This window comes from Variovorax sp. JS1663, assembly GCF_002157355.1.
Classification (GTDB): domain Bacteria; phylum Pseudomonadota; class Gammaproteobacteria; order Burkholderiales; family Burkholderiaceae_C; genus Variovorax.
Genome location: NZ_LYMK01000052.1, coordinates 1 through 45821 on the forward strand (window position 1 = coordinate 1; position 45821 = coordinate 45821).

Genomic DNA, 45821 nt, shown 5'->3' on the forward strand with positions numbered 1-45821 from the left:
GCTGTGGGCCTCGGGTGGAGACACCCGGGCGAAGTCGCAGCTCAACGCCTCGGCGGGGCTGCGCGTGCGCTGGTAGGCTGCCGTGCTGAACGGAGGCTGGGTCGGTTTCCGCGCAAAGCAAGGCATGACCCATCCAGGGCGGTAAGAGCCGCTTATGCTCGCGCCGCATGCGGCTCTTCGATGCTCCACCCCATGTGCCATGGCGCTTCCCCGCCGTGGCCGCGCTTGCTGCCGCGCTGCTTTCAGCGGCCGCTGTCCCGGCCGCGGCCGCCTGCCTTGCCACGAGCCTGCACATCGCGCCCAGCCCGCGCGCCCTGGCCATGGCGGCCGCGGCCCGGCGCGAGCACCTGGCTTTCGGCGGCCAGACGCTGGATGCCGAAGGCCGGCTCATCGAGGCTGGCTATTCCGAGGGAGAGGACGCGCGCGGCCCGGAGCGCGGGACAGCGCCGTGGCAGCGGGTGCTCGGCTACTGGCAGGCGGTGAATTCGCCGGACGGCCGCCTGCCTTCCGCCGTGCGCTTCGGCGCGCTGCGCCCTGCTTCGCGCGCGTTGCTGATGCAGGCCCTGAGCCGGGCCGCGGGCGTGGCGCAGGGCCTCGAAGCGCAGGACCTGCGCGCCGTGCAGACCGCACTCGACCGCGTGGCCGTCATCGACACGCCCTGGTCCGCCGCCTTCCTCAGCTGGCTGGCGCGCGAGGCCGGGCTCGGCCCGGGCGAGTTCGTGTTCTCGGAAGCGCATGCCGACTATGCGGGCGCTGCGTGGCAGGCCGGCATCGACGAGGCGCAGGGCCAGTCAAATCCCTTCGCGCTGCGCGCCTGCGACCCGGCGCGCACGCCGCCGCGCGTCGGGGACCTGGTCTGCCACGCGCGCAGCGACGAGGCGGGTGTCGCCAGCTTCGAGGCCATCGGCCGCATCCTGGCCACGCGGCCCACGGGCGGTGCGGCGCTGCCGATGCACTGCGACGTGGTGGTTGCGGTCGATGCGAAGGGCTTCGATGCGGTGGGTGGCAACGTGCTGCAGTCCGTCACCTTGCGCCGGCTCGCCTTCGCACGCGGCACCCGGCTGCTCGATCCGGACTACCGGGGCTGCGAGGCTGGAACGCCGGGCTGCGTCGACCGTCACATGAGCCGCGCTCCCTGGTCGCTTCTGCTGCAGTGGCGCTGACAGCCTCTCAGGCTTTCAGGCCGCGAGCGCCCGCATCTCGGCGTAGAGATCGGCCTTGCCCTCGAAGCCGATGCCCGGCAGCTCCGGCAGCACGACGTAGCTGTTGTCGACCTTGACGCCGTCCGGAAAGCCGCCGTAGGGCTGGAACAGGTCCGGATACGACTCGTTGCCGCCGAGCCCCAGACCGGCCGCGATCGCCAGCGACATCTGGTGTCCGCCGTGGGGCACGCAGCGCGAGGGCGACCAGCCGTTCTCCTTCAGCATGTCGAGCGTGCGCAGGTACTCGACCAGCCCGTAGCTCAGCGCACAGTCGAACTGCAGCCAGTCGCGGTCCGGCCGCATGCCGCCGTAGCGGATCAGGTTGCGCGCGTCCTGCATCGAGAACAGGTTCTCGCCGGTCGCCATCGGCCCGGCGTAGTGCTGGGCCAGTTCGGCCTGCAGCGCGTAGTCGAGCGGATCGCCGGCCTCCTCGTACCAGAACAGGTCGTACTGCGACAGGGCCTTGGCATAGGCAACGGCGGTCTTCAGGTCGAAGCGCCCGTTGGCATCCACGGCCAACTTCTGTCCCGGGCCGAGCAGCTTGAGCACGGCCTCGATCCGCTTGCAGTCCTCGGCCAGCGAGGCGCCGCCGATCTTCTTCTTGACCACGGAATAGCCGCGGTCGAGGTAGCTGCGCATCTCGCGCTCGAGGCCCTCGATGCCCTGGCCCGGCCAGTAGTAGCCGCCGGCGGCATACACGAAGACCTTGCGCTCGGCCTTGCCGTTGCCGTAGCGCTCGGCCAGCAGCTGGAAGAGCGGCTTGCCCTCGATCTTGGCGACGGCGTCCCACACAGCCATGTCGATGGTGCCCACCGCCACCGAGCGCTCGCCGTGGCCGCCGGGCTTCTCGTTGCTCATCATGGTGGCCCAGACCTTGTGCGGGTCGAGGTTGTCGCGCTCGGCGTCGCGCAGCGAGTCGGGGGCGGCCTCGAGCAGGCGCGGGCGGAAGCGTTCGCGGATCAGCGCGCCCTGTCCGTAGCGGCCGTTGGAGTTGAAGCCGTAGCCCACCACCGGCTTGCCGTCGCGGATCACGTCGGTGACCACGGCGACCAGGCTCAGCGTCATCTTCGAGAAGTCGATGTACGCATTGCGGATGTTCGATTTGATGGGCTTGGTTTCTTCGCGGATGTCGACGATCTTCATGGGGTCCCTCTTCAAAGAATGTGTTCAGCGCGGCAGCGACGAGCCGCCGCAGATCTGGATGTCCTGGCCGGTGATGGCATCGGCCTCGGACGAGAGCAGAAAGCGCACGAGCGCGGCGATCTCCTCGGGCCGGATCAGCCGGCCGATGGGCGGCAGCACCGGCGCCTCGGAAGCGCGCGACGGGTCGGCGGTCATGGCGGTCTGCGTGGCTGCGGGCGACACCACGTTCACGGTCACGCCGCGCGGCGCCACCTCCGCCGCCCAGCTGCGCGCCAGCGCGACCAGGGCGGCCTTCGAGGCCGCGTACTGGCTGCGCCCCGCCTTGCCCTGCGCGACGCGGCTGCCGACGATCACCACGCGGCCGTGGCCGGCCTCGGCCATGCGCGGCACCAGCACGTCGGCCAGGCGCGTGGCCGCCTCCACGTGCAGCCGCCACATCAGCGCGCCACCGGCCGCATCGAGCGCGCCGAGCCGGCCGACGCGCAGCACACCGGCGGCATGCACGAAGGCCGAGACGCCATCGAGCCCGCGCGCCGCCGCATCGGTGGCCGCGCCGTCCGAGAGATCGACCTGCACCGGCGCGAAGGCCTCGTGCAGCAGCGCGGGCGCGGCGCGGTCGAAGCCGGTGACGCGCCAGCCCGCATCGAGCAAGGCCAGTGCGATCGCCAGGCCGATGCCCGAGCTGCTGCCGGTCACCAGGGCGTGGGGGCTGCTATTCGGCACGGATGTTCGCCTCCGCGATGATCCTGGCCGAGCGCGCCATGTCCTCCTTCTGGAAGGCCGCGAAGTCGGCGATGCTGCCCGGGGTCAGCAGCAGGCCCTGGCTGGTGAGCTTGTCCTTGATCTCCGGCGCGGCGAGCGCCTTGTTGACCTCGGCGTTGAGCCGCTTCGCGATGTCCTGCGGCATCTTCGCCGGTGCCCACAGGCCGTACCAGCTGTAGGACTCGTAGCCCGGGAGCGTCTCGCCCACGGTCGGCGTGTCGGGCATGCTGGCGATGCGCGACTTGGAGGTCACGGCCAGCACCTTCAGCATGCCGCCCTTCGCGTACTGCACCGAGCCCAGCACCGGGTCGACGAAGCCGTCGATCTGGCCGCCGATCAGGTCCTGGTAGGCCGGGCCCGAGCCCTTGTAGGGCACCACCAGGTACTCGATGCCGCTCGCGCGCTTGAGCATCTCGGTCGACAGGTGCCCGGCCGATGCCGAGGAGCCGATGGCGAAGCTCAGCTTGCCGGGGTTCGCCTTGGCATACGCGATCAATCCCTTGATGTCGTTCACCGGCAGGTTCTTGTTGACCGCGACCGACAGCGGCGCCTTGGCCACCAGCGCGACCGGCTGGAAGTCGCGCACCACGTCGTAGGGCGTGCTCTTCACCACCATCGGCGTGGTGGTGAAGGTCGAGGGGCTGAACAGCAGCGTGTAGCCGTCGGGTGCCGCGCGTGCCACCGCGGCAGAGCCGATGGCGCCGCCCGCGCCCGCGCGGTTGTCCACCACCACGCTCTGGCCCAGCTGCTCGCCGAGCTTCTGCGCCAGCATGCGGCCCACCGTGTCCAGCGTGCCGCCGGGCGGGAAGGGGATGATCATGGTGATCGGCTTGCCCGGCCACGCCTGGGCGAAGGCCGTGGTGCCGGCCAGCCCCAGCAGGGCGGCGGAGAGCGCGCAGCGCGCGAAGTGTCTGCGTTGCATGGTGGTGATCACGGCGTTCAGCGCTGCAGCAGGCCGGCGTTGTCCAGCGCGGCGCGCAGGGCCTGCATCTCGGCATCGGTCGGCGCCTCGGTGGGCGGGCGCACCGTGGGCGCCTGGATCACACCGGCCAGGTACATGCCGGCCTTCATGCGGGCATGGGCCTCGCCGGTGGGCTCGCCGCCGCCGTAGACCGCGTCCTTCAGCGGCGTGATCAGCGCCTGCACCTGCATGGCCTTCTTCAGGTCGCCGGCCTTCACCGCCTCCCAGAGGTCGTTGATCAGGCTGGGGATGAAGGTGGCGAAGCCGACCAGCGCGCCGTCGACGCCCTGCACCATGGAGGCGAGCAGGTACTCGTCGTGACAGGTGAGGATGGCCTTGGAGGCATCGGCCTCGCGGATCGCCTTGATGTCGCTCGCGTACTTGTTCATGTCGCGCTGGCCGACCTTGAAGGCCTGCACATAGGGCAGCTTCGCCAGCGTGGCGAGGGTGGCGGACGAGTAGGCCGCGCGCGTCCAGGCCGGGTACACGTGGGCGACCAGGTCCAGGCCGGAGGCCTCCGCGATGGCCTCGAAGTAGTCGGTGACGTGCCCGGCGCGGAAGCCGAAGCGCAGCCAGTGGTGCGGTGGCATCACGTCCAGCGCGCGGGCGCCGGCATCGCGCGCCAGGCGGGCGTGCTCCTTCGCCTCCTGGATGCCTTCGCACACGATGGACGAGATCACCGGCAGCCGGCCCTCGAGCTCGCTGGCCACGATGCGCGTGACCTCGGCGCGCTCCTTCGCGGTCAGCGAGAACACCTCGCCGGTGTGGCCGTTGGTCATCACTGCCACCACGCCGGGCTGCGAAGCCAGCCACGACGCATGGCGGCGCAGCTCGGCCTCGTCGATGCGGAAGTCCGGCGTGAAGGGGCAGGCGATGGCGGGAATGATCCCCCGATAATTCTGGATGGTGGGCATGAGGTCTCCTGGGTTGATGGATCTGCGGACTGGCGTGATGCGTCCTTGGCTGAATGGTCGTCGGGCCGCGTCCGAAAGGCCAATGCCCCTTTTCTCTTCTTGTATGCCGCCAAAGCACCGCCCATGAACTTCCAATGGCTCGAGGACTTCCTGGCCCTGGCCGCGACGGGCAACTTCTCGCGCGCGGCCGAGGAGCGGCACATGACGCAGCCGGCCTTCAGCCGCCGCATCCGCGCGCTGGAGGAATGGCTGGGGGTGGTGCTGATTGATCGCACCAGCCATCCGGCCACGCTGACCGAGACGGGCGAATGGTTCCGTGCGGTGGCGCAGGAGATCCTGCAGCGCGTGGCGCGCGTGCCCGACGAGGCGCGCGCGGTGGCCGATGCGAGCTCCGCCACGCTGCGCATCGCCGCGACCCACGCGTTGTCGCTGACCTTCATGCCGGGCTGGCTGCGCGGCCTGGCGCCCGGCGAGCCCGCCGGGCCGATGCAGCTGATGTCGGACGTGATGCAGCAGTGCGAGGGCCTGATGCTGCAGGGGCGCACGCAGTTCCTGCTGTGCCATGGCCACCCGCAGGTCCATGGCCGGCTGGAGGCGGCCGACTATCCCTCCTGCGTGGTGGGCATCGACGAGCTGGTGCCGGTGTCGGCGCCGGGCCAGCCCGGCCGGCCGGCCCACGCGCTCGAAGCCAACGGCGCGGCGCGCGTGCCCCTGCTGCTCTACAGCGCCGAGTCCGGCCTGGGCCGCATCGTGCGCGCCGTGCTGGGCGCGCGGCTCGAGGCGATGGCCACCAGTGTGGTGCTGACGGCCCACCTCGCCACGGTGCTCAAGACCATGGCGCTGGAATCGCGCGGCGTGGCCTGGCTGCCGCGCAGCCTGATCGAGGCCGAGCTGGCCGACGGACGCCTGCTGCCCGCCGGCGATGTGCCCTGGCGCGTGGCCATGGAAATCCGGCTGTTCCGCGCGCCGGGCAAGCTGCCGCGGGCGGCGGAGGCCTTCTGGCGTGCGGTGCAGCAGGGCGCGGCGCCGCCGCCGGCCTGAAGGCCCGGCGGAGCGCCTTCAGCGCTCGGCGTCGACGTCCACCACGACCTTGCCGTTCGCGCGGCCCTGCGCGACCAGCTCGTGCGCCAGCAGTGCATTGCCGAAGTCGAAGCGGCGCTCGTCCAGCCGCGGCAGCAGCAGGCCCGCCTCCGCCAGTTGCGTCGCCTCGCGCAGGATCTCGCCATGGTGGGCGCGCTGCGTGCCGGTCAGCATGGGCCTCAGCGTGAAGACCCCGGAATAGGTCGCCGCCCGGAAGGACAAGGGCCCCAGCGCGTGCGTGCCCCACCCGAGGATGCTGAGCACGTGCCCTGTGTAGGGCCGTACGGCCTCGAAGGACGCATCCAGGGTCGTGCCGCCCACGGTGTCGAACACCACGTCGAAGCCCTGGCCGCCGGTGAAGCGCTCCACGTACTGCGCGACCGGCATCGCGCGGTAGTCGATGGCGACTGCGCCGTAGCGTTCGACGAGCGCGGCGTGGTCCCCGGCGACGGTGGCGAAGACCTCGGCGCCGCGTGCGCGTGCGAGCTGCACCGCCACGTGCCCGACACCGCCCGCGCCGCCGTGCACCAGGACCTTCTGGCCGGCGCGCACCTGCGCCCGGTCCACCAGCCCTTCCCAGGCGGTGATGACGGCCAGCGGCAAGGCAGCGGCCTCGCGCATCGTGAGGTTCCGGGGCTTCAGGGCGAGCAGGTCGGCATCGACCGCCGCATGGTCGGCCAGCGTGCCCTGCAGGCCGCCGACGCCGCCCGCCATGCCATAGACCTCGTCGCCTGCGCGAAAGCGCGTGACGCCGGCACCGGTGGCCACCACCACGCCCGCGAGGTCCATGCCGAGGACGGCCGGCAGCGGCTGCCGCGCATGGGCCGCCTGGCCGGCGCGGATCTTGGTGTCCAGCGGGTTGACGCCGCTGGCCACGATGCGCACCAGCACCTCGCCGGCACCGGCCACCGGCCTCGGAAGGCGGACCTCGGAAAAAGGGGCGTCCGCGTGCTCCACCATCAGTGCACGCATCGGATCGGGCTGCTTGTTCATCTCTGGAACTCCTGTCTGTGTTGCGAAGGCCTCCAGTGTTCGCTTTTCGATAGCGCATGGGAATCCATGAAACAGCACGACGCCCATGCGTTTTTGTATGCTGCGGCTGATGGACTGGGACAACATCAAGGTCTTCCTCGCCGTGGCCCGCGCGGGCTCGCTGGGCGCCGCCGCGCGCGCACTGGGCCAGACGCAGCCGACCATCGGCCGGCGGCTGCGCGCCTTCGAGGCGCAGCTCGGCCAGTCGCTGTTCCAGCGCAGTGCCGAAGGCTTCGTGCTGACGCACGAGGGCGAGGCCGTGCTGGCGCACGCGCAACGGATGGAGGACGAGGCGCTCGGCTTCGAGCGGCGCCTGCAGGGGCAGGCGGTGCAGCTGGAGGGGCTGCTGCGCGTTTCCTCGTCGGACTGGTTCGGTGTCCACGTGCTGGCGCCGGTTTTCGCCCGCTTCCAGGAATCCCATCCGAAGGTCTGCATCGAGCTCGTGACCGATGCGCGGCTCTTCAGCCTGGCGCGGCGCGAGGCCGACCTGGTGTTCCGCATCCGCCGCTTCGAGGACGCCGAGGTCGTGCAGCGCCGGCTCATGCGCATGGACTACGCGGTCTACGGTGCCTCCCATCTGCCCAGGCCCGAGGCGGGTGCCGGTGGCGGCGCGTTCCTCATCACCATGGACAGCGCCTTCGAGGCCATGCCCGACGTGCAGTGGCTGCGTCGCATGCTGCCGCGGGCGCAGATCGGCCTGCGCAGCAACAACCGCGAGGTGCAGGCCGCGTTCTGCGCGTCGGGCGGCGGCTGGGCCGTGCTGCCCTGCGTGCTGGGCGACCGCGTGCCCGGTGTCGTGCGACTCGACCTGGGTGCATCGCCGCCCTCGCGCGAGGTCTGGGTCGGCTTCCACCGGGACCTGAAGCGGCTGTCGCGGCTGCGCAGCCTGCTCGACTTCACCGTGGAGGCGCTGGCGGACTGAGCCCCGCGGCCTCAGGCCGTGAGCTGCTTGCGAAAGCCGATCGACAGCCGGTTCCAGGTGTTGATCAGGCCGATGGCCAGCGTCAGGTTCACCATCTCGGCCTCGGAGAACTCGGCGCGCAGCGCCTCGTAGTCGGCATCCGGCGCGTGGGTGTCGGCCACCCGGGTGAGGGCTTCGGTCCAGGCCAGCGCGGCGCGCTCGCGCGGGGTGAAGAAGGGCGCCTCGTGCCAGACCGTGACGGTCTGGATGCGGCGCTCGCTCTCGCCCTGCTTGCGCAGATCGCTGGCATGCAGATCGATGCAGAAGGCGCAGCCGTTGATCTGCGAGGCGCGCAGCTTGACGAGGTCGAGCAGGACGGGCTCCAGGCCCAGCTTGCCGACCGCGACGTCGAGGGCGATCTGGGCCTTCAGCGCCTCGGGCGAGGCCTTGTAGAAATCGATGCGTGCTTCCATGGTGTGTTCCATTGCGGTGGTTGGTTGATGGATCGATGCTAAAAACGGCCGGCCCCGTGGCTGGCAGCCAATCCGGGGTATTCGCAGGAGGCCAATCGCATGGAGCTGCACGTCGTCATCGAGGGCGACAAGGACCTGGCCGGGCAGCTGTACCGGCAACTCAAGGACGCGATCCGCGCCGGCCGCCTGGCCGCGGGCGAGAAGCTGCCGCCTTCGCGTCTGCTGGCCGGGCAGCTCGGGCTGTCGCGCAAGACCGTCTCGGAAGCCTATGCGCGGCTGACTTTCGACAAGCTGCTGGTGGGCCGGGTCGGCAGCGGCACCTTCGTCGCCGAAGCGGTGCGGCCCGCCGCTGCGCCGACGGCTGCCTCGCGCTTCGCCGGTGCGGCGGTGGCCGAGCGCTGGATCCGCATGGACACGCCGCTGCGCCACCCCGAGCCTGCCGGCAGCTCGCGCTACGAGTACATCGGCGGGGCGCCAGCGCATGCCTTGTTTCCGCACACGGCCTGGCGTCGCTGCGCGCTGCACGCGCTGCGGCAGGGCGCACGTTCGCGCGGCCTGTACGGCGCGGCGGAAGGGCTGCCCGTGCTGCGCGAGGCCATCGCGCGGCATGCGGCCTTTTCACGCGGCGTGCGTGCCGGGATGGAAGACGTGGTGGTCACCAACGGCGCCCAGCAGGCACTGGACCTGGTGGCACGCGTGCTGGTCGAGCCGGGTTGCACGGTGGCGGTGGAAGACCCTGGCTACCCGCCGGCGCGGCTTCTGTTCGCTGCGCAGGGCGCGCAAGTGGTGGGCATCCCGGTCGATGCCGAGGGCTTGCAGGTGGACCTCATTCCCGAAGGCACGCGCCTGGTCTACGTGACGCCGGCACACCAGTTCCCGCTCGGCATGCCGATGAGCGTACGCCGCCGGCGGGCGCTGCTCGCCCGCGCGCAGGCGCTGGGTGCGCTCGTCATCGAGGACGATTACGACTGCGAGTTCCGCTACGAAGGCCGGCCCACCGACTCGCTGCAGAGCATGGACGAGGCGGGCACGGTGGCCTTCGTGGGCACCTTCTCGAAGACACTGTCGCCCGAATTGCGCCTGGGCTACCTGATTGCGCCGCCGGCCATCCTGCAGGCGGTGGGTGTGGCCAAGCACCTGAGCGATTGGCACACCTCGATTCAGGCCCAGTGGGCGCTGGCGAAGTTCATCGCGGACGGCGAGCTTCACAAGCATGTGCGGCGCTGCCATGCGGTCTACGCCGAGCGGCGCGAGCGTCTCATGCAGCGGCTCGACGGCGACCTCGCGCCCTGGTTCGAGCGGGTGCCGGCCACCGCCGGGATCCACATGGCGGCACTGGCGCGCAAGACGCTCGATATGGACCTGCTGCTGCGGCTTGCACGGCGGGTGGACGTGGGGCTCTACCCGCTCGATCCCTTCTACCGATCCAGCCCGCCGCGCCAGGGGCTGATGCTGGGCTATGGCGCGATCGAGACCGCAGACATCGATCCATCGATGGACCGGGTGCGGGACGTCCTGATGCAGATGGACTGAGAGCGTGAGAGTGCCGCGGCGTCAGGCCGTGATCGAATAACCGCCGTCCACCGGGATCGCCGTCCCGGTCACGAAGTCCGAGGCCTGGCTGGCCAGGAAGACGGCAATGCCGGCCAGGTCCTCGGGCTGGCCCCAGCGGCCGGCGGGCGTGCGTGCGTTCACGCGCTCTTCCAGGCCCTGCACTTGCGCGCGCGCGCCGTCGGTCAGCTCGGTGCGGATCCAGCCCGGAAGCAGGGCGTTGACCTGGATGCGGTCCGGAGCCCATGACGCGGCCATGGCCCGGGTCAGTTGCACGATGCCGCCCTTGCTGGCGCCGTAGGCCGGCGCATAGGGCGCGCCGAAGATCGACATCATCGAGCCGATGTTGATGATCTTGCCGCCACCGGCGTTCTTCAGGTGCGGGTGGGCCGCGCGGCAGCACAGGAAGGCGCTGGTGAGGTTGGTGTCCATCACCTGGTGCCACTCGGCAAGCTGGAGCTGATCGACCGGCTTGCGCACGGTGGTGCCGGCGTTGTTGATGAGGATGTCGAGCCGGCCGCAGCGCTGTGCGACGTCGTCGAACAGCTTCTGCACGGCGTCTTCGTCGGTCACGTCCGCGGCCAGTGAAAAGCTGTCGCTGCCGAGCGCGCGCAGCGCCTCCACGGCCGCGGCCGACTTGCCGGCATTGCGCGCCGCGATCACGACCTGGGCGCCGGCCCGGGCCAGGCCCATGGCCATGCCGAGGCCGATGCCACCGTTGCCGCCGGTGACGAGGGCGGTCTTGTCTTTGAGATCGAACATCGGGCCAGTGTCGCCCAGAACCGTCTTCAGAGGATGCGGTTGAACCAGAGCAGCGACAGCCCGGCCGACAGCAGCGCCAGCGCCGCGGCGCCGAGCGCGAACAGGGCCGAGATCTCGGTTTCCTTCTTCTCGACCGTGAGCCTGGAGCTCAGGGTGTTGTAGACCTTGGTGAGGTCGGCGGCGGTGCCGGCGTAGTAGTACTCGGCCTGGGTCTTGTTGGCGATGGCCTTGAGCGTTTCCTCGTCCAGGCGCACCCGCATCGACCAGCCCTCGAAGCCGATGGTCTCGCCGTCCACCGTGCCGATGCCCACCGTGTAGACGCGCACGCCGCGCTCGGCCGCCGCCTTGGCCGCGTCCAGCGGATCGACGCCGGTGGTGCGCTGGCCGTCGGTCAGCATGATGATGGCGGCCGAGGTGTAGGAGCCCGGCGCCACCGGCGTGAATTCCTTCGGCGGCGGCTTGCCGGACTGCTCGAGCGGCACGCCGCGCTGGCGGTTGCTGGCTGCCTGCGGGCCGAAGTTGGAGACGTCGATCCCCTGGTCCGGGAACAGCGTGGCCAGCGACACGACGATGGCGTTGCCGGTGGCCGTGGCGCGCTGCAGCTGGAAGGAGTCGATCGCCTGCACCAGGTCTTCCCGGTTGGTCGTGGGCAGCTGCGCCACGTTGGCGCTGCCGGCGAAGGCGACGATGCCCACCTTCACGTGGCGCGGCAGGTCCTTGAGGAAGGCCTTGGCCGCCTCCTGGGCGGCCACCAGCCGGTTGGGCTGCACGTCGGCTGCGCGCATGCTGCCCGACACGTCCATCGCCAGGATGATGGTCTGCTGGTTGGAGGGCAGCACCACCACCGCCATCGGCCGCGCGGCGGCGATCAGCATGGCGACCATCGCCAGCAGGAACAGCAGCGGCGGGAAGTGGCGCCGCACGCTCTGGCGCACGCCCATCGCCTCGCGCACGATCGAGAGGCTGGCGTAGCGCAGGGCCAGCTTCTTCTTGCGGCGCAGGAGCCAGACGTAGAGCAGCACCAGCAGCGGCACCGCTGCCAGGAACCAGAGGAATTGAGGCCAGAGGAAGGTCATGCTGCCACCGCCTTGGAAGGGGACGAGCCGGTGGCGCGCACACGGCGCTTGCGCATGTCGGCGAAGCGCACGATGGCTTGCACCAGGTCGTCCTGGGTCGAGAGTTCGAGCGTGTCGACACCGGCCTTGGCCAGCGTCTCGCGCAACTGGGTTTCGCGCTCGGCGGCGAGGTGGGCGAAGCGCTTGCGGAAGCCCGCGTCGTGGGTGTCGACCCACAGCTGTTCGCCGGTCTCGGCATCGGTGAGCGGCACCAGGCCGAGGTCGGGGATCTCCAGCTCGAGCGGATCGAACAGGCGCACCGCCACGACTTCGTGGCGCTGCACGAGTTGCGCCAGCGGACGATCCCAACCCGGCTCGGACAGGAAGTCGGAGACTACGAAGACGGTGGAGCGGCGCGGCATCAGCATGGCCGCCGACTTCAGCAGGTCGGCCAGGCGTGTCATGCCCTTCTGGGCGGGCTGCCGTTCCTTCCTGTGCGAACGGCGCTCCATCGCGTCGAGCAGGTACAGCACGTGGCGGCGGCCGGTGCGCGGCGGGATCACGGCTTCCACGTCGTTGCCGTAGACCAGCGCGCCGACCCGGTTGCCATGGCGCGTGAGCAGGCGCGCAATCACGCCGACGAAGCCGGCCGAGACCTCGCGCTTGGCCTTCACGCCGGAGCCGAAGTCCACCGAGCGGCTCAGGTCGAGGACGAACCAGGCGGCCATCTCGCGGTCTTCGGTGAACACGCGCACGTGCGGCGTCTGCAGGCGGGCCGTGACGTTCCAGTCGATGTGGCGCACGTCGTCGTGGTGCTGGTATTCGCGCAGGTCGGCCAGGTCCAGGCCAGTGCCGCGCATCAGCGTGCGGTAGTCGCCCTGCAGCAGGCCGTCGAGGCGGCGGATCACTGTCCACTCGAGCCGGCGCAGCGCGCGCTCGGCGCCGCCCGCGGCGGCCTCGAGGGCCGGTCGCTCGTCGTTGGCCGCGGGGCGGCGGCTAGGCCACCAGCTTTTCATGTTCCAGCGGCTTGGCCGGCGGCGGGACGGCACGCATGATGCGGTCGATCAGGCTGTCGGGCGTGAGGCCTTCGGACAGGCCCTCGTACGACAGCGTCACGCGGTGCCGCAGCACGTCGGGCACCAGGGCCGTCATGTCCTCGGGCAGCGCATAGCTTCGGCCGCGCAGCAGGGCCAGGGCGCGCGCGCCCTCGGTCAGGTTGATGCTGGCGCGCGGGCTGGCGCCGTAGGTGATGAAGCGGCGCATGTCCTTCAGGCCATGGCGCTCGGGCGTGCGGGTGGCGGACACCAGCCGCACCGCGTACTGGATCAGCGAGGGGTCGACGTACACCTGCCGCGCCTCGGCCTGCAGCGCCGCCAACTGCTCGGTGGTGGCGACCGGGGCGGCCTCGACCACCGGACCGATCACGCGCTCGACGATCACGAACTCTTCCTCATCGGTGGGGTAGTCGACCAGCACCTTCATCATGAAGCGGTCGACCTGCGCCTCCGGCAGCGGGTACGTGCCCTCGGTCTCGATCGGGTTCTGCGTCGCCATCACGAGAAAGGGGCGCGGCACCCTGTGCGTCTCGCCGGCGATGGTGACCTGGCGCTCCTGCATCACCTCGAGCAGCGCGCTCTGCACCTTGGCCGGCGCGCGGTTGATTTCGTCGGCCAGCAGCAGGTTGGCGAACACCGGGCCGAGCGAGGTGCTGAACTCGCCGGTCTTCTGGTTGTAGATGCGCGTACCGACCAGGTCGGCCGGCACCAGGTCGGGCGTGAACTGAATGCGCTTGAACTGACCGCGGATGGCATCGGCCAGCGTCTTCACCGTCAGCGTCTTGGCCAGCCCGGGCACGCCTTCCACCAGCAGGTGACCACCCGCCAGCACCGCCACCATCACGCGTTCCAGGAAGCGATCCTGGCCGACGACGACGCGCTTGACCTGGTAGAGGATCTGCTCCATCAGCTCGGCGGTGGTGTTGGCGGAGGCGGGGGGTGTCGCTTCGGTTTCCGTGCTCATGCGGTGCTTTCGTCGTTGGAACTGGAAAACGGGTTCGCGGACCTTTTTCAGAAAGGCGGCGAACCGGCGGCGGACGCGGCGTTCTCGATCGGCACTGCAAATCCGATGCCAATGAAGGTGCGCTGCTGCGTCGGGTTGAGGATGGCGGTGACGATGCCCAGCACCTCGCCGTTCATGTTGATCAGCGGCCCGCCCGAGTTGCCCGGGTTGGCGGCGGCGTCGAACTGGATCAGGTTGCCCAGCTCCTGCTTGCCCTCGGGCGAGCGGAAGGAGCGCTTGAGGCCCGAGACCACGCCGCCCGAAACCGAAGGGCCGATGCCGAAGGGGAAGCCGACCGCGGCCACCATGTCGCCGGACTGCAGGTCGGCGGTGGAGCGCATGGTCGCCGGGATCAGATCGTCCGGCAGCTTCTGCGCCTGCAGCACCGCCAGGTCATTCTCGGGCTGCACACCGGTGATCACGGCGGGCGCCTCCAGGCCGTCGGCGAAGGTGACCTTGATCTTCTCGGCGCCTGCGACCACGTGCAGGTTGGTCAGGATGATGCCCTTGTCGACGATCACCACGCCCGTGCCGACGCCGCGCTCCACCTCGCCGGGCGCCGCCTCGTCGGCGTCGGGCGCCTTGCCCTTGGCCATGTTGCGGCCCTGCTTCTGGGTCTGGGCCTCGGGCGTCTTCTTCTCGGGGCCGTAGCCCACCACGCGCACCACGGAGGGGCGGATGATCTCGGCCGCCTTGGCATAGGGCGAGGGGAGGGTGGCGGTCTGCAGGGTGCGCAGCACGGCCGCGTCGATGTCCTTCTGCGTGTACTGGCGGATGTTCTGGCGCGGCCAAGTCGCGATGGCGGTGGCCGACGCGCCGACCACGACCGCCAGCAGCAGGGCGAGGCTGCGCCTGCCGGGTTGCCAGCGCGCCTTGGGCGCGGTGGCGGCGGGGGCCGCAGCGGCGGCATCCGCCGGCGTGCCGGGCGCCTCGGGCGTCCCGTCATCGGCCGCTGCCTCCAGCGGCGTGCGGGGCGAGCGGCTGTAGAAAGCTGGCCTGCGCATCGGGACACCTCCGGCTAAAAGTCCACGCGTGTGAGTGTGAGTGTCACGGTAGCACGCTTTCCGCGCTCCTGCTCGCGTTCGGGCATCATCTTTGGATGTACGCCCTCGTCGATACCCACTGCCACCTCGACGCGCCCGAGTTCGGCCACGAGATGCCCGCCATCCGGGCGCGGGCGGCGCAGCGCAATGTGCAGCTGTGCGTGATTCCGGCGGTGGCGTCCACCAACTTCACACGGGTGCGTGACCTCGCACACGCGCAGGACGACGCCTACGCGCTAGGCATCCATCCGCTGTGCACCCCTGAGTCCGACGACACGGACTTGGCGCGGCTCGACGCGGAGCTCGAGGCGCGGCACGACGACCCGCGGCTGGTGGCGGTGGGCGAAATCGGACTCGACTATTTCGTGCCGGGTCTCGATGCCGAGAAGCAGGCGCATGTCTTTCACAACCAGTTGCAACTGGCCTGCAGACACGCGCTGCCGGTGATCATTCACGTGCGCCGTTCGGTGGACCAGGTGCTGCGGCACCTGCGCCATCTGGTGCCGTCCGGCGGCTGGCGCGGCATCGCCCATGCGTTCAACGGCAGCATGCAGCAGGCGCAGGCCTGCATCGAGCTCGGACTGAAGCTGGGCTTCGGCGGCGCTGTGACCTTCGAGCGTGCCCTGCAGCTGCGCAGGCTCGCGGCGGAATTGCCCCTCGACGCGATCGTTCTGGAGACCGACTCGCCCGACATCCCGCCGCAGTGGCTCTACCGCACCCAGGCGCAGCGGGCTGCCGGCGAGCCGCAGGGACGCAACGATCCCGGCGAACTGCCGCGCATCGCCGAGGTGGTGGCGGGCCTGCGCGGCATCACGATGCGGGAACTGGCTGAAGCGACCACCCGCAATGCGATCGCTGCCCTGCCGCGTCTGTCTTCGCTGATGCGGCTGTAGTCGCGGATGCCGCAGCGGGCGTAGGCCGAGGTCGCAAGTTGCAGGGGCGGCTGCCGGCGGGCAATTTTTTTGTCATCCTTGCATCCCGGGTGATCGTTCAGGCCTAGTGGCAAGTTCGTCACTCCAACATTGCAAAGGAGCTTCCCAAATGAACAAATCCATTCGCATCGTTCCTGCCGCCCTGGCCCTGGCCTTCGCCGCCGTGGCGCTGCCGGCCGCCGCCCAGACCCAGCCGGCCCAGCCGACCACGGTCGAGAAGGTAGAGAACACCGGCGAAAAGGCCTGGGACGCCACCAAGAGCGGAACCAAGAAGGCCGTGAACGCGACCGAGAGCGGTGCCAAGAAGGCCTGGAAGTCCACCAAGACCACCAGCAAGAAGGCCTGGAACGCCACCAAGCGCGGCACCGGCAAGGCGGTGGATGCTACCGAGAACACCGCCGGCAAGGCCGGCACCGCGGTGAGCAACACGGCGACGGCCGCCGCCGACAAGACCCGCCAGGTCGGGGACAAGATCGGCGAGAAGATCCCGGGCACGCCGCAGAACGAGGCCGCGAAGAAGCCCTGATCCTGACGGGTCCGCAGGCGAAGAAAAAACCCGCCATCGGCGGGTTTTTTCTTGCTACGTCGCGGCCGGTACCGGTGGCGGCGTGATGGTGCGGTGGGCGATCGGCGTCTCGGGCGTCGGGTAGCCGGCGGCGCCGAAGGTCCTCACGATCGCGCGGTGGGTGTCGAAGTACACCTGCCAGTAGTGATCGGTATGCGTGTACGGCCGTACCGCGAGCAGGGGCCCCTCGGGCGTGAACTCCAGGATCTCGACATCGGGCGCCTGCTCGGTCGACACGTTGGGAATCTGCCGCACCGCCGTCTTCAGCAGTTCGATGGCCTCGTTGACGTCCACGCCGTTCGCCACTTTCGCCGTCACGTCGACCCGGCGCCACTGGAGCTGGCTGAAGTTGGTGATGGTGTCCGACAGCACCTTGTTGTTGCCCACCGTGCAGACCGCGTTGTCGGGCAGGATCAGCGTGGTGCCGAAGAGCCCCAGTTCCCTGACCGTGCCGGTGACGCCGCCGACGCTCACGAAGTCGCCCACCCGGTAGGGCCGCAGCACCTGCAGGAAAACGCCGGCGGCGAAGTGGGTGAGCAGCCCGCCCCAGGCCGTGCCGATGGCCAGGCCGGCGCCGGCCAGCAGCGCCGCGAAGGAGGTGGTGCGCACGCCGAACAGGTCCAGGATCGCCAGGATCAGGACGATGTTGAGCAGCACGCCCAGGATGGAGACCAGGTACTGGCTCAGCGTCGGGTCCATGCGCTTGCCGCGGTCGAGCGCCTTGGCCACGATGCGCTGCGACAGGCTGATCAGCCAGCGGCCGATGCCCCAGGCCACGAGGGCGCCGATGATTTTCAAGCCAAAATCCGCGCCTTGCGTCGTCAGAAAAACCCAGATCGCTTCCGTGTTCAACTTCTTCTCCTCTCAGATGCCGGTCGGCCCCCAAACCGGCGAGTGTGATGGACTCGTGTGACGGGCTTCCGGAAGCCGCGCAGGCGCGCGTGCTCACGGGGCTGGCGCCGATGGTCTCGAAAGCAACCGTGGTGCTGGTCCTCGGCAGCTTCCCGAGCGTCCGGTCGCTCGCGCAGCGGCAGTATTATGCGCACCCGCAGAACCAATTCTGGAGAATCTTGCAAGCCCTCTGGCCCCACGACGCGCTCCCCATGGGGCCTGACAGCTATCAAAAGCGTAGCGAATGGCTGCTTGCCCATGGCCTGGGCCTGTGGGACGTGTACGGGCAGTGCACGCGCAGCGGCAGCCTCGATTCGGCCATCCGCGATGCCGTGCCCAACGACATCGCCGCGTTGCGGCTGCCCGCCCTGGCCGCGATCGCGCACAACGGCGGCGAGAGCTTCAAGCATGCGCGCCACACCCGCAGCCTGGGCGTGCCGGTCCATCGCCTGCCTTCGTCCAGCCCGGCCCATGCGACCTGGAACCTCGAGCGCAAGGCGGCGGCGTGGCGCGAAGTGATCGCGCAATACCTTCCCGTGCAGTTGTCCGTGCCACCATGAAGCGAAGCCTGCCCGAGGTCAACTTCTCCGATTTCGGGGACGTACGCTATCTGCACCTGGGCACCGAATGGGTCCAGGGCTCGATGAAGCTGGACGCCCCCTTCGAGATCGAGCTCGAGTACGTGCAGCGCATGATGGCCTGGCTGCTCTTCGCGGAGCCGGCCGAGGTGCCGAAGCGCCACGCCATGCAGCTCGGCCTGGGCGCGGCCAGCCTCACCAAGTTCTGCCGCAAGACGCTGCGCATGCGCACCACCGCGATCGAACTCAACCCGCAGGTGGTGGCGGCCTGCCGCGGCTGGTTCAAGCTGCCGGCCGACGATGCCAAGCTGCGCGTGGTGATCGCCGATGCGCAGGCCGAGATCCGCAAGGCCGAGTGGCAGGGCACGGTGGATGCGCTGCAGGTCGACCTCTACGACCACGAGGCCGCGGCGCCGGTGCTCGACAGCGAGGCGTTCTACGCCGACTGCCGGCGCTTGCTGACCGAGGACGGCTGCATGACGGTCAACCTCTTCGGCCGCTCCTCCAGCTTCGAGCGCAGCCTCGAGAAGATCTCCGCCGCATTCGGCGAGAAAGCGCTCTGGGCCTTCCGTCCGACGCGCGAGGGCAACACCATCGTGCTGGCCCAGCGCACCCCGTCGCGGCCGAAGCGCAGCGCGCTTGCCGAGCGCGCCCAAAGCATCCAGACTCGCTGGGGCCTGCCCGCGCCGAAATGGCTGCGGGTCTTCAAATACCTTGCCGAGCCATGAGCGCCGTTTCCTCGCCCGCATCGCCACCGCCGTCCCGACACGAAGGCCCGCTGCAACTGCGCCACCTGATCGAGTGGCTCGCCAAGGACCACGTGATCTCGCCGGAGGAGGCCAAGCGCACGATGGCGCGCTGCGCCCAGGCCGAGAGCCGCCAGCCGCCGCTGGTCCGCCTGGCAAACGTTGCGATGACGCGCCGGGCCGACGGCAAGCCGCTGGACCTGGAAATGCTCACCGAATGGCTGGCCGGCCGCGCCGGACTGGCGTACCTGCGCATCGATCCGCTGCGGGTCGACGTGGGCAAGGTGGCCGACACCATGAGTGCGGCCTATGCCGAGCGCCACAAGGTGCTGCCGGTGCAGGTGACGCCGGCCGAGGTGGTGGTGGCCACGGCCGAGCCCTTCCTCACCGACTGGATCGCAGAGGTCGAGCGCCAGGCGCGGCGCACGGTGCGGCGCGTGGTCGCGAACCCGACCGACATTCAGCGCTACACGGCCGAGTTCTTCTCGCTGGCCAAGTCGGTGCGCGCGGCGCAGAAGGCCGGCGGCAGCGCCGGCGGCGCCAGCTTCGAGCAACTGGTCGAACTGGGCAAGAGCAACAAGCAGCTCGACGCCAACGACCAGAGCGTGGTGCAGGTGGTCGACTGGCTGTGGCAGTACGCCTTCGACCAGCGCGCCAGCGACATCCACCTGGAGCCGCGGCGCGACCAGGGCGTGATCCGCTTCCGCATCGACGGCGTGCTGCACCCGGCCTACCAGATGCCGATGGGCGTGATGAACGCGATGGTCTCGCGCATCAAGCTCCTGGGCCGCATGGACGTGGTCGAGAAGCGCCGTCCGCTGGACGGCCGCATCAAGACCCGCAACATCCGCGGCGACGAGATCGAGATGCGCCTGTCGACCCTGCCCACCGCCTTCGGCGAGAAGATGGTGATGCGCATCTTCGACCCCGACACCGCGGTCAAGGACCTCGATGCGCTGGGCTTCGCGCAGCACGACGCGCAGCGCTGGGAGCAACTGGTGACGCGGCCGCACGGCATCATCCTGGTGACCGGGCCGACCGGCTCGGGCAAGACCACCACGCTCTATTCCACGCTCAAGCGGGTGGCGACCGAAGAGGTCAACGTCAGCACGGTGGAAGACCCGATCGAGATGATCGAGCCCTCCTTCAACCAGACGCAGGTGCAGCCGCAGCTGGACTTCGGCTTCACCGAGGGCCTGCGTGCGCTGATGCGGCAGGACCCGGACATCATCATGGTGGGCGAGATCCGCGACCTCGCCACTGCCGAGATGGCGGTGCAGGCCGCCCTCACCGGGCACCTGGTGTTCAGCACCCTGCACACCAACGACGCGCCCAGCGCCATCACGCGGCTCATGGAACTCGGCGTGCCCAACTACCTGATCAACGCCACCATGCTCGGCGTGCTGGCCCAGCGCCTGGTGCGCACCCTGTGCCCGCACTGCAAGGCGCCCGACGAGAGCGTCTCGCGCGAGCAGCTCGGCGAGTTCGTCAAGCCCTGGCAGATCACCGGCTCGGTGCGCGCCTACAAGCCGGTGGGCTGCGTCGATTGCCGCATGACGGGCTACCGCGGCCGCATGGGCCTGTACGAACTGCTGACCATCAGCGAGCCCTTCAAGACCCTGGTCAACAAGGAGCCCAACGTGGGCGCCCTGCGCCGCCAGGGCGTGGCCGACGGCATGCGCCCGCTGCGCCTGGCCGGCGCCCTGCGCGTGGCCGAGGGACTGACCACCGTCGACGAAGTCCTGAGCGCCACGCCGCCGCTCGAATAGCGCCGCGCACTGCCTCGCGCCCCGGGATAACCCTAGCTCTTCGCTAGGTGGTATCCACATCGAACCTGACCGGAAGCTGACCCCACAATCCGCTGTTCGAAAATACCAAGGGGACAGTTCGTGAAGATCAAAAGTCAGAAGGACTTTTTCGCGGGCCTGATGTTCACCGTCGTCGGCATTGCCTTCGGCTGGGGAGCGACGGCCTACAACGTGGGCACCGGCGCGCGCATGGGCCCGGGCTACTTTCCGCTGATGCTGGGCATCCTGCTGGCGGTCCTGGGCGCGGTCGTGATCTTCACGTCGCTGAGCATCGAGACGGTGGATGGCGAGCCGGTCGGCAGCATCGCCTGGCGCCCGCTGGCCTTCATCATCGGCGCCAACCTGCTCTTCGGCATCCTGCTGGGCGGCCTGCCCAGCATCGGCCTGCCGGCCATGGGCCTGATCGCCGCCATCTACGCGCTGGTGCTGATCGCCGGCCTGGCCGGCGAGCATTACAGCTTCAAGTCGAGCCTGATCCTTGCCACGATCCTGGCTGTCGGCAGCTACGTGGCCTTCGTGGTCGCGCTCAAGCTGCAGTTCCAGGTCTGGCCTACCTTCATCACCGGCTGAGAGCGACCGCGCCATGGAACTGATCAACAACCTCTCCATCGGGTTCACCGCGGCGTTCACGCTGCAGAACCTCATCTATGCCTTCGTCGGCTGCCTGCTGGGCACGCTGATCGGCGTGCTGCCCGGCATCGGCCCGGTGGCCACCATCGCCATGCTGCTGCCGGCCACCTACGCGCTGCCGCCGGTGGCCGCGCTGATCATGCTGGCCGGCATCTACTACGGCTCGCAGTACGGCGGCTCCACCACCGCCATCCTGGTCAACCTGCCGGGCGAATCGTCCTCGGTGGTGACCGTGATCGACGGCCACCAGATGGCCAAGCAGGGGCGGGGAGGTGCCGCGCTCGCGGCGGCCGGCCTGGGCTCCTTCTTCGCCGGCTGCGTGGGCACGCTGATCCTGGCCGCCTTCGCGCCGCCCTTGACCGAGCTGGCCTTCAAGTTCGGCCCGGCCGAGTACTTCTCGCTGATGGTGCTGGGCCTGATCGGTGCCGTGGTGCTGGCCTCGGGCTCGCTGCTCAAGGCGATCTGCATGATCGTGCTGGGCCTCCTGATCGGCCTGGTGGGCACCGACGTGAATTCGGGCGTGGCGCGCTTCTCCTTCGACATCCCGGAGCTCACCGACGGCATCGGCTTCATCGTGATCGCGATGGGCGTGTTCGGCTACGGCGAAATCATCGCCAACCTCTCGCGCCCCGAGGAAGACCGCCAGGTGTTCACTTCCGAAGTGCATCACCTCTGGCCGACCAAGGAAGACTTCAAGAACGGCTTTCCTGCCGTGCTGCGCGGCACGACCCTGGGCTGTGCGCTCGGTATCCTGCCCGGCGGCGGCGCGCTGCTGTCGGCCTTCGCGGCCTACACGATGGAAAAGAAGCTGAAGCTCAAGCCCGGCGAAGTGCCGTTCGGCAAGGGCAACATCCGCGGCGTGGCCGGCCCCGAGGCGGCCAACAACGCCGGCGCGCAGACCTCCTTCATCCCGCTGCTGACCCTGGGCATCCCGCCCAACCCGGTGATGGCGCTGATGGTGGGTGCGATGACCATCCACAACATCCAGCCCGGCCCGCAGGTGATGACCAGCAACCCCGAGCTGTTCTGGGGCCTGATCGCCTCCATGTGGATCGGCAACCTGATGCTGATCATCCTGAACCTGCCGCTGATCGGCATCTGGATCAAGCTGCTGTCCATTCCGTACCGCTGGCTGTTCCCCGCCATCGTGCTGTTCTGCGCGATCGGCGTGTACTCGACCAACAACAACACTTTCGACGTGTGGCTGGTCGCGATCTTCGGCGTCATCGGCTACCTCTTCATCAAGCTGGGCTGCGAGCCGGCGCCGCTGCTGCTGGGCCTGATCCTGGGGCCGATGATGGAAGAGAACCTGCGGCGCGCGCTGCTGCTGTCGCGCGGGTCGTGGAGCGTGTTCGTTACGCGGCCGATCTCGGCCGGGCTGCTGATCGCGGCGGCGCTGATGGTGGTGATCGTGCTGTTGCCCGCCGTCAAGTCCAAGCGGCAGGAAGCCTTCGTCGAGGACTGAGCTCCCCAGGCTCCAGCAAAGGCCGCCCTCGGGCGGCCTTTGTGCTTTTCAACTAGCCTTGGGCCTACCCGGCAAAATCGATTCCCATGAAAAGAACCCACTTCCTCCGCGCGGGCGCGCTCGCGCTGTGCGCTGCCGCCTTGCCCGCGGCCTTTGCGCAGCAGGCCTACCCCGCCAAGCCCATCCGGCTGGTCGTGCCCTTCCCGGCCGGTGGCGCCACCGACCTCCTCGCCCGCACCCTGTCGCAGAAGATGGGCGAGAAGCTCGGCAGCACGCTGGTCATCGACAACAAGCCGGGCGCCGGCGGCGCCATCGGCTCCGACCTCGCGGCCAAGGCGCCGGCCGACGGCTACACGCTGCTGCTGGCCACCACCAGCACGCATTCGATCGGCCCGGCGATCAACCCGAAGCTGCCCTACGACACGGTGCGCGACTTCGCGCCCATCGCGCACGTGGGCGATGCACCGAGCATCATGCTGGTGCCCAACAGCTCGCCGGCCAAGACGGTGCGCGAGTGGATCGACTACGCGAAGAAGAACCCCGGCAAGCTCAACTACGCCTCCAGCGGCAACGGCACCATCGTGCAGCTCACGGCCGAGCTCTTCAAGTCCCAGGCCGGCGTGTTCGTCACGCACATCCCCTACAAGGGCACGGCACTGGCGATTCCCGACCTGATCAGCGGCAAGGTCGACGTGCTCTTCGATTCGCTGCCCACCGGCATGCCGCACGTGCGCGACGGCCGGCTGCGCGCCCTGGGCGTGACCTCGCTGAAGCGCAGCCCGCTCGCGCCCGAGTTGCCGGCCATCGCCGACGTGCTGCCGGGCTTCGAGTCGAGCACCTGGTTCGGCCTCTATGGCCCGAAGGACCTGCCGGCCGACATCGTGGCGAAAATCAACGCCGCCGCCAACGAGGCGGTGCGCGACCCCGAGGTGCGCGACAAGCTCTCCAAGCTGGGCATCACGCCGGCCGGCGGCACGCCCGCGCAGTTCACCGCGATGGTGGCGCAGGACGCCGCCAAGTGGAAAAAGATCATCATCGACCGGAAGATCACGAGTGATTGAGCCATGAAGTTCGACTACGCCAACCCCTACACCTCCACCCGCATCCCCGTCTTCGCGCGCAATGTCGTGTCGACCTCGCACCCGCTCGCGGCGCAGGCCGGCCTGCGCATCCTGCAGCAGGGCGGCAACGCGGTCGACGCGGCCATCGCCACCGCCGCGGTGATGACGCTGGTCGAGCCGGTCAGCAACGGCCTGGGCAGCGACGCCTTCTGCATCCTGTGGGACGGCGAGCAGTTGCACGGACTCAACGCCTCGGGCTGCTCGCCCGCCGCCTGGTCGCCGGAGTACTTCCAGCGCAAGTACGGCAAGGACGCCCGCACGCCGCCGCAGCGCGGCATCGATTCGGTGACCGTGCCCGGCGCGGTGCGTGCGTGGGTGGAACTGTCCGAGCATTTCGGCAAGCTCGGCTTCGAGGACCTGATGGCGCCGGCCGTCGAGATCGCCGAGCGGGGGTACGTGGTGCCGCCGGTGGTGCAGCAGAAATGGGCCGCGGCCACGCCGCTGCTGAAATCGCAGCCGGGCTTCGCGGAGGCCTTCCTGCCCTGGGGCCGCGCGCCCGAGGTCGGCGAGCTGTTCCGCTTCCCTTCCGCGGCGCGCGCGCTCAAGGCCATCGGCGCGACCAAGGGCGATGCCTTCTACAGCGGCGAGATCGCGGAGGCGATGGAGAAGTTCTGCGCCGCGCACGGCGGTGCCCTCACGGTGCGCGACCTGTCCAACTGGAGGCCCGAATGGGTCGCGCCCATCGCGCAGGACTACCGCGGCTACACGCTGCACGAGATGCCGCCCAACGGCCAGGGCATCGCGGCGCTGATCGCGCTGGGCATCCTCAAGCACTTCGACCTGGGCTCGATCCCGGTCGACTCGGTCGCTTCGCAGCACCTGCAGATCGAGGCGATGAAGCTGGCCTTCGCCGACACCTACCGCTTCGTGTCGGACCCATCGTCGATGGAGGTGTCCCCGCTGCAAATGCTCGATGACGCATACCTGGCCTCGCGTGCCAAACTCATCGACGTGAACAAGGCGCAGGACTTCAAGGCCGGCAATCCGATCAAGGGCGGCACCATCTACCTCACGGCGGCTGACGAGAGCGGGATGATGGTCAGCTTCATCCAGAGCAATTTCATGGGCTTCGGCTCGGGCTGCGTGGAGCCCACCTTCGGCATCAGCCTGCAGAACCGCGGCCACGGCTTCAGCCTGGATGCGAAGAGCCCCAACGCGGTGGAGCCGCGCAAGCGTCCCTTCCACACCATCATCCCCGCCTTCCTCACGCAGGACGGCCAGCCGGTGATGAGCTTCGGCGTGATGGGCGGCAACATGCAGCCGCAGGGCCACATGCAGACGCTGGTGCGCATGCTCGACCACGGCCAAGCGCCGCAGACGGCCTGCGACGCGCCGCGCTGGCGCTTCAACCACGGCCTGGAGATCAATGCCGAGGCCGCGATGAAGCCCGAGGTCGTGCACGGCCTGCAGGCGCTGGGCCACAAGGTCGAGGTGATCAACGACTCCTACCAGGACTTCGGCGCCGGCCAGTTCATCTGGCGCGCGGGCGATCCGTCCGTCGAGGGCTACGTGGCGGCGAGCGACTCGCGCCGTGATGGCCTCGCCGCCGGGTACTGAGTCTCGATGTCGGCGCAGGCGGCCGCGGCCAGAACGCACGACCACCGGCGCATCGGGCCCGGCCTGGCACTGGCCTCGCTGGGTGCCATCGCCTTCAGCGGCAAGGCCATCATCGTCAAGCTGGCCTACCGCTATGGCGTGGATGCGGTCACGCTGATCATGCTGCGCATGCTGTTCGCGCTGCCGCTGTTCGCGCTGATGGCCTGGTGGGCCGGGCGCGGCAAGCCGGCGCTCATGCGGCGCGACTGGCTGGGCGTGATCGGGCTGGGCTTCTCGGGCTACTACCTTTCCAGCTTTCTCGACTTCGCCGGGCTGGCCTACATCACCGCCAGCCTGGAGCGGCTGATCCTCTATCTCAACCCGACGCTGGTGCTGCTGTTCGGCTGGATCGCCTACCGCCGGCGCATCACGCGCGGGCAGATGGCCGGCATGGCGATCAGCTACGTCGGCGTGCTGCTGGTCTTCGGCCACGAGCTGGGGCTGGGGCAGAGCGCCGGGGCCGCCTGGGGCGCGCTGCTGGTCTTCCTGAGCGCGGTGAGCTATGCGGTCTACCTGGTGGCCAGCGGCGAGTTCGTCAAACGCCTCGGGTCCCTCAGGCTGGTGGGGCTGGCCACCAGCGTCGCATGTGTGCTGTGCATTCTGCAGTTCGTGCTGCTGCGGCCGGTAGACACCGTGTTCCAGGTGGCGCCCCAGGTGATCTGGCTCTCGGTGCTCAACGCCACGCTGTGCACCGCGGTGCCCGTCCTGGCGGTGATGATGGCCATCGAGCGCATCGGCCCTGCGATGGCCGCGCAAACGGGCATGATCGGGCCGATGTCGACCATTGCGATGGGTGCGCTGATCCTCGGCGAGCCCTTCACCGCATGGATCGCGGCCGGCACCGCGCTGGTGATCGCGGGCATCTTCGTCTTCACACGCATGGGCCGCTGAGGCCCCGGAGGAAATCAACATGGATCTAGGAATCGCAGGCAGGACCGCACTGGTGTGCGGTGCCAGCAAGGGCTTGGGCTACGGCTGCGCCGAGGCGCTGGTGCGCGAGGGCGTGAACGTGGTCGTCGTGGCGCGCGGCGCAGAGGCGCTGGCCGATGCCGCGAAGAAGCTGGAGGCCGCTGCCGGCGCCGGCGGGCCCTGGGTCAAGACCCTGGCCGCCGACATCACGACCGCCGATGCCCGTGCCGCGGTATTCGCGCTGCGCAAGGACTACGACATCGTCGTCACCAACGCCGGCGGCCCGCCGCCCGGCGATTTCCGCGACTGGGACCGCGAGGCCTGGCTCAAGGCGGTGGACGCCAACATGCTCACGCCCATCGAGCTGATCAAGGCGACGGTCGACGGCATGGCGGCGCGCGGCTTCGGGCGGATCGTGAACATCACCTCCAGCTCGGTGAAGGCGCCGATCGACATCCTGGGCCTGTCCAACGGCGCGCGCAGCGGGCTCACCGGCTTCGTGGCCGGCGTGGCACGCAGCGGCATCGCGGCGCAGGGCGTGACGATCAACAACCTGCTGCCGGGCTCTTTCGAAACGGATCGGCTCAAGGGGACCATGGCCGGCGCTGCCAAGAAGTCAGGGCAGGACTTCGACACGGTCTGGGAAAGCCGCAAGAAGAATATTCCGGCACGGCGATTCGGTACGCCTTCGGAGTTCGGGTCGATCTGCGCTTTCCTTTGCAGCGTGCAGGCGGGGTACTTGAACGGGCAGAACATCCTCGCGGATGGCGGGGCGTATCCGGGGACGTACTGATCTTCTGTGACTTGCCCTCGTGGGCAGGGTGGCAAAGGTTGCGCGCTGCAAAGGCGCCTGCGGGTGTGCCGGCGGCGCTTCACTGTGGCGGTCGGCGCTGCGCGCCGACTCCCCTGCGGCACCGCCCTCAGGTGAGCACCGCAGCGGAGTCGGCGCGAAGCGACGACCGCCCCAGTATGAGACCGGGCCGCAGACCGCCTCCCGCGGCGCGCACACCAGCATCACTCGAACGCCAGCCTCCACTGACTGTCCACCGCAAAGCTGTGCGCGAGGAAGTCCACGAACTCCCGCACCTTCGCCGAAGGCTGCCGCGGCTGCGGAAACACCGCGTAGAGCGTGCGCGACTCGGGCGTCCATTCCGGCAGCACCGTGCGCAGGCTGCCAGCGGCGATGTCGTCGGCGACGAGGAAGGTCGGCAAGAGCCCGATGCCCGCGCCTTCCAGCAGCGATTCGCGCAGCACCAGGCTGTTGTTGCAGCGGCAGTTGCCCGTGACGCGCACCGTGCGGTCGCCGCCGGGCGCGATGACGTGCCACTCGTCGGGCAATTGCCCGCGGTTGTAGATCATGCAGTTGTGGCGCTTGAGTTCCTGTGGCGCCGCGGGCTCGCCGTGCCGCGCCAGGTAGGCCGGTGAGGCCACCATCGCTCGCGCCATGCGGCCGATGGGCCGCGCGCCGCGCATGGGCTCGCGGTCGTTGCCGGCGATCAGGATGGAGACGTCGAAGCCGGCTTCGGCCGGGTCGACGAAATAGTCGTTCAGGGTCAGCTCCAGCTTGACCTCGGGAAAGCGCGCGAGAAAGTCCGCGATGCTGCGGCCCAGGTGCGCCGAGCCGAGCGAGACCGGTGCGCGCACCTTCAGCAGTCCGCGCGGGGTCGGGTGCAGTTGGCCGGCGGTTTTCTCGGCCTCCTCGATGTCGTCGAGGATCCGGATGCAGCTCGCGTAATAGGTGCGCCCGGCCTCGGTGAGGCTGATGCGCCGCGTGGTGCGCGCCAGCAGGGGCGTGCCCACGTGCGTCTCCAGCGCCGCCACGTACTTGCTCACCGAGCCCGCGGACATCGCGAGCTCCTCCGCAGCATCGCTGAAGCTGTGGCGCTCCACCACCTTGCGGAACACGGCCATGCAGGTCAGTCGGTCCAAATTCTTTCCAATCTCGAAAGTGATTCTTCTCGATTGGAATGTTTATGCCCGATAGGGAAACTGTCAACATGCCGTCACAGAGCAACAACAGGCCCTCCCCACGGGGCCGCGAGGAGAAACGATGAGCCTGCGCACGCGCACCCTGCATCTCGCCATCGCGACCGGCCTGGCCTGCAGCCTCGGCCTGGCGGCCGCCGCACCCACCGGCACCCTGCGCTTCGGCACCAACCAGCAACTGGACGACTGGGAAACGCTCACCAAGGCCAACAGCACCTACACCTCGCTGGTCTACGAGGGCCTGGCCGAGATGGCGCCCGACGGCGTGACCATCGTGCCGCGCCTGGCCACCGGCTGGAAGGAGAGCCCGGCCAAGGTCGAGATCACCCTGCGCCAGGGCGTCACCTTCCACGACGGGACGCCCTTCGATGCCGCCGCGGTGGTGAAGAACCTCGAGCGCGTGCGCGACACGCCCGGCCAGTGGCGCGGCGTGATGGACGGCGTGGACAAGTTCGTCGCGGTCTCGCCCACGCAGGTGGACGTGCTGCTCAAGCGCCCATCGCCGAACCTGCTGCCCAACCTCGCGCGTCGCGGCGCCTACATGGTCTCGCCCAAGGCGCTGGACAGCGGCAGCTGGAAGACCGCGCCGGTGGGCACCGGCCCGTGGAAGCTGGAGGCCAAGGACGTGGTCAAGGGCCTGCGCCAGGTCGTCAGCTACTACGACGGCTACTACGCGCCGGACAAGGTCGGCGTGGGCCGCATCGAGGTGACCTACATCAACGACCCCGACAGCCTCTACAACGCGCTGCGCACCGGGCAGGTCGATATCGTCTGGACCAACGCCTCCATCGCCACCCGCGCCGAGCGCGAGGGCATGAAGGTGAGCTGGTTCCCCTCGGTGCTGTGGCACCTGCAGATGATGGACACGGTCAAGGTCTTCAACAGCACCAAGCTGCGCCAGGCCATCTGCCACGCGATGAACCCGCAGGACTACATCGACGCGCAACTGGGCGGCCGCGGCAAGATCCACACCCAGCGCGTGCGGGAGGGCGTGCCCGGCTACAACCCGGCGGTCAAGGGCTACCCCTACGACCTCGCGAAGGCCAGGCAGCTGATGGCCGAACTGGGCAACCCCAAGCCGCAGATCACGCTCGCGAGCTTCGACAACCAGCGCACCATCGCCGAGCTGTTCAAGAGCCAGATGGCGCAGATCGGCATCGAGGTCAAGCTGGACCTGATGACCTTCGGCCAGTTCTTCAGCACCTTCCGCAGCGGCAAGTACGCCGCCGCCATCCTGACCGACTCGCAGGACACCGGCACCTACGACTACTACCTCTACCACTTCGCCCCGACGGGCGCCGGCAATCCGCTGGGCACCACCTTCCCGGCCATCGACGCGGCGGTCAAGGAGGCGCTGGCAGCCGACGACGCGAAGGCCCAGAACGCGGGCTGGCAGAAGATGATCAAGGTGGTGAACGACGAGGCGCTGGACTGCGGCTTCTTTGACTACGCGGCCTACTGGGCCTACAACCCGAAGAAGGTCGCGAAGGTGGTGTCCACCATCGGCGACGTCGCGGTGTTCCGCTACGCCGACCTGCGTCTGGCGCGCTGAAGGGGAGGGCAGCGTGACCACCACCCCCCTCCTGATCCGCGGCGCCACCATCCTCAGCATGGACCCGCAGGTGGGCGACCTCGCCCGCGGCGACGTGCTGGTGCAGGACGGGCGCATTGCCGCCGTCGGCCCCGCGCTCGATGCACCCGCGGGCACCGAGCGCATCGATGCCGGAGGCATGATCCTCATCCCCGGCCTGATCGACTCGCACACCCACATGTGGCAGGCGCCGCTCAAGGGCCTGGGCGCGGGCCTGTGGGGCGCGGCCGACTACAGCCGCCACGTGTTCCCGCTGCGCGAGAAGTTCTCGGCCGAGGACATGCACGACGCCACCTTTGCCTGCGGCGTCGAGATGCTGGACCACGGCATCACCACCGTGCTGGACTTCTGCCACAACGTGATGACGCCGCAACATGCAGAGCAGGCGCTGGCGGCGCATCGCCGCACCGGGCAGCGCATCCTGTTCGCGTACGGCATGCTGGGCGCCTTCAAGACGCTGGCGGCCGAGCACGGCTGGCGCCTGGCGCAGATCCGCGAGCTGGCCGGCGCGATGCGCGGCGGCGATGGGCTGCTGCGGCTGGGCATCGCGCTGGGCTCGCTGGAGTACGCGGGCCTGGAGCTGGTCGCGACCGAGATCGCCCTCGGGCGCGAGCTCGGCCTCGTCATGAGCTTCCACCAGAACCCGCCAGGCCAGATCCTCGAACTGCACCAAGCCGGACTGCTCGGCGGCGACCTGCTGCCCGTGCATGCCAACGTCGCGACCGACCAAGAGTTGGGCCTGTTGGCGCAGCACGGCTGCGGCATCTCCTTCACCGTCGAGGGCGAGTTCGGCGGCGGCCGGCCGATGAGCATCATCGGCCGCGCGCACCGCGCCGGCGTGACGCCCAGCCTCGGCGTCGACATTCCCTCGCGCGTGGCGCTGGACCTGTTCGCGCAAATGCGCCTGACCTTCCAGGTGCTGCGCAACGAGGAGGCCACGGTCGAGCGCATCGCCGGCCGCTGGCCGCTGGCGCGCCACCCCGGCACGCCGCATGCGCAGCCGCGCCACATGCTCGAGTACACGACCGTCAACGCCGCCCGCGCGCTCGGCCTGGGCGATGAGATCGGCCGCATCGCGCCGGGCCTGCGCGCCGACCTGGTGCTGCTGCGCACCGGCCCGTACGGCATGTCGCTGGGCGATCCCGCGGCGCACGTCGCGCTGCAGAGCTGCGCCGCCGACGTCGACACGGTGCTGGTCGACGGCCGCGTGCGAAAGCGCGATGGCCGTCTGCTCGACCTCGATCCGGCCGAGGCCGCGGCGGCCAACCGGCGCGTGCGCGAACGCGTGCTCGGGTCGGCGGAGGCCGCGTGAAGCGTCTGGTACTCGCGCGGTTGGCTGCGGTGCTGCCGATCCTGTTCGCGGTCTCGCTCTTCACCTTCGTGCTGACGCGGCTGACCTCGACCGATCCGGTCAGCCAGATCCTCGGCCCCGGCGCCTCCGCGGCCGACCGCGCCGAGTACGCGCGCGGCCTGGGCCTGGACCGTCCCCTGCCCGAGCAGTTCCTGGGCTGGACCGGGGCCGCGCTGCGCGGCGACCTGGGCCAGTCGCTCTACACCAGCCTGCCGGTGACCGCCTCGATCGCCGACGCCGTGGGCGTGACCCTCTCGCTCGCGCTGGCCGGCATGCTGCTGGCGCTGCTGCTCGGCCTGCCGCTGGGCATCGCGGCCGCGGTGCGCCACGGGTCCTGGGCCGACCGCGCGCTGACCCTGGTCGTCTCGCTGGGCCTGGCCGTGCCCAGCATCTGGCTGGCGCTGCTGCTCTCGCTGGCCTTCGCGGTCGAGCTGCAGTGGTTCGACGTGGTGGGCTACACGCCGTTCTCCGACGATCCGCTGCAATGGGCGCGCGGCCTCGTGCTGCCCGCGGTGGCGCTGAGCGTGCACACCGCGGCGGTGATCGCGCGCCAGATGCGCAGCGCGATGATCGAGGTGCTGCAGTCGCCCTACGTGCATGCGCTGCGGGCGCGGGGCCTGGCGCAGCGCACCATCGTCTGGCTCTACGCCATCCGCAACGCGATGGTGCCGGTGCTCAGCGTCATCGCGATCCAGATGTCGGTGCTGGTCGGCGCCAGCATCGCGATCGAGCGCATCTTCGCGGTGCCGGCGCTGGGCACGCTGCTGATCGACAGCGTGGTGCGCGGAGATTTCCCCATGCTTCAGGGCGTGGTCGTCGTCGTCGCGCTCATCGTGCTGGCCGTCAACCTCGTGGCCGACGTGGGCTACGGGCTGATCAACCCGAAGGTGCGCATCCATTGAACACGACCACCACCGCCCCCGTGGAGACGCTGTCCGCCATGGCCACGCCCCCTGCCGCCGCCAATGACGAATCCGCGCGCCGCCTGGCGCCGCGCCTGAAGGCCCTGGCGCGTCCCTTCGTGCTGCTGCCCGCGGCCTGGCTGCTGTTGCTGCTGGTCTGCGCCGCCGCGGCGCCGCTGGTCGCGCCGCACGACCCCTTCCACCCGGACCTCAAGCACCGCCTGGAGGCGCCGAACGCGCTGTACTGGCTGGGCACCGACGACCTGGGCCGCGACACGCTCTCGCGCCTGGTCTTCGGCGCACGCACCGCCCTGCTGGCCTCCCTCGAGAGCGTGGCCATCGGCGCGGTGCTCGGCATCGGCATCGGCCTGGCAGCGGGCTACCTGGGCGGCTGGCTCGACCGCGTCGCGATGCGGCTGGCCGACGTGATGCAGTCCATCCCCGCCGTGCTGCTGGCGCTGGCGCTGATCGGCGTCTTCGGCAAGGGGCTGGCCAACGCGATGCTGGCGGTGGGGCTGATCTTCTCGGTGAGTTTCATGCGCATCACCCGCGCGGTGGTGCTGGCCGAGCGTGAGCGGCTGTACGTCGATGCGGCGCGCGTGCTCGGGCTCGGGCCCCTTGCGATCATGCTGCGGCAGATCCTGCCGAACGTGGCCGGGCCGCTGGTGGTGCAGGCCTCCATCTCGCTCGGCACGGCGCTGCTCATCGAGGCCATGTTGAGCTTCCTCGGCGTGGGCGCCGACAGCACCCAGGTGAGCTGGGGTGCGATGCTGGAGACGGCCCGCCAGTTCCAGAGCGAGCAACCCTTCCTGCCGGTGCTGCCGGGCATGGCCATCACGCTGACGGTGCTGGCCTTCAACCTGCTGGGCGATGCGTTGCGCGACAGCCTGCTGCCGGGCGGGCCGCGTGTTGCGCGGCGCGCGGCGGCCGCGCCCGTGGCGCGGCCTGTCGCCGACAGCCTGGACGCCGAGCCGCTGCCGCCCGACACGCTGCTGCGCCTGAACCATCTGACGGTGCGGCTGCAGGGGCCGCAGGGCGAGGCCGAATTGCTCAGCGACGTTTCGCTGCACCTGCGCCGCGGCGAGGTGCTGGGGCTGGTGGGCGAGTCGGGCTGCGGCAAGTCGATCACCGCGGCCGCCATCATCAACCTGCTGCCGCCCGCGGCGCGCGTGGCCGCGGGATCGGTGCGCCTCGGCGAGACCGAGCTGGTCGGGATGGACGAGACGCTGGCCCGCCAGATCCGCGGGCGCCGCATCGGCATGGTGTTCCAGGACGCCGTGGCGGCGCTGTCGCCGGTTCACACCATCGGCCGGCAATTGATCGACGCGGTGCGCGCGCACGGCGGGTTCGATGCCCGGCAGGCGCGCGCACGCGCCATCGAATTGCTGGAGCTGGTCGGCGTGCCGGACGCGGAGCGGCGGCTGGACGACTATCCACACCAATTCTCCGGCGGCATGGCGCAGCGCGTGGTGATCGCGGGCGCGCTGGCCTGCGACCCGGAGCTCCTGATCGCCGACGAGCCGACCACCGCGCTGGACGTGACCATCCAGGCCCAGGTGCTGGACCTGCTGATGGACCTGCGCCAGCGCCTGGGCATGTCGATCCTGCTGATCACGCACGACCTGGGCGTGGTGGCCGATGCCTGCGACCGCGTGGCCGTGATGTACGCGGGCCAGTTGGTGGAGACGGGGCCGGTGCGCGAGGTGCTTTCTCGGCCGCGCCATCCCTACACGGCGGCGTTGCTGGCGGCGATGCCGAAGGGTGGCGCAGGCGGCGCCGCCTTGGCCACCATTCCGGGGCGCGTGCCGCCGGCCTGGGCCTGGCCGGAAGGCTGCCGCTTCCATCCGCGCTGCCCGCATGCGATCGAGGCCTGCACCACCGCGCCGGTGGTCCTGGCGCAGGGCGTGCGCTGCCTGCGCGTCGAGACGCTCGCACCGCGGCGTGAGGAGAAGGTGTTGCCATGACCGCCGGACCACTGCTGAGCGTCGAGAACCTGTCGGTGGACTTCCACCGGCGCCACGGCATGTTCGGCCGCGCCCGCACGCTCTCGGCGGTGCGCGACGTGAGCTTCGCCATCGAGCCGGGCCAGACCTTCGGCCTGGTGGGCGAATCCGGCTCGGGCAAGAGCACCATCGGGCGCGCCATCCTGCGGCTCGCGCCGGCGACGGCCGGGCACGTGCGCTTCGACGGCGAGGACATCACCGCCTTCGGCCCGCGCACGCCGCTGCACTACCGGCGCGACGTGCAGGTGGTGTTCCAGGACCCGATGTCCTCGCTCAACCCGCGCCAGACGGTGGGCGAGACCATCGCGCAGGCGATCCGCCGGCACCGTCCGATGGACGCCGCGGCCTGCAGCCGCGAGGTGGCGCGCATCGTCGACAGCGTCGGCCTGGCCGCCTACCACGCCCAGCGCCGTCCGCACGAGCTCTCGGGCGGGCAGCGCCAGCGCGTGGCCATCGCGCGGGCGCTCGCGGTGCGGCCGCGGCTCATCATCTGCGACGAGCCGGTGAGCGCGCTGGACCTCAGCACGCAGGCGCAGGTGATCAACCTGCTGGTCGAGCTGCAGCGCGAGTTCGGGCTCAGCTACCTGTTCATCGCGCACAACCTGGACGTGGTGCGCCACGTGAGCCATCGCATCGGCGTGCTGTACCTGGGCCGGTTGGTGGAAACGGGGCCGGTGGCCGAAGTGCACGACGCGCCGCGCCATCCCTACACGCGCATGCTGGTGGCCTCCACGCTGGTGGCCGATCCTCAGTTGCAGGCCCAGCGCTCGCGTGCGCGCCGGCTGCAGCTGCGCGGCGAGCTGCCCAGTCCGCTGGCCCCGCCATCGGGCTGTGCCTTCCACACGCGTTGCCGCTGGGCGCAGGAGGGCTGCCGGCAGCGCATGCCCGAGCTGGAGGCCTGCGGTGGCGACAGCCGGGCCGCCTGCATCCGGCTCGCCGAGATCGACGAGGAGGAGGTCATCGCATGACGTCACCCCACGAGGCCCTGTTGATCCGCGGCGCCACGGTCCTCAGCATGGACCCTTCGCTCGGCAACCTGGAGGCGGCCGACGTGCGCATCGAAGGGCGCCGCATCGCCGCGGTCGGGCGCGATCTCGACAGCACCGGCGCCGGCAGCATCGACGCGCGCGGCATGATCCTGATCCCGGGCCTGATCGACTCCCACACCCACCTGTGGCAGGGCCCGCTGAAGGGACTGGGCGCGGGCATGTGGGGCATGGGCGACTACAACCGCCACATCTTCCCGCTGCGCGAGCGCTTCACCGCCGAGGACGTGGGCGATGCCACCTTCGCCACCGGCGTCGAGATGCTCGACAACGGCATCACCTCGGTGCTGGACTTCTGCCACAACGTGATGACGCCGGCGCATGCGGAAGCCGGGTTGCGTGCCAATGGGTGCACGGGCCAGCGGGTGCTGTTCGGCTACGGCATGCTGGGGCGCTTCGACACGCTCGCCGCCGACCATGCCTGGCGCCTGGCGCAGGTGCGCGCGCTGAGCCGGGAGTTCGCGGGTGGCGCCGAGGCGCTGGTGCGCCTGGGCGTGGCCCTGGCTTCAATGGAGTTTGCCGGACCGGAGATGGTCAAGGCCGAGATCCTTCTCGCGCGCGAACTGGGCCTCCCCATGACCTTCCACCAGAACGTCGCCGGGCAGATCCATCAATTGCAAGAAGCCGGACTGCTGGGTCCCGACATGCTGCCGGTGCACTGCAACCCGATCCTGGATGAAGAGCTGGCGCTGCTCGCGCAGAGCGGCTGCGGCATCTCCTTCACGCCGGAGAGCGAGGTGGGCGACGGCCGCTCCACCAGCGTGATCGCACGCGCCCACCGGGCCGGCGTGACGCCCAGCCTCGGCGTGGACGTGCCGTCGCGCGTCGCGCTCGACTTGTTCTCGCAGATGCGCCTGACCTTCCTGCTGATGCGCGCGGAGGAGGCGGAGCGCGAGCGCATGAGCGGTCGCTGGCCCCTGGCGCGCTACCCCGGCACGCCCTTCATCCAGCCCCACGACATGCTGGCCTACGCCACCGTGAATGCCGCGCGTGCCATTGGCCTGGGCGAGGAGCTCGGACGCATCGTACCGGGCTGCCTGGCCGATCTGGTGCTGCTGCGCACCGGCCGCTACAGCCCTTCGCTGGGCGATCCCGCCGCGCACGTGGTGCTGCAGGCCAACGTGGGCGACGTCGACACCGTGATCGTGGACGGCCGCGTGAGGAAGCGCGGCGGCGCGCTGGTGGGCGGCGCGCGCGAGGAAGCGGTCGCCGCCACCCGGCGCGTGCGCGAGCGCCTGTTCGGCGAAACCGCGTCCGCCGCCTGAACCTTTCATTCAACCAACCTGATCCGAGACATGACCCGAACCCTGATCCAGAACGCCTGCGTGCTCTCCATGGACCCCGCCGTGGGCGACTTCGACGAGGCCGACATCCTGATCGAGGGCGAGAAGATCCTCGCCGTCGGTCCCCGCCTCGGCGCCGAGGCGGCCGAGGTGATCGACGGCCGCGGCCGCATCGTCACGCCCGGCATGGTCAACGCCCACATCCACACCTGGGAGTACCAGCTGCGCGGCATCGGCAGCGACTGGGTGGGCAGCCGCGACTATCACAACAACATGCACAAGAACCTCGCCACCCGCTACGGCGTGCGAGACGTCTACCTGGGCAACCTGCTGGGTGCGATCAACCAGCTGCGCAACGGCACCACCACCATCGTCGACTGGTGCCACATCCTGCGCGACGCCGAGATGACCGATGCGGCCATCGATGCACTGGAGGAGTCCGGCATCCGCGCCGTGTTCGCGCGCGGGACCGTGAAGCCGCCGGAGCGCCCGGGCGAGATCCCGTATCACAAGAAGCCCTTCCCGCGCGAGGAGATCCACCGCCTGCGCACCGGGCGCCTGGCTTCCGACGACCGGCGCGTGACGCTGGCGATGGCCATCCTCGGGCCGGACTGGGGCGAGTACGACGTGGCCGCGCACGACATCCGGCTGGCGCGCGAGTACGGCCTGATCAATTCGGCCCACACCTACGGCCGCAAGGGCAAGCGGGTGGTGGAGGACGGCTATCCGCGCCTCGCCGCCGAAGGGCTGCTCGGGCCGGACCACAACATCGGGCACGGCAACTGCTTCGACGACGCCGAACTGAAGATCGTGCTCGATGCCGGCTGCACCATCACCGCCACCAACCTCACCGAGATGCTGAACTACGAGCAGCCGGCCATGCTGGGCCGCCTGGTGAAGCACGGCGCCACGCCTTCGATCGGCACCGACTGCGACCCCTACTTCAACAGCTCGATGCTGTGGGTGATGCGCCATGCCTTCCTGCACCAGCGCGAGCTGGACAATCGCAGCCTCTACGCCGAAGGCCAGTGGCCGGCGAAGACGCAGCATTCCACGCTCACGCGCGACGCGCTGTACTGGGCCACCATGGGCGGCGCCAAGGCCTTCGGGCTGGACGGGAAGACCGGCTCCATCACGCCGGGCAAGCAGGCCGACCTGGTGATGTTCGACACCCGCGGCCTGAACATCTTCCCCGCGATGCCCGGTGGAAACCCGGCCCACGTGGTCGTGATGTACGCCGAAACTTCGGACATCGAGAACGTCATGGTCGCGGGCCGCTTCGTCAAGCGCGACGGGCGCCTCAGCTTCGACGCGGACCGCCTGGCGCGCCTGAACGAGGAGCTGCTGGCTTCGCGGCTGCGGATGTTCGAGGAAGGCAACTATGTGTCCCGGCCCGTGGAACGCGGGCCCCAGCCGGAGCGCTTCGTCCTATGAACACATCCCTGCTGCATCGTCTCGCCGGCGTCGTGCTGGCGTCGGCTTCGCTGTTGCTCGCGCCCATGCCCGCGGGCGCCCAGGGCAGCGCGGCCTCGGCTTGGCCGAACAAGCCGGTGCGCATCATCCATGGCTTCACCTCGGGCGGGCCGGTGGATGCGCTGGCGCGCCTGCTGGCGGCGCAGTTCCCGGAGCAGTTCGGGCAGCAGGCGGTGGTGGAGGGCAAGCCCGGTGCCGGCGGCACCATCGGCGCCAACTATGTGGCCAAGGCCGAGCCGGACGGCTACACGCTGTTCCTGATGGCCTCGGGCCACTCGGCCGCGCCGGGGCTGTACAAGACGCTGCCCTTCGATGCGGTCAACGACTTCACCATGGTCTCGATGGTGGCGCGCAGCCCCTTCGCCATCATCGCCGGGCCGGCCGCGAAGGCGGGCAGCATCCAGGAACTGGTCGCGCAGGCCAAGGCCCAGCCCGGCGGCATCGACTACGGCTCCGGCGGCACCGGCAGCGGCATGCATCTGGCGGCGGTGCTGTTCCAGGCGCGCACCGGCGTGCAGTTCACCCACGTGCCGTACAAGGGCGGCAGCGCGCCGGCGCTGGCGGTGATCGGCGGCGAGGTGCCGATCATCTTCACCTCGCTGGCCGGCATGTCCGCCCACATCGAGAGCGGCAAGGTCAAGCCGCTGGCCGTCACCTCGCGCACGCGCTTCGCGGCCTTTCCCGAGGTGCCGACGGTGGCCGAGACCGTGCTGCCGGACTTCGACGTCAGCGCTTGGTACGCGCTGGCCGGGCCGAAGAACCTGCCGCCGGCCATCGTGGCGAAGCTCAACGAAATGGTGCAGGCCACGCTGCGCCGGCCCGAGATCGTGCAGACCCTCAAGCTGCAGGCTGCCGAGCCCTGGCCCACGAGCGCGCGGGAGGCGCAGGCCTTCCTGGCGACCGACGTGGCGCGCTGGACGAAGGTGGTGCGGGACGAGAACATCGCGCCGCCGAACTGATCAATCAGGTGCCGAAGAATCAGCTGCCTCGAGGTCGGCCTTCGATTGATCGGCCGGGTGGTAAGAGCGCCGTCCTCGCAATTGCTCCAACTGCTTTTGCCGCTCGGCGATGGCCAGACGCTTGGCTTCGGCCTCGCCATAGCGGGTCACGCCGAAAGATTTCTGGATGTTTTGTCTGGCACCCCCGCCGCCCATGTACGTTTGAGCCTTCCATTTGCGTATCTCGCCGTCCGGGCCGTAGATCGGGATCACGCCGGGAATACCGCTTTTATTGTTCGACCGAAGTCTGGTGGCGAGCTCCTGGCGTGTGAGCTGTGGGTTGTTGCGAACGAACGCGTCGCGCCAGGCCTGGGCCGAGGCCAAAGCGGCGTCGTGCCCGCCCCATTTGCTGAATGAGAATATCTGGTTCGCGTGGATGCCGTTGCGCGTGAGCGAAACGATCCAATGCCTTCCCGGGCCACGAACAATGCCGTACATCTCGGCGAGGTTAAAGGTGCCACTTGGCATGTTTAGAAACTCATTTTTGTATCTCAATAAATTAAAATCATCATAAGCCCTCGCTGGGTATTTTGTTTAATTAAATCTATTGCTCGGGTTTATTGCGAGTTTGCTCATATTCTTTTATATAAATCTCCACTGGACAAGCGGTGCCCAGAATGTGAACGGCACCGTCTGCGGCGTCAACTATAAAAGGAGCATTGCCTGCTAAAATTGAACTAAAATCCCCGGTTTCTAGATATATTTGCGATTCATAAAAAAATACCCACCCGAAGCTTTCATCGAGCCTATCTACTATCTTAAGAGGAATTCCGATTCTGCTTTGCATTTTTTGCAGATGATCGGTTGCTATTTTTTCTGCGCGATTGAGATCAATCATCTTAGTTGGTCCTCAATAGACGAAATGCGGCGTACCCGTTGAATGTGGCCTCTCGGCCTGTTTGTCCGTCAAGAAATCGAATCACCCCATTTTGATTTACAACATTAAACACATGCCCTGGTCTCCCTGGGTCGCGTGAACCAAATACGATACCTCTAGTTCCGTTGCCGGCTGAAATTAGCTGTTGCTCGATGCTGTCGACAGTTATCGATGGTCCAAAGCGGGTGCCAAATTGCCTTTCCAATATCGTTATTGGCAGAGGAGTACGTTTGAGCCTTCCATTTGCGTATCTCGCCATCCGGGCCGTAGACCGGGATCACGCCCGGAATGCCGCTTTTATTGTTCGACCGAAGTCTGGTGGCAAGCTCCTGGCGTGTGGGCTGTGGGTGGTTTCGAACGAACGCGTCGCGCCAGGCCTGCGCCGAGGCCAATGCGGCGTCGTGGCCACCCCATTTGCTGAATGAGAATGTCCGGTTCGCGTGGATGCCGTTGCGCGTGAGCGCAACAATCCAATGGCTTCCCGGACCTCGAACAATGCCGTACATCTCGGCGGGGTTGCTGGTGCCACTTGGCATGCTTAGAAACTCACTTTCATATCTCGTCCGCGCAGCCGCTGCCCCCAAAGACGATGAAATGGTTGCCCACCACCTTTCAACGCGCGTCACATCATTCGAATTGGCAATACGTCATCGGTCCCAGCCATGACAATCAACGTTACCTCGACTAGCGTCTTCGCGATCTGAGGAGCAACGGGTAGCAGCTGCTGCAGCAGCCGCTCAAGCGGCTCACTCATCTCGACCCCTTGAATTCCACTCGATCGATCGTGCATGCATCGAAAGAGTGGATGGTCCCATTGACGTCAAAGTGATAGACGATTGCACCTTCGCTGTTCGTCTTGGTTATCGCGACCAATGTGACCTTATGCGCCCGCTGCCCGAGGCCGTCCCGCTCCCGCCCGCTGGCGGTGGATTGGGTCAGCAGGTTGAGCTTGCCGGTCCAGGCTCTCGCGTGCCGAATTCCTTCTATAGCAATGCCCCCAGATCCCATACCTTGACCACCAAGGCATCTCTGCCATCCAGCGGCTCAATATGGTAAGCGCCAGCAGGGAACTCCACGTACTGCCCCTGAGCCAGTACGATCGGTTCCGCTTGCCGACCTCCAAAATGGCACCGGCACCTCCCTTGAACGACATAGCACAGACCCTTTCGTGCTGACCCTCGTGGCCTAGTTTCGTCGTGTCGATGGACGCTCCGACTGACGCGAAAATCGGGCGCGGGGAACCTTCTCTGGATCTCCTCTTCGGAGATCGGCATTTCGGAGATGTCGCTCCAGTTGAACACTTCCAATTTAGTCACCGCCCCTCTCTGGAAAGTTGATGCCGACACTCCTGAATGCAGTGCGCACAGCTTGGTCAGCGGCAGCAGATTGGGCCGGTGTCGCACCATTCAGAAAATGCCCTGAATAAGGCTCGATGTCCAGCCCAAAAAACGCCCCAGACAGACCAGCAATCGCCTGTCCAGCGGCAATAACAGGCTGCCCATTAGAAAGAGCTGCATGGGATATTTCGATGCCATTCACAGTATGTGGAGCAATCAAGAGCTGTCCCTCAGCAGTGACTACGAACTTTATTTCCCCCTGATTGACGATCGAGGGGAATGAAGGATCGCTTGCAGTGATGGGACGCGCACCGACCGCGTTTGTCGCCGCAGTTTCAGCGGCGAGGTTACTTGGAAGCTGGTTTCCAAATAGCTGCTAATTCTTGGTCAAGCCCCATTCCGGTAAATCTGGCAAGCAGGTGTGCTAGAGCGGGAGCTTTTTTCTGTTGGTCATGCTTCTCGTTTGCCTGAATTGTGGGCGCATCGGTCTTGTCCATCAAGACGCCCCCGATGTAGTAATGCTCGTCTGATTCATCCAATTGAAAGTGCCATAGTCAGTGATCCCCCCCCCCCGACGATCTGTGTCGCCTCGATGTCAATGCTGATGGGAATCCCTGGAGGGCTGTTCTATCGCACGACGTCTGCGGCAAAAATCCCACCAAGCACAAAAACCTGCAATCATGCCAAAAAGCGCTCCAGCGACACCAACAATTAGAAAAGCGACCGGTAGTGTGATAGAAAAAATGAGCGCCCCGGGAATAATGACTATGGCAAAGAAAATTAGCATTGACAGTGTATAGCACATAACAAACCATAAACCGCGATAGCGGATTTCCTTTTTTTCATTCCAGAGATCTGGAAATAACCAGATAGCAACGCGATCAAAACTGAAAGGTGTTCCCGGGGGATTTGCATTTGGCTTCATATGCGTTCTTGTCTACGTCAGCATTCATTCGTCGATCTGCACATTCGCACTCTCGCGGGTGTCTTCCAGAAGCTATTGCCGCGCTGATCAGTGCTTCCGCCACTATCACCCCCTGCCATGACGCCTTCGGCTCCAAAGGTGAATAGTCTGCTGGCAGAGGTCCCGAGGAGCTGGGTATTGACGTTCCCTGCTGTCGTTGGGATCCATTGATTTGCGAGACCAGCGCTGACGTTCGCTCCTGTCTTAATGATGCCTCCAATAGCGCCAGACAGTCCGCTAATTGTCAGTTGCAGTGGCGTTGCGTCTGGGTTGAAGAACAGAGTGGTGCCTATCGAAAACGCACCACCGACTCCTGCTGTTGTCGCCCATTGCCCAGCGGATAGACCGGCCAGTCCGCCAGAAACAATGGTGGTTTGTGCAGCGACGCCCATTCCATACAACGTCACGCCACCGAGTACAAGCGGGCTAAGAATTGCACCCTGGGTAGCACTCTGCGTCATCTGTCCCGCAGTCGAGGTCGTGAACGGCGACGTGATCGGCCCCGCCGTAGCGAAGGCAACCCCATTGACGATGATGTTCCCGCGCCCATCGACAAAGACTGTGTTGCCCGCTGCCTGGGCACGCTGCACTTCCGTGACGCAGCCCGTCGACGCGCCTCCAGCCGCACATGCATCGCGCAGCGCCGAGTCGCGCCCCGAAGACGTCTGCGCCAGTTGGTTCCGCGTGTCACACGCCGTTTTATCGCCGGCGTTGCACTCCTTCACAGCAGCGTCGTACTGCTCCTGCTCCGACAGTCCAAGAAGGCTGGGCCGCTTCCGGCTCAGCCAGTTGTTCTCTACTGCATTGCCTGCTGCATTGGCCGCCACGTAGATGGCCGTCTCGTCGCCGCCCGCGATCGCCGCGGCGATGGCACCGACGAGCCGCGACACCTCCGTGGTCGCCAATGCCTGACTTTTGTCACCCGTCGGGTTGATGAACTGTGCTGTCAGGTGACCGGCCACCGCACCCAAGGCACCTGCCGCGCAGCCGTCGCCGGCCGTCCCTCCGGCCACGTTCGCGCGACCGGCACCCACCGCGCATCCCGCGATGGCATGCGCCACCTCGCCTGCAAGCCGGTTCAGCGCTGGCGGCGTGACGGCCCCCGTCACGGGATCGATCCCCGGACTGGTCAACTCCCCGATCTGGAAGGCTCCCTGCGCTGCCGCCGTGTTCAGCAGCGCGTTGACCAGTCCGTGGCGCAACTCGTCCTCCAGGCTCGTGCCGTTGACCGCACTGCGCACCACTGAGCCCGCGACGTTGTTGACCAACTGCCGCTGCAACTGGTCCGTGAGGCGTGCCGAGCCATTGGTCGCGTTGGCAGCGTTCTGCGGCAGTAGCCCGGAGGCGCCCAGCCCCTCGATGACACCCGCCGTCAGCATCGACGTGGCGATGGCCTTGATGCTCTCGCTGCTGGCCATCTCCTTGAGCACCTTGCCCAGGTCCCCGTCGTTGTTGGCCAGGCTCACCGCGGCCCGGCTGGCAATGGCGCTGACGCCCATCTGGACCGCACCGCTGGCGCCCGCGGAGACGGTGGCGCCCATGCCGGCCGATGTCGCCGCACCGCCGGCAGCCGCTCCGGCCTGCGCGGCCATGGGAGCGGCCACTGCGGCCGCCACCACGCTCACCACCAGCGCCGTCACCGGCCCCATGCCGCTCTGGTGATAGGACCAGCGGTCGTGCTCCTCCTTCACCCGCTGCCACTGGACGCTGTTGACGAAGGCCGGGTCGTTGACCAGTTGATTCACCCAGGCCATGCCGGGCTGCTGCGCGAGGGTGGTCAGGCTGTCGTTCTGGCCGAGCTGCGCCTTCACGCCGCCGCCGGCCTGGAGGCTCAGGTCCTTGACGTCGAAGCGGTTGTACTGGCTGGTCTCGTCCTTCCTGCCACTGCCCGAGGACGAGGAGAAGGCGGCGTCGTTGTCGACCTCCCTGGCGCTCGTGGCGCGGGTGGTGGACTGGGTGAGCAGGTCGAGCTGGCCGCCGGCGTCGATGCTCATGCTCTGCGCGTTCGCTTCGATGGCCGACAGCGTCATGTTGCCGCCGCTTCGCAGCTGGATGGCCTTGGCGTCCAGGCTCGTGCGCGCCAGGCTCGTGTCCTGGCTGTCGGCATCCAGGCTGTACTTGGTCATGCCCCGCTTGGTGGCGTGGTGGGTCTCGGCCGAGGTGCTGTTCTCGCCGGCCAGCAGGCTCAGCCGGTTGGTTGCTTCCAGGCTCAGGGTCTCCTGGGCGCTCAAAGTGGCCGCCCGGGCCGTGAGGTCGCGCCCGGCTTCCAGGCGCACGCTGCCGGCGCCGCTGACGGTGGTGCCGCTCTCCTGGCTTTGCTGGCCCTCGCGCGAGTTCCTGCCGCTCCAGCGGATGTCTTCCGCGCGGCCCGTGGTGACGCTCCCGAGGTTCAGGTCGCGCACGGCCGAGAGGCTCGCATCGCCTGCGCTCTTGACCTCGGCGCCCACCAGGTTCATGTCGCGCCCTGCCGTTGCCAGCAGGCTGCCACCGGGGTTGGTCACATACAGGCCCGCCACCCGGTCGAGCGTGACGGCCGCGAGCTTCACGCCGCTGGCCGCGTCCAGGCCCGGCAGCATGTTCGCGTTGCTGGTCGAAGCGCGCGTGGTCGTCACGACGTTGATGTCGCGCCCGGCGATGGCCGCCAGGCTGTTGCCGGCATCGATGCTGCCGCCGATGACGTTGAGGTCCTGGCGCGCGGTCAGGGCCACATCCTGCGCCGTGATGCGGCCGGCGAGGTTGTGCACGTTCTGGGCGTTGATCTTGACCGCCTGGCGCCCGGCGATGGTGCCGCTGTTGGCGAGATCGCCCGCGAGCTGGAGGTCGACTTGCCGGCCCGCCAGCAGCGCCCCCGAGCCGTCGATGTCGCCTTCCTTCACCCGCACGTAGACCTGGGGCGCCAGCACCTTCTGGGTGCTGCCGTCCGGAAGCGTCACCTCCTGCTCGACCAGCCAGACGATGTCGCTGGTGAGCTGCGCCATCTGCGCGGCCGTGAGAGCGATGCCCGGCCTCAAGCCGTACGCCCTGGCGAAGGTCACCCCGGCGTTCATCAGTGCCGCGTACTGGGCGTCGTCGCTGTCGAAGCCACCCAGGTCGCGGTGGCCGGTGAGCTGCGCCAGTTGCTCGCGGATCAGGCGCTGCTCGTAGTAGCCGTCGCCCAGGCGCTTCTGGATCAGATGGGGATCACTGCCCAGGGCGTCGAGCAGATAGTCGCTGGACAGCCAGTTGCGGTAGTTGGCGAAGCGCGGATCGGTCTCGACCAGGTAGCGGCTGCCCGGCCCGGGGTGCGTGCGGAACAGGCTGGCGGCGGGGATACCGGCATTCGGCGTGCTGGTGCGAACGACCACGGGAAGGGGGCCGCTGCCAGCCGCGGGCACCTGCACGATCGGGTTCACGCCCGTGCTTTGCGGGGTGGCGCCGGTCTGGCCCGGGCTCAGGTTTCCGGTTCCGGCATCGCTGCCCGCGAAGGGCACATTGCCTTCCCGGCGTGCCGCAGCCAGCGTGACGGTGGCGTTGGTCGTCAGGTCGTAGGGCGCGACCTGGTACCTGCGCCGGTCGTCCTGGACGTAGCTGTGGATCGCGGCGCCGCTCTGCACGGTCGGTGCATCGACCGTCAGGGCGCGGTTGTCGATCTGCCCGCCCGTGACCGTCAGCGCCCCGCCCGCAAGGATCTGGCTCATGTCGTTGGTGCCAGTGCCCACCTGCAGGTTCATCGCCCTGCCCGCGAGGATCCTGGCGGGGGCAGAGCTTTGCAGCACCGGCTTCGATCCGGTGACGGTGTAGTCGAAGGCGTCGTAGATCGAGGCGAAGCGTGGTGGCTTCGATTCGTTGGCTT

The 45821-nt window shown here is 68.5% G+C and carries 42 protein-coding genes; 23 read left to right on the plus strand and 19 right to left on the minus strand.

The window, feature by feature from the left end; genetic code table 11:
* Positions 1 to 167: 167 nt before the first annotated feature.
* The gene (locus A8M77_RS29620; protein ID WP_086925052.1) at positions 168 to 1163 is read left to right on the plus strand and encodes a DUF2272 domain-containing protein; all 996 of its coding nucleotides are present in this window, start codon (positions 168 to 170) and stop codon (positions 1161 to 1163) included.
* Between the two features lie 15 nt (positions 1164 to 1178).
* Here A8M77_RS29620 and A8M77_RS29625 read toward each other — a convergent pair whose 3' ends face one another.
* From A8M77_RS29625 to A8M77_RS29640, 4 genes are read right to left on the minus strand one after another with little or no spacing between them, the layout of a single operon-like run.
* A complete protein-coding gene (locus A8M77_RS29625; RefSeq protein WP_086925053.1) occupies positions 1179 to 2345 on the minus strand; it encodes a mandelate racemase/muconate lactonizing enzyme family protein in 1167 nt (388 codons plus the stop codon).
* Between the two features lie 24 nt (positions 2346 to 2369).
* Positions 2370 to 3068: an SDR family NAD(P)-dependent oxidoreductase gene (locus A8M77_RS29630; protein WP_086925054.1), complete on the minus strand. Its 699-nt coding sequence runs from the start codon at positions 3066 to 3068 to the stop codon at positions 2370 to 2372.
* Positions 3058 to 4029, minus strand: a complete 972-nt coding sequence (locus A8M77_RS29635) for a Bug family tripartite tricarboxylate transporter substrate binding protein (protein ID WP_086925089.1) — start codon at positions 4027 to 4029, stop codon at positions 3058 to 3060. The genes A8M77_RS29630 and A8M77_RS29635 overlap by 11 nt, the downstream gene beginning before the upstream one ends.
* A 17-nt stretch (positions 4030 to 4046) precedes the next feature.
* Positions 4047 to 4982, minus strand: coding sequence for a dihydrodipicolinate synthase family protein (locus tag A8M77_RS29640; RefSeq protein WP_086925055.1), 936 nt, complete (start codon positions 4980 to 4982; stop codon positions 4047 to 4049).
* Positions 4983 to 5105: 123 nt separating this feature from the next.
* On the opposite strand from A8M77_RS29640, the gene A8M77_RS29645 reads away from it, so the two are divergent.
* Positions 5106 to 6023 (plus strand): LysR family transcriptional regulator, encoded by a 918-nt coding sequence (locus tag A8M77_RS29645; protein ID WP_086925056.1) that lies wholly within the window; start codon positions 5106 to 5108, stop codon positions 6021 to 6023.
* 18 nt (positions 6024 to 6041) lie between these two features.
* Here A8M77_RS29645 and A8M77_RS29650 read toward each other — a convergent pair whose 3' ends face one another.
* Positions 6042 to 7055 carry a zinc-dependent alcohol dehydrogenase family protein gene (locus A8M77_RS29650; protein ID WP_086925057.1) on the minus strand — a complete coding sequence of 338 codons (1014 nt, stop codon included), beginning with the start codon at positions 7053 to 7055 and terminating at the stop codon, positions 6042 to 6044.
* A gap of 85 nt (positions 7056 to 7140) precedes the next feature.
* Here A8M77_RS29650 and A8M77_RS29655 point away from each other — a divergent pair, with 85 nt between their 5' ends.
* Entirely contained in the window at positions 7141 to 8016 is an 876-nt protein-coding gene (locus A8M77_RS29655) for a LysR family transcriptional regulator (protein WP_238137024.1), read from the plus strand.
* Positions 8017 to 8027: 11 nt separating this feature from the next.
* Here the strand turns inward: A8M77_RS29655 and A8M77_RS29660 are convergent, their stop codons facing one another.
* On the minus strand, positions 8028 to 8468 hold the full coding sequence (locus tag A8M77_RS29660; RefSeq protein WP_086925058.1) for a carboxymuconolactone decarboxylase family protein: 441 nt from the start codon (positions 8466 to 8468) through the stop codon (positions 8028 to 8030).
* A 99-nt stretch (positions 8469 to 8567) separates the two neighbouring features.
* Here A8M77_RS29660 and pdxR point away from each other — a divergent pair, with 99 nt between their 5' ends.
* Positions 8568 to 10001: a MocR-like pyridoxine biosynthesis transcription factor PdxR gene (gene pdxR, locus A8M77_RS29665; RefSeq protein WP_086925059.1), complete on the plus strand. Its 1434-nt coding sequence runs from the start codon at positions 8568 to 8570 to the stop codon at positions 9999 to 10001.
* 21 nt (positions 10002 to 10022) lie between these two features.
* Here the strand turns inward: pdxR and A8M77_RS29670 are convergent, their stop codons facing one another.
* Genes A8M77_RS29670 through A8M77_RS29690 form a run of 5 tightly spaced genes read right to left on the minus strand, consistent with a single transcriptional unit; the run spans position 10023 to position 14898 of the window.
* Entirely contained in the window at positions 10023 to 10781 is a 759-nt protein-coding gene (locus tag A8M77_RS29670) for an SDR family NAD(P)-dependent oxidoreductase (RefSeq protein ID WP_086925060.1), read from the minus strand.
* A 26-nt stretch (positions 10782 to 10807) separates the two neighbouring features.
* The gene (locus A8M77_RS29675) at positions 10808 to 11857 is read right to left on the minus strand and encodes a VWA domain-containing protein (protein WP_086925061.1); all 1050 of its coding nucleotides are present in this window, start codon (positions 11855 to 11857) and stop codon (positions 10808 to 10810) included.
* Positions 11854 to 12852 (minus strand): DUF58 domain-containing protein, encoded by a 999-nt coding sequence (locus A8M77_RS29680; RefSeq protein ID WP_086925062.1) that lies wholly within the window; start codon positions 12850 to 12852, stop codon positions 11854 to 11856. The genes A8M77_RS29675 and A8M77_RS29680 overlap by 4 nt, the downstream gene beginning before the upstream one ends.
* Positions 12833 to 13855 carry an AAA family ATPase gene (locus tag A8M77_RS29685; RefSeq protein ID WP_086925063.1) on the minus strand — a complete coding sequence of 341 codons (1023 nt, stop codon included), beginning with the start codon at positions 13853 to 13855 and terminating at the stop codon, positions 12833 to 12835. The genes A8M77_RS29680 and A8M77_RS29685 overlap by 20 nt, the downstream gene beginning before the upstream one ends.
* A gap of 47 nt (positions 13856 to 13902) precedes the next feature.
* Positions 13903 to 14898, minus strand: a complete 996-nt coding sequence (locus tag A8M77_RS29690) for a S1C family serine protease (protein ID WP_086925064.1) — start codon at positions 14896 to 14898, stop codon at positions 13903 to 13905.
* Between the two features lie 95 nt (positions 14899 to 14993).
* On the opposite strand from A8M77_RS29690, the gene A8M77_RS29695 reads away from it, so the two are divergent.
* Both A8M77_RS29695 and A8M77_RS29700 read left to right on the plus strand, forming a co-directional pair.
* Entirely contained in the window at positions 14994 to 15830 is an 837-nt protein-coding gene (locus tag A8M77_RS29695; RefSeq protein WP_086925065.1) for a TatD family hydrolase, read from the plus strand.
* 148 nt (positions 15831 to 15978) lie between these two features.
* Entirely contained in the window at positions 15979 to 16395 is a 417-nt protein-coding gene (locus A8M77_RS29700) for a hypothetical protein (RefSeq protein WP_086925066.1), read from the plus strand.
* A 54-nt stretch (positions 16396 to 16449) separates the two neighbouring features.
* Here the strand turns inward: A8M77_RS29700 and A8M77_RS29705 are convergent, their stop codons facing one another.
* Positions 16450 to 17286 (minus strand): mechanosensitive ion channel family protein, encoded by an 837-nt coding sequence (locus A8M77_RS29705; protein WP_086925067.1) that lies wholly within the window; start codon positions 17284 to 17286, stop codon positions 16450 to 16452.
* Between the two features lie 47 nt (positions 17287 to 17333).
* Here A8M77_RS29705 and A8M77_RS29710 point away from each other — a divergent pair, with 47 nt between their 5' ends.
* The 9 genes from A8M77_RS29710 (at position 17334) to A8M77_RS29750 (ending at position 26971) form a co-directional block, all read left to right on the plus strand.
* On the plus strand, positions 17334 to 17885 hold the full coding sequence (locus A8M77_RS29710; RefSeq protein ID WP_086925068.1) for a DNA-deoxyinosine glycosylase: 552 nt from the start codon (positions 17334 to 17336) through the stop codon (positions 17883 to 17885).
* Complete coding sequence (locus tag A8M77_RS29715; RefSeq protein ID WP_086925069.1) at positions 17882 to 18631, plus strand: spermidine synthase; 750 nt, start codon at positions 17882 to 17884, stop codon at positions 18629 to 18631. The genes A8M77_RS29710 and A8M77_RS29715 overlap by 4 nt, the downstream gene beginning before the upstream one ends.
* Entirely contained in the window at positions 18628 to 20418 is a 1791-nt protein-coding gene (locus tag A8M77_RS29720; RefSeq protein ID WP_086925070.1) for a GspE/PulE family protein, read from the plus strand. Before A8M77_RS29715 ends, A8M77_RS29720 begins: the two co-directional genes overlap by 4 nt.
* A 120-nt stretch (positions 20419 to 20538) precedes the next feature.
* Positions 20539 to 21027: a tripartite tricarboxylate transporter TctB family protein gene (locus tag A8M77_RS29725; protein WP_086925071.1), complete on the plus strand. Its 489-nt coding sequence runs from the start codon at positions 20539 to 20541 to the stop codon at positions 21025 to 21027.
* A 13-nt stretch (positions 21028 to 21040) separates the two neighbouring features.
* Positions 21041 to 22552, plus strand: a complete 1512-nt coding sequence (locus tag A8M77_RS29730; protein ID WP_086925072.1) for a tripartite tricarboxylate transporter permease — start codon at positions 21041 to 21043, stop codon at positions 22550 to 22552.
* Between the two features lie 86 nt (positions 22553 to 22638).
* Positions 22639 to 23613 (plus strand): tripartite tricarboxylate transporter substrate binding protein, encoded by a 975-nt coding sequence (locus A8M77_RS29735; RefSeq protein WP_086925073.1) that lies wholly within the window; start codon positions 22639 to 22641, stop codon positions 23611 to 23613.
* 3 nt (positions 23614 to 23616) lie between these two features.
* Positions 23617 to 25230: a gamma-glutamyltransferase family protein gene (locus tag A8M77_RS29740; RefSeq protein ID WP_086925074.1), complete on the plus strand. Its 1614-nt coding sequence runs from the start codon at positions 23617 to 23619 to the stop codon at positions 25228 to 25230.
* Between the two features lie 6 nt (positions 25231 to 25236).
* Positions 25237 to 26160 carry a DMT family transporter gene (locus A8M77_RS29745; RefSeq protein WP_086925075.1) on the plus strand — a complete coding sequence of 308 codons (924 nt, stop codon included), beginning with the start codon at positions 25237 to 25239 and terminating at the stop codon, positions 26158 to 26160.
* Positions 26161 to 26179: 19 nt separating this feature from the next.
* A complete protein-coding gene (locus A8M77_RS29750; RefSeq protein ID WP_086925076.1) occupies positions 26180 to 26971 on the plus strand; it encodes an SDR family oxidoreductase in 792 nt (263 codons plus the stop codon).
* Positions 26972 to 27192: 221 nt separating this feature from the next.
* On the opposite strand, the gene A8M77_RS29755 is transcribed toward A8M77_RS29750, so the two are convergent.
* Positions 27193 to 28107, minus strand: a complete 915-nt coding sequence (locus tag A8M77_RS29755) for a LysR family transcriptional regulator (RefSeq protein WP_086925077.1) — start codon at positions 28105 to 28107, stop codon at positions 27193 to 27195.
* 121 nt (positions 28108 to 28228) lie between these two features.
* Here A8M77_RS29755 and A8M77_RS29760 point away from each other — a divergent pair, with 121 nt between their 5' ends.
* The 8 genes from A8M77_RS29760 to A8M77_RS29795 are packed head-to-tail and all read left to right on the plus strand — an operon-like array spanning position 28229 to position 38772.
* Entirely contained in the window at positions 28229 to 29716 is a 1488-nt protein-coding gene (locus tag A8M77_RS29760) for an ABC transporter substrate-binding protein (RefSeq protein ID WP_086925078.1), read from the plus strand.
* Between the two features lie 13 nt (positions 29717 to 29729).
* The gene (locus tag A8M77_RS29765; protein ID WP_086925079.1) at positions 29730 to 31067 is read left to right on the plus strand and encodes an amidohydrolase family protein; all 1338 of its coding nucleotides are present in this window, start codon (positions 29730 to 29732) and stop codon (positions 31065 to 31067) included.
* Positions 31064 to 32008, plus strand: coding sequence for an ABC transporter permease (locus tag A8M77_RS29770; protein WP_086925080.1), 945 nt, complete (start codon positions 31064 to 31066; stop codon positions 32006 to 32008). Before A8M77_RS29765 ends, A8M77_RS29770 begins: the two co-directional genes overlap by 4 nt.
* Entirely contained in the window at positions 32005 to 33972 is a 1968-nt protein-coding gene (locus tag A8M77_RS37015) for a dipeptide/oligopeptide/nickel ABC transporter permease/ATP-binding protein (RefSeq protein ID WP_143694800.1), read from the plus strand. The genes A8M77_RS29770 and A8M77_RS37015 overlap by 4 nt, the downstream gene beginning before the upstream one ends.
* Entirely contained in the window at positions 33969 to 34979 is a 1011-nt protein-coding gene (locus tag A8M77_RS29780; RefSeq protein ID WP_086925082.1) for an ABC transporter ATP-binding protein, read from the plus strand. Before A8M77_RS37015 ends, A8M77_RS29780 begins: the two co-directional genes overlap by 4 nt.
* Positions 34976 to 36322 carry an amidohydrolase family protein gene (locus A8M77_RS29785; RefSeq protein ID WP_086925083.1) on the plus strand — a complete coding sequence of 449 codons (1347 nt, stop codon included), beginning with the start codon at positions 34976 to 34978 and terminating at the stop codon, positions 36320 to 36322. Before A8M77_RS29780 ends, A8M77_RS29785 begins: the two co-directional genes overlap by 4 nt.
* Positions 36323 to 36352: 30 nt before the next feature.
* Positions 36353 to 37774 carry an amidohydrolase family protein gene (locus A8M77_RS29790; protein WP_086925084.1) on the plus strand — a complete coding sequence of 474 codons (1422 nt, stop codon included), beginning with the start codon at positions 36353 to 36355 and terminating at the stop codon, positions 37772 to 37774.
* Positions 37771 to 38772, plus strand: a complete 1002-nt coding sequence (locus A8M77_RS29795; protein WP_086925085.1) for a tripartite tricarboxylate transporter substrate binding protein — start codon at positions 37771 to 37773, stop codon at positions 38770 to 38772. Before A8M77_RS29790 ends, A8M77_RS29795 begins: the two co-directional genes overlap by 4 nt.
* Here A8M77_RS29795 and A8M77_RS29800 read toward each other — a convergent pair whose 3' ends face one another.
* The 6 genes from A8M77_RS29800 to A8M77_RS29815 form a co-directional block, all read right to left on the minus strand.
* Complete coding sequence (locus A8M77_RS29800; RefSeq protein WP_086925086.1) at positions 38773 to 39279, minus strand: AP2 domain-containing protein; 507 nt, start codon at positions 39277 to 39279, stop codon at positions 38773 to 38775. It lies immediately after the preceding gene.
* Positions 39280 to 39355: 76 nt separating this feature from the next.
* Positions 39356 to 39649, minus strand: coding sequence for a YrhB domain-containing protein (locus A8M77_RS29805; RefSeq protein ID WP_086925087.1), 294 nt, complete (start codon positions 39647 to 39649; stop codon positions 39356 to 39358).
* A gap of 1 nt (position 39650) precedes the next feature.
* Complete coding sequence (locus A8M77_RS37515; RefSeq protein WP_158101020.1) at positions 39651 to 39893, minus strand: toxin glutamine deamidase domain-containing protein; 243 nt, start codon at positions 39891 to 39893, stop codon at positions 39651 to 39653.
* Positions 39805 to 40224 carry a hypothetical protein gene (locus A8M77_RS36515; RefSeq protein WP_192871702.1) on the minus strand — a complete coding sequence of 140 codons (420 nt, stop codon included), beginning with the start codon at positions 40222 to 40224 and terminating at the stop codon, positions 39805 to 39807. The genes A8M77_RS37515 and A8M77_RS36515 overlap by 89 nt, the downstream gene beginning before the upstream one ends.
* Before the next feature lie 1396 nt (positions 40225 to 41620).
* Positions 41621 to 41950: a hypothetical protein gene (locus tag A8M77_RS35635; protein ID WP_143694801.1), complete on the minus strand. Its 330-nt coding sequence runs from the start codon at positions 41948 to 41950 to the stop codon at positions 41621 to 41623.
* A 17-nt stretch (positions 41951 to 41967) separates the two neighbouring features.
* A partial coding sequence (locus A8M77_RS29815; RefSeq protein WP_192871700.1) for a DUF637 domain-containing protein occupies positions 41968 to 45821 on the minus strand: 3854 nt, incomplete at its 5' end.

Bases quoted from the DNA above. Each gene is read 5' to 3' on its own strand.
- A8M77_RS29715 (WP_086925069.1), top strand. From the start codon at position 17,882: ATGAAGCGAAGCCTGCCCGAGGTCAACTTCTCCGATTTCGGGGACGTA.
- A8M77_RS29745 (WP_086925075.1), top strand. From the start codon at position 25,237: ATGTCGGCGCAGGCGGCCGCGGCCAGAACGCACGACCACCGGCGCATC.
- A8M77_RS29670 (WP_086925060.1), bottom strand. From the start codon at position 10,781: ATGTTCGATCTCAAAGACAAGACCGCCCTCGTCACCGGCGGCAACGGT.
- A8M77_RS29695 (WP_086925065.1), top strand. From the start codon at position 14,994: ATGTACGCCCTCGTCGATACCCACTGCCACCTCGACGCGCCCGAGTTC.
- A8M77_RS29675 (WP_086925061.1), bottom strand. From the start codon at position 11,857: ATGACCTTCCTCTGGCCTCAATTCCTCTGGTTCCTGGCAGCGGTGCCG.
- A8M77_RS29625 (WP_086925053.1), bottom strand. From the start codon at position 2,345: ATGAAGATCGTCGACATCCGCGAAGAAACCAAGCCCATCAAATCGAAC.
- A8M77_RS29710 (WP_086925068.1), top strand. From the start codon at position 17,334: ATGGACTCGTGTGACGGGCTTCCGGAAGCCGCGCAGGCGCGCGTGCTC.
- A8M77_RS29685 (WP_086925063.1), bottom strand. From the start codon at position 13,855: ATGAGCACGGAAACCGAAGCGACACCCCCCGCCTCCGCCAACACCACC.
- A8M77_RS29620 (WP_086925052.1), top strand. From the start codon at position 168: ATGCGGCTCTTCGATGCTCCACCCCATGTGCCATGGCGCTTCCCCGCC.
- A8M77_RS29740 (WP_086925074.1), top strand. From the start codon at position 23,617: ATGAAGTTCGACTACGCCAACCCCTACACCTCCACCCGCATCCCCGTC.
- A8M77_RS29680 (WP_086925062.1), bottom strand. From the start codon at position 12,852: ATGAAAAGCTGGTGGCCTAGCCGCCGCCCCGCGGCCAACGACGAGCGA.
- A8M77_RS35635 (WP_143694801.1), bottom strand. From the start codon at position 41,950: ATGAAGCCAAATGCAAATCCCCCGGGAACACCTTTCAGTTTTGATCGC.
- A8M77_RS29795 (WP_086925085.1), top strand. From the start codon at position 37,771: ATGAACACATCCCTGCTGCATCGTCTCGCCGGCGTCGTGCTGGCGTCG.
- A8M77_RS29655 (WP_238137024.1), top strand. From the start codon at position 7,141: ATGCGTTTTTGTATGCTGCGGCTGATGGACTGGGACAACATCAAGGTC.
- A8M77_RS29700 (WP_086925066.1), top strand. From the start codon at position 15,979: ATGAACAAATCCATTCGCATCGTTCCTGCCGCCCTGGCCCTGGCCTTC.
- A8M77_RS29800 (WP_086925086.1), bottom strand. From the start codon at position 39,279: ATGCCAAGTGGCACCTTTAACCTCGCCGAGATGTACGGCATTGTTCGT.
- A8M77_RS29750 (WP_086925076.1), top strand. From the start codon at position 26,180: ATGGATCTAGGAATCGCAGGCAGGACCGCACTGGTGTGCGGTGCCAGC.
- A8M77_RS29640 (WP_086925055.1), bottom strand. From the start codon at position 4,982: ATGCCCACCATCCAGAATTATCGGGGGATCATTCCCGCCATCGCCTGC.
- A8M77_RS29720 (WP_086925070.1), top strand. From the start codon at position 18,628: ATGAGCGCCGTTTCCTCGCCCGCATCGCCACCGCCGTCCCGACACGAA.
- A8M77_RS29645 (WP_086925056.1), top strand. From the start codon at position 5,106: ATGAACTTCCAATGGCTCGAGGACTTCCTGGCCCTGGCCGCGACGGGC.
- A8M77_RS29635 (WP_086925089.1), bottom strand. From the start codon at position 4,029: ATGCAACGCAGACACTTCGCGCGCTGCGCGCTCTCCGCCGCCCTGCTG.
- A8M77_RS29805 (WP_086925087.1), bottom strand. From the start codon at position 39,649: ATGATTGATCTCAATCGCGCAGAAAAAATAGCAACCGATCATCTGCAA.
- A8M77_RS29790 (WP_086925084.1), top strand. From the start codon at position 36,353: ATGACCCGAACCCTGATCCAGAACGCCTGCGTGCTCTCCATGGACCCC.
- A8M77_RS29785 (WP_086925083.1), top strand. From the start codon at position 34,976: ATGACGTCACCCCACGAGGCCCTGTTGATCCGCGGCGCCACGGTCCTC.
- A8M77_RS29780 (WP_086925082.1), top strand. From the start codon at position 33,969: ATGACCGCCGGACCACTGCTGAGCGTCGAGAACCTGTCGGTGGACTTC.
- A8M77_RS29650 (WP_086925057.1), bottom strand. From the start codon at position 7,055: ATGAACAAGCAGCCCGATCCGATGCGTGCACTGATGGTGGAGCACGCG.
- A8M77_RS29660 (WP_086925058.1), bottom strand. From the start codon at position 8,468: ATGGAAGCACGCATCGATTTCTACAAGGCCTCGCCCGAGGCGCTGAAG.
- A8M77_RS36515 (WP_192871702.1), bottom strand. From the start codon at position 40,224: ATGCCAAGTGGCACCAGCAACCCCGCCGAGATGTACGGCATTGTTCGA.
- A8M77_RS29730 (WP_086925072.1), top strand. From the start codon at position 21,041: ATGGAACTGATCAACAACCTCTCCATCGGGTTCACCGCGGCGTTCACG.
- pdxR (WP_086925059.1), top strand. From the start codon at position 8,568: ATGGAGCTGCACGTCGTCATCGAGGGCGACAAGGACCTGGCCGGGCAG.
- A8M77_RS29760 (WP_086925078.1), top strand. From the start codon at position 28,229: ATGAGCCTGCGCACGCGCACCCTGCATCTCGCCATCGCGACCGGCCTG.
- A8M77_RS29690 (WP_086925064.1), bottom strand. From the start codon at position 14,898: ATGCGCAGGCCAGCTTTCTACAGCCGCTCGCCCCGCACGCCGCTGGAG.
- A8M77_RS29735 (WP_086925073.1), top strand. From the start codon at position 22,639: ATGAAAAGAACCCACTTCCTCCGCGCGGGCGCGCTCGCGCTGTGCGCT.